Genomic DNA, 57671 nt, shown 5'->3' on the forward strand with positions numbered 1-57671 from the left:
CAGTCTTCTAACAGAGGACATCCTTCAGGATCCAGATAACTTCACCTATTTTATTGCAGTATCAAAAGGTTTCACAGTAGATTGCAGCGATTTTATCGATGCATTTAGATCACTGATAGGCACAGAAGAAAGTCTCTCTAGCTGGGTGAACTACAATATCAACAAATATGAAAGTCTCAAACAGCTGCAACTCAAGATAGATGAAACCCTGCAGCAGGTACGTGATGTCCTGTCAAGAATTAATGTAAAAAAGATTAACACACCAGATCTGGATGCCTATCTCAGTGATCCTCGGAGCGCACATCTATGCACCTTATTCTTTGAAGTCAGAACGGTTACCGACAATTCTGTCATTATGGAGGTTAAAGAGCTGCTACTTGAAAAATTAGTAGATCAGTCCAAAGAAGATATAAAGATTGACCAACAGCTTGATACAGGATCACTCAGCTTAAAATCCGAAAGAAATGAATTTTCAGAAATTAATGATTCCCATATCGAACGTGAGGAAACCGATCAGCTTTTCAAATGGATAAAAAAAAATCCGGAAAGAGACAATGAAAACAGGGCGTTGAACCTGTGTCTGCTTGTCGCAAATGCAGGAATGGGTAAAACAGTTATTTTAAAGGATCTTTATGATAGGCTGAGAGCTAATGATATCCCTGTGCTCGGACTAAAAGCTGATAAACTGGCCGCCACAAGCATAAAAGAGCTCCAGGACAAAATAGGTCTCTCTATTCCCATATTCGAGTTTATTGAAAAATGCAAACAAAAGTATAGAACGACAGTTATCTTAATTGATCAGATTGATGCGCTTTCACAGTCCATGTCAACCGACAGATCCTATCTGCAAGTATTTAAGAGCGTAATCGAGCAGTACCGCCACGATGAAAATATCAGGATCATAATTTCTATCAGGACTTTTGATCTCCATTATGATCCTGCCCTACAGGTTTACAGGAATATTGAAACCGTGACGGTTAACCCGTTGACTGAAGGACAAGTGCTTACCCAGCTGGCCAAATTGGACGTACACCGCAACATGCTAAATAGCAAATTGCTGGAACTTCTAAAAATTCCGAATCACCTGAATGTCTTCTCAAGAATTTATAAATCAAACCACGGCAGCCTTGGATTGAAGACACTTCATGACATGTATCTGGAGCTGTGGACCCAAAAGATCACCAATCTCTCCCCTAAGGAACCAGCAGATAGAAAATTGACAAGGGAACTGCTCTATAAAATTGCCGATAAAATGTTCAGTATACAGCACATCACCGTCAGTGAATTGCAATTTGAAGACTATGCGCAAGAATTGAGTTACTTGAAAAGTGAAAGATTACTAAAAAAGGAGGAAAACCAGTTGCAGTTCTTCCATCAGTCTTTCTATGATTTTGTATTTGCAAAACAATTTGTTGAACGTGGGCTCGACCTCAGAGATTATATCAAAAATAACGGGCAAACTCTGCATTTGCGCTCAGCGGTGAAAATGATCCTGAACTATTTACGTGACTTTGATCAAACCATGTACCTTAAAACTCTAAAAGATATATTTTATGATAGCCAGATCCTTTTTCATATCAAACATATGATCCTGTCTTCAGTACTTTTTCATGAAACCCCTTTAGCACAGGAAAAAGCAATTGTTAAAGAAGCTGTAAAGGAATCCTATCACCTTATGATTTTATTCTTTCAGCATGCACATTCTCAATACTGGTTCCATTTTGCAGACAGAAATAGCTTTTTAGAAATTCTTGACGGAAACTTTAATATCATACCCAAAAGCAGGTATCTCCAGCCAAAAGAGCAGACATTATTAAAAAACAAGGCATCAGATTTCCTCCATCGTGCTGCCATACTAGATTACAATGGAAGTTGGAAATTTATTTTGGAACGTCGAGACCAGAGTTTCGCTAGAAGGATACTCAGGGCAACAACAAATTGGGATGATCCCATTAAATACAGCATTTTTGAAGACTGCAAAGACTTTAAGCAAATAGATCCATATGGATATTACCGTACAGTAGACAATATTGCTCATGTCAATCCCAGCTATGCTATAAATCTGATGGCCCAGGATTTATCTAATACCCCCCTGAATGACGGCAGACAGGATCCGCTGGGGCCAGATGTTGTACTGAACACCTTGTTAAAAACTGCACCTACCCAGCTTTTTCCTATCTTGTTTTCCTGTTTCGAAGCTGAATTCAAAACAGCCGAAACTGAGAAAAAATTCTGGGGAAACTATAAATATATGCAGGTTCGTTTCCAGGATAGAGATTTCCAGAAAGGCAGGGCATCCCGCTATACCCTACTGGCCCACAGTCTGCGAAATTCTGCCCAAGCTCGGGATCCTGAGTTTCTCTCTTTTTTTGATACAAATAAAGACTCGGAAATAATGTCGGTTCTCAGACTGCTCATTTTTGCACTGGATTCAGATCATATCTATTATTCAGCACAAACCTTTGAGCTTTGCTCCTACCTCCTGACATTAAATGAAATTTATTACGATTCAACAATTGCAGTGGAAAGCAGAACACTGTTTGAAAAGACTTTTCCTTTTTTCAATTTAGAGGAGCAGTCAAAGATGATCAAACTGATTAAAGAACTGAAATTCAGCCACGAAATCATGATCATCAAACTGGGCAGTGGAAAGAAAAAAATATCAACATGGTGGGGTCTGACCAAATACTGTTGGATAAAAAGACTGCCTGCAGAGATCATTGCTAGTGACCCTGAACTGAAACAAGCAGAACTTGAACTAGCGAGAAGATTTCCAGATTACAAAGACAGGGAAAGAAGCGGTCATGTCATAGCCGGTGTCGTACAGACACCCATACCACCAAAAGCCTATAAACACATGAAGAAGGTCCAATGGCTTGACTCCTTTAAAAAGTATGATGGTTCAAAAAGCGATTTTGACCGTCCTTTTCTTAAAGGAGATATTCAGGAACATGCATACGCTTTAAAAAAATGCGTACAAGAAGACCCGACCGATGAAATGATAGATATAATTAGCTCCGCCCTTAATGATCCCGACATTCAACTCAAATACGCGATATATGGACTTTGGGGCTTATCTGAAAGTGAGGCGGACAAAAAACAGGCACGTGAGCTATTTAAGCAGATTCTGAAGCTCCCGATGAGCAAGGAACTGCAGAGGGTCTGCCGCTACATCGCCGAGAATCTCTCAAAAAATCAAAATGATGATTCCTCCATAATCGATTTCCTACTGTCATGTGCACTTGATTTTTCGTTGGATCATGCTGATCTTGATCCTCTGGAAGAAGAGACCTCAGTGGACAACCTCGTCACTCAAGGTCTTAACACAGCAAGTGGATCTGCGGCATCTGCTCTTGTACATATTATTGACAGCAATTACTTCGATCAGGTTTTCAGTACCCTAAAAATAGTTTTTGAAATAGCTCCTGCTCACTGCAGGGCCGCGGCGCTTTATCAGTTTGCATACTTAATGAATGCTGACCCCGCAAGAGCTTTCGAGATATTCAGTGGTGTGGTCAACAATGAAAACAGCATTCATGTCCTCGCTTCCTCGATCTGGTCAATGCATTATATGGCTAATTATAATTTCGAGGCACTCATTCCGGCCTTTGAAAGGCTGGTTTCTGCAGACTGTCTCGGACAGGATGATAGCCAAGCACTGTTCAATATTTTATATTTTTCCGATCTACATGATAAGACCGATGCGAATGCCTTGCTTTACCGATTTATGGAAAATAATAAATATGTATACTCTTTTGCCATAGGCACTATTCTGCATAATTATTATGCCGTGCCTGCAGCCAAGCAAAAAAGCGATCAATTACTTGACTATGTGCTAGAAAGGTTAACTGAAGAAGATTATGAAAACCAAGGAATAAATTTCAATGAATCGATCAATATCAAATTAAGCGATATAAGTACATTTTTGACAAAATATATCCAGTCGCCTTTCTTTAGGGTCAATGACTCATTAATAGAATATCTCACTTCACAGTGCAAAGATTATCCACATCAGGCCATAGAGCTTTTTGAGATCGTGCTAAACACTGACAAATTTAAAGATGATCAGGAATTTATTGATGTATATACTTCTTCGGGCACAAAATTTATTCTGTGTGCACTCAGTAGCCTTGATGGTAATGATAATGAAAGCATTTCTGCACGCTGGAATCTAACCCTTGCTTTTGACAGGGTTCTTATGGATGATCGATTTTCAAGAGAAACGGAAAAAATTCTGGATGAAGCCAATCTTTAAAAATGACTTCATTTTTCATATTTTTGAAAGGATTTCAAACGTGATACAATACATGACAATCCAAAGAAAATGACAGAAAAGTTCAGTTGTCACCTGGAACAGATATAGATAGCTATCGACTGTTAAATATGCTAAATATTATATTATAGGAAGATTTTATCTTAAGGATAGTTCTTTATTTTTTATTAATCGTCAATACTCGTTCCAGATGTATTTTTTCGCATTTTCATTATCTAAAAATTGCATCATAAAATTTAGCAGAGCTATCATCCTTGCTTCAAACATATTTCATAATGAATATCGTGCATAGAGTCTATGTATAAAAAATGCAAAATTAGACAGCGATCAGTTGTAAATCAAAGAATTCCGAATGTATAAACACAATATGGTTATCCGTAAAAATGGGATTTTGATTTATACTACATTTGTTTGACTAAAAACATATTTATATTTGTAGTTTGCAGCGAAAAAAGGTTAAACCATAATTAGAAAAAACTTTTTTATCACTTTTCTTCTAATTAATCATATAAAACATTTTATAATGAATACTATCTCTAAAACTATGAGCCTAAAAGGTATCACTGAAAATCTAGATATTATATTAAAAAAAAGAAATGGAGGTGCCATAAACTTTAGAGGAGTTCATTATCAGATCTTATATGCTTGTTATTTGATTCTTTTAAAATTAAATAAGAATTCCACTACAAAATATATACAGCTGGAAGGCATAGAAGATATCGACATACATACTTCTCAAGCTATTAGTACAGATTCTGAATATATTCAGTTAAAGTCATCCGTTAATAAAATGAATGCCGGGACTTTTTGGGAACTAGGCGTCCTTCAGAATTTTCTGGAGGTATTCGATAAAAACCCAGAAAGCAGATTCAAGCTTGTTTATAATATGAAAATTGCAGATGGAAATCTTTCTGCATTCATGGGAAGAAAACATGGTGAAAACCTTTCAAAGTATTGGATAGACAAACTGATCACTTTGTCTAAGACAATAAATTTTAATGATTTTGCAGATAGAATTTCTTTCGAACAACAAACAGCAAACGATTTATATTCAAAAATACTGGTTTTGCTCTTTAAGGAATGGAATATAAATAAGGGAACTGAAAACCAATTTCTAAATTCTTTATTTTATAACATACTTATCTGGTCGGAAAACCGGGCATCAATAAATAAAAATGATATCAATCTTCTGTTTCAATCAATCAAAGACTCCTTTTCAAAAGCGCCCATAAACAAAGCTATACGTAACAATTGGATCTCTAAAATATCTTATGAACATACGGGAAAGCAATCAGATGACTACTATGATGGTAAAGCAGCCAGACCCTCGCACATCACTCAAGGTCTTCCTGTACGAAGAAAAAGCTGGGAAAAGAAGCTGGAGACAGCAATACAAGTTTCAGACATTGTTGTCGTAAGATCTTCAAGCGGGCAAGGAAAATCAACTTTAGCCTGGCAAGTAGGCTACAATTTAAAACACCATTACACCTTATATCAACTCAATGCTTGCAAAGACACGGACGAAGCAAATGCAGTAATAGAATTCTTGGACTCAAGAATTCTTATTGGTGAGAATCCGCTAGTTATAATCGATGGTTTAAACAGTTTAGTAACTACCTGGAATATAGTTGCTGAGAAAACAGTTGATATGCCCATTAAATTTTTAATCACAACAAGGCAAGAGGATTGGTTTAGGTTTGGCGCTGATATTTCACGGATCAATCTCACATCGATAGATATTTCTTTGTCAACAAATGAAGCAAAAGATATTTTCGAACAATTCAAGAAAAGAGACAAGATCCATCCGGATGTTAAAGACTGGCAGCCGGTTTGGGAGCAAGTTATGGAAAAAGGTCTTTTGATAGAGTATGCATTCCTTTTAACAAAAGGACAGATGATCCATGATAGACTTTCGTCTCAAATAAAATTGCTCAACGGCACTATTTCATCCCATGCTAAAATTGAAATACTGAGAATGGTCTCATTGGCAGATTGCTTAAACATTAAACTTGAAACCTCAAGGCTTTTGGCTTACATCAAATCTCACATTGGTTTTCAACAAGATCGAGGTTTAATATTACAAGAACTTGAAAAAGAATATTTTTTGAACTTTAATAACCATTTTGTTGAAGGTCTTCATCCTGTTAGGTCAAATCACTTAAAAGATTTATTACACACTAATCTACCTATAGGTGATTCTCTCATAAACCTTCTCAAAATAATTAACGAGGACTACAAATATGATTTTTATATAAATAGTCCGCTCTTATTATTAAATGATAAAGTGGATTTCTATAATGATTTGGCGGACTATTTGGCAGAAAACGACATTTCGGATATGGTGTTCGCTCTTGATGGTATCATGCATGGAGAACCTAAGCGTTATTGGGCCGCTAATAAACAAATCTTTGACGATGTTTATAATGCGGGAGGTATTGAGATCTTTTCAATGGCTACAGTTCCATTCGCTAAAATTACTTTACTTAATGAATTATCAAGTATCCTAGGTGAAAAAGGAGCGATTTTTGAGCAACTTGAAAAATATAAAAGTGAGTTACCAGTCTATTCCTTTGAAAAAAGCGATCTAGTTTTATTTGCAAATTCATTAAAAACTAAACTTGCGAAACGTACTTTACCAGTCAGTTCCTATCAAGGTCTGGAATTTCTGTGCAAATGGTTTAAAGAACTTAAGATTCCGTTAAGTTTACCTTTTATTCAGAACACTATACATATTAATGATTTGCTTCAGTTGGAGATTCAGGAGGCAAAAGAATTTATGTTATACTTACAGCTCAATAACCCATCATTCTTTAAAGATTTTATAAATAAAAATAAGTATACAATAATAAGCTATTTAAAAGTTAATACCAATTCACTAACAATACAAGAGAAGGATGGTAATGTATATATTCACTATCTTCTGTTTTCTAATGAAGCAGACAAAGCAAATGAATTCAGCGTTTTTAGAATCCAGGTTTTCCATGCATTTCTTCCCATATATGAAAAGTATTGCACAGAAGCAATACTCCTTCCCTTTCCATCGGAGGGACTTATTTCAATAACTAGACAGAATTCCATAAAAAACCTAACAAAGGAAGCAATTGGTAATATGTTCAATGCACACCTCAACAAAATTTGGCTGTCTACGATACAAAAAAACTATCAGGAAAGCTCGGCATATGAATGGCAGAGAAATATAATTGATATTCGACAAATTGCCATTGAATGGGCAAAAGACTTTATTAAATTAATAGATTCCCTCTTAGAAGGAAATTACAAAAAGAAAGATAAAGCCTCAGCGTCACTTGATCAGCTTAGAGCTAAGCTCAGTGATTTTCTAACTAAGAAAAAACCTTATCCAAAATATGAGAACAAATATTTTGAGCTAACAAACTATAAAAAAGAAGAACAAGAAATAGATGAATGGTTTGCCTCTCTTGGAAATATTAACGGTCAAATGCTGAATATCTTCATACCTAAAGTGGAACATGATAGAAATATTGCTTTAATAAATATGAAAGCTGTGTATCTAAATTTAAAAATAATGCAGGACGCATTTAGAAAAATTGAAGCCGAGACAATTCCATATTTTGATTCTGAAGGTATCTGTTTACTGGAAAACCAATATTTTGAGAGATTATATGCAACAGTACAATATTATCTTTCTCAACTCCCTATAGAAAGCAAAAACCCGGTACATGTGGCAAAGAAGGAAGCTGAGGAATGGTGGCATCAGGCCAAAACCAAAAATTTGAGCAAGCTTACACAGGTATTAAATAAGATTGAAGAAAATACCGATTATAAGTTTATACTTCCCATCGCTCTTGAAGAAACCGAAACACTGACCTATGCGACTTTCGGTATAGAGAACTTTGATTTTTCCGATGAAAATTCCTTCTTTCAATTATCAATGGATTTAGCATTATTATGTGAACTTGATATCCAATTCTTCTCAATAATATCTGTAAAGGATAACGTGGCTATTGGGGGCATAAGATTTAATAATGATTATTTTAAGGCTTTTTTAAAAGCAAAGAATGGTGACTATGATATTGATCAAGAGAAATTGACTCCACTACCAATATACTTAGAACAAAAAGTCATTATAACATTACCTCAAATTAGTTTACCAACTCTTTCAGTTATCGATGAGGAAAAAGAAAATGTAGCCAAAATATTCTTTGAAGTATGGAGGCTTAGCGAATTTAGGTCCAGATTGGATAAAAATTCAGAAATAGAAAAGATATGGTTGGAAAGTACAAGCTTTCAAAGCAAGAATAAAATAGACAGCCTGATGTTATCCATTAATGTAAAAGATTATAGCAATTTTCAAGATTTTGTTTCCTGTTCATTGGAGAAAAACATTGTATCTTCAACAGAAGAAATCGTTTCCAAATTAATAGAATATTTGAAAAACTAATATTAATTATAGGAAATCTCTCTCCGTATTTTTTTAATCAAATGAGACAGTCTCACTTTTGAGACAGTCTCATAGTAAATTACTTAAAAATATACCCGTAATTAATAAGATGCAAAAGATTATCCCTTTCCGTGCTGTCCGGATTAGATTTTAAAAATAACGGTTTTCCACTGGTTACCTGGACTTCTGCTCCAGCCTCCCAGATTCTTTTACTATAGTTCCATAAATAAGTCTTAGCAATATTTCCCTGCTTTAAAAGTAAATCAACGGCAGCCTGCTTGGTATATTTTTCTGCTAAGCCAATAATGTAACCATCTCCTTTACTATTTTTTTTTCTAGTGTGGATTGCGTAATGTGTAATTACGCCTCCGGAATCTAACCAAATTCCTGAAATTCTAAATTCTGCCATTTTTATAATTTTAATAAGATGTAAATATTTTCAATTTGTATGTTGTTATTCGTACTTTTATTCTACATAGAAAGAGTTCATTTCACCATTAGTACGGGAATAAACAAATATCATTTTCTTGCGGTCATCCTTAATAAAATAGTATCCATTGGTCCTAAAAATTTCATATCTAGTTGTGTCCTCTTTTTTTAATATTGGTTCCTGCTGACCACTAAGCGTAATGTCCTTTCTGGGCTTCAGCTTCATGGTCTGCTCAGCATCCTTTCTAGCACGGACTTCGGCATAAAGAAATGCAATAATAATTGCAGCAACAACGCCAAGATTTTTAGGCCCTTTGAAATATAGATAACAGGCTGCCACCGCAAAAACAAGGAATATGATAGTTGGCAATAACTCAAATTTGTAAGCCGAAAGCAGCACCCAAAATCCGCATAGTCCTAAGAGGACAGTTATTATAACGGCCGCATTTGTTATCCCCTTGATCACTTTTTGGTCAGATTGCCCGTCTTCTTCCTGATCATCAGCCTGTATAGTTTTCTTTTTGAGAATATCGGGAACTAAAATCCAAAGAAATAGCGATAGTAAAGATCCGATATAAATAATCGGCATTGCGTTCTGGTATAAAATCGTAAAAGAATCTTTTACTTCAAAATATTCAAAATAATCGAATTTAAACCTATTCAGGTATTCCCAAATATAAAATAGCCCGAGCAGGGTCGCAATAAAGGTTAAGCTGACAATTTCCAATAATGGCTTGCTAATGCTCGGTTTGTAGGTACTGTTCAAGTCACTATCAACCTTGCGGATTTTTTCTCTTAAATTCTCTGAAATCATAGTATAGTTTAAATTTTTAGTTGTTTGTAAGGCAAATATCAGATTTGTGTGCGCAATCTATTGACACAGTTTAATTAAATGCATAAAACTAATTAACCTCATACTATTTGAAGTAGTCAATACTTACTCTATTGATAGTAGTAATCAAATCTTTCTCAATTTAAAAAATTAAATTTTCCGAATTTGCTCGATTGTAAACTTTAATCTTTCCAGTAGATTATCATACGTAATAATGTCAACAATATTTTTATATTTTCTTTTTACTACTTCAAAATCATGCTTTTGTTCAGAAGATAGATTATTTTCGCGCCCCATAATGATTACTCCACCTGGGTTTGCAATCTTAATATCGAAACCGTCGGGCAATTGTGTCTCATATTTTGCACTTAGAACTTTCTCTCCTTCTACGCTCCAACGATTGAGATAATAAATGTATTTTTCAATTTGCATTACAGTTCCCGAAAGTTCTCTAAGAGGTATATAATTATCCCGGTAAACACCTTTAGTCATAATGGCATTCTCGAAAGGTTTCTTTATCTCAATAATATCAACATATCCGTTTGAATCTACTAAAAGAATGTCAAGCTGTTTATCTTTTATTCCATCTGCTAATCTTGCTTTTATTGGAACCGATCTAAATGCGCATATATATTTTGGATAAAGTAATAAAATGATCTGCAAAATTTCTTCCTGCCACTGATGTTCGCTATACGCATCTTCTTCCTTCAACATTTCTTGCAACTTTTCTAGGATCGTAAGATATTTTAAGAGTTCCATTTCTTGAAAAATCTTACTTAAATTTGTACCATGTTTAGAAGTTTTTGCATCTATGTGTTTTTGAAAGAGCTTTTCAGCATCCTTTACATTATCCAAATAATTTCTTAAAACAGATGAAATTCGTGCCTCAACATATTTTCTTCTTTCATAGGAAGATGGAAAAAACTTTAAAAGCTTTTCGAACTCATTGACGGGAACTGCATTTGGATGATCACCACCTAAATATATATCACTTTTAGATATATTCTTAATTACTTTGAAAACAGATACATCGGAATCTGCAACAAAAAATTTTGTTTTTACTAAAACTTCCTTACTTATAAATATATCGAAGTCATTTATGAGTATTCCTCTTTGAACTTTGTAATAATTACCTGTAACCTCAGCAAAATTAAAATGAGCACATGGTTCCAAATCTGGATCATTAAAATCATCGATATCCATTTCTCCAATTAAATCTCCATTGCTTATTATATCTTTTTCTTCAAAATAAAAAGTCTTTTTAAGTCTCACGAAGCCTTTCGTTTTAATAGCATCTCTTATCCAATCTGTAGAATTTGCAAATTCAGCCGTATAACGCAAAACTAGCGCATTGTCATTTATTAAGAAATCAATCATACTCAGTTATCTTTACATACTTTATATCACAAGTCTTCTTTTAGTTATTAATCGGAGAATCTCCTGTACAATCCATCTTTGTGAATAGTCGCAAAAAAATCTCTTGGACTCCAAAACCCTACATAAGTCAATTCTAATAGAACGCTTATGGTTACTGTATTATCATTAAAGTTATTTTCCAGGGATGATTTGTTGATCTTTCAGATTCATAGTTTCTGTTTTGCCTAATCAAACCATGCCCTCGGAATAAGTGCCTTATAAGTATCGGGTTGGTCAAATGAGCCTCTCCACTCCTCTACCAAATGTATATTAGAGACCTCGCTCCAAGTAGATTCTGAAGCGTGCTCAAGCACAATTATCTGGGTCTGAAATTTATTACTTTCGATGAATTTACTACAAGCTTTAAATATTAGTGTTGTATTTTGAATATCTTCCGAGATTTTCTTTTTTTTATTAAGATCAATATTATCTTTGTCCAGATCCTTAAAATCCTCTGGGAAATATACTTGACTGGGCTGGTCTAGGATCAGAAATGAAGGGATATAATTCTTTTTACCAGATTTTGGGAGATTTAAAAAGTATTCATGTAGTCCTAGCATAGTCGCCAAGTGAAAACACATATGGTTTGCTCCACTCCCCAATTTATATAAAAAGTTAATATTCTTCGACCTAGTATCTTCGATACGGATACCCACACTTACGTCAGGATCTAATAAAACACGTCGTTGTTCTTTATTTTCTATTGGAAGAATTTTGACATAATTTGCAATCGCATCTGATACCTTTTTTAAACAATACTCTTTATCGAATTTATCTTTCAAACTCTTCAGTGATTTCCTCTTGCCAGCTAGTTCTCCTGCAATTCTTTCAAGTTCAGCAGCTAAATTTGCCGAAGGTGAAATCTTTTCCAAATTTTCGAGAACATGTTCAATCTTTCCACTAAATTCAAAGATATCTTGAAGTTTCTTAAAATTTTTTCGATCCTCGTTTCTGAGAATTTGAATATTTGCATCTATTTTTACAATATCCCTCTCCTTAGATTTAATCTTTTCTTTATAATCTCCTTTTTCTTTTTCAAAACTAAAATTTTCAGATCTTGAAGCTTCCAAAACTTTACCATTTTTTTGGCTTTCATTTTGAAAATTAAGAAGTGTATTAATCGCTTTTTCAGACACAGAATCACAAAAAGGGCAGATATTAGTACCTTTCTGCTTTAGCAGCCAATCAACTGGTTTTAACCTTTTATCAATTTCAACTGCTACACTTTCAATATATTCAACTTTAGAGCGATCAAACTGCTGTATTTTCTGTAATCCAACTCTAAGCTCATCTAACTCCCGTGTAAATCGGATACGATCACCATCTAGCTCCTCCAACTTCTCTGAATACCTTATAGCAGATCCCTCTTTAAAGAACCTGTTATTTTTCACGTCCGAAACAACTTTTTTCAACTCGTTTTTTATCAAATTTACACTTCCACTCTCGATACTAATATCAGCGTTTGACAATCCTAGATTTATCGCTTTGGAATAATACTCATAAATGTCTGTTTGCCAACTTTCATATTGCAAACGGAGGTCATCTAATTTTCTGGCTTTTTCTTTCTCCTCACGTTCTAAAACGTCGACCTCACTTTCGAGATTCAAAATTTCATATGATTTATACCCTAAAACTAAAGGGAAAAGTGTCTTTAGGCGTCGTAAATGTTCAAAAGTATCAGTTTTGTAAAATATGGTTGTTGGATTGGCAATAATATTTTGTGGTTGAAACATAAATGCAGTAGTATCTCGGAAGCTTGCCGGAGCATCATCTTTTTGAGATTCATTGTTGATTGAAATATTCTCAAAGCCAGCTTTGACACTCAGATAGTTTTTTACCTTATCTCTATTCGTTTTATATTTACCTGCTTCTTTAATCCATTCATTTGTGTTCAATTTAGGATTATCGCCCTTTCCCTGCACATCATACATATACATCACATCAGAAACTTTATTATCATTTCCTGGGCAGTCCCTCGCTAAAAAAATTGACTGATCTCCTATAGCAATATAGATGGCAAATTTATCAACTTTCTCTCTTATTGTTCCTACAGGTATATCACACTCGCTGCTACCAAGGCAGTAATCAATAATAGAAATAATTGCGGATTTCCCTCGTTGACTATATCCAGTAATAACATTAACCTTGGACTCATGAAATTTAATAATTCTGGGATTCAGGGCCTCGTCAAGTGGATATAGTATAATATTTTTTATCTTGAGTTTCATTAAAACCTAATGTTTAGATCGTTCTGTATATTGTTATCATGTTTTTTCGCGAAAATACTGCCTAATTTAAAAGCACTATCCTGGATTTGTTTTACACTATCAAAGGAATTGTTAGAAGACATTGCCAATATTAATTTCTTTGAGGTGTATGGTTTTAGGAGAGTTATTGTGCCGTTTTCTTTATTGATACTTAAAATCTTTTTACTAAAGGCTACATTAAGTCCGTCAAAAGTCTGTACTGACATCTTAAGTGCTCTTTCCTGAAGGCCAAGAAGTATTGAATGTTCCTTCATCAATGCAGTATACAATTCGTTTGAATTTAAAAAGCTAAGCATAGCTGAATAATTATAAACAATCGGTAGCACAAAAAAAAGATAATTGAGTTTTGGAAAGGTCACTTCACTTTTTCTATTTTTGGCAATAGTGTGGTAACCTAAAGTAAAACTATGCAGCGCTATTACACTTAGAGCATCATTCTGCATTAATTCAAAAAGATTATATCCTTTGTCAACTGATTGGCCGTCTTTTATGCTCATAATTTTTTATATTTTAATTCCCAGTCAGGATGCCAACCGATTTCTGGTATATTCGATAGTTTTAGGAATGTACCATTACGTATATAACTATTCGAGGAGTTAAAAGAAAAACCTTCTTGAAAATTGACTTCAATATTATGCATTATATAATCAAAAATTTTGATAGCCATCTCATTTTTCTCGATATCATCATACTCCTCCAGTTCTTTTATTATAACCGTATCTACGTAACTTTGCCACCTATCCATACAGGCTTTTTGAAACGCCCTAAAATCTGGCTCAGTGAAGTCTCCTCCTCTTACAATGTGTGCCATTTCAATATCATGATATATGAAATCCAATACTGCATTTTCAATAAGTCTTTCTTTTGCAGATTTCTTACGATTGAGATCATAAATCTGTGCCACGAATAATTCCTTCTTTACTTCCGAAAGACGCTTGAAATCAATTGTTCCTAAATCATCTTTTTTTCTAAAAACGGCATTAACAATGGCAGGATTAGCATTTACAATAGATAACTTGGAATCGAAATCCTTTTTGGTAAATGTCGCTCCAATTTTTGTTCCCTGGAGCCATTTTGCCTTACTTCCGTTGAGTAACCATCCATACATGGCGTCATATACAAATTCTTTTCTTGCTTGGGAATAGTTATCTGTTGTCATATGGGTTGCAATAAAAAATCTTTCCATTAAAGACTCCTTGTCTTCAATAGAAAGATTTTCTTTTATAACTCGAAACTTATCCTCCTTTGAAAGAACGAATTCAATAAGTTTAATAATGGGTTTGATTGATTTTCCTGCATCTTCGTTTGAAGATTGTAAACTTTGTAGCTTAGCTTTCTGCCTATCTAATAGCAACTTAATATCTTGTATTACCTCGTCAAAGGAGCCAGTAAGAATTCTTCTCAGCAAAGAATGGTCTGCAATTTTTTTATTGGTCGAACATATAAATTTCGTCGAATCATTAAAAATACCGCTTTCAAGCTTTTCAATCCATATTTGTAAGGTTCTCCACAATGATTTACTAGTATCCTCAAATGTAGTTCCATTAGGTGCTATACTATGCTTTGATTGGATTGTTACCAAGACAAGGTCTTCGTCAGTCTGAACAGCAACATCGTCAACTTGCTCAATAGAAACCACATCCGTTATATTATCGAGAGTAGCTAAAAGAACCAAAGCCTTTTCAAATTGAAAAAGAAAACCTGATATTGAACCAGAGGCTGAATCGGACATAGATTAAATATGGTTGTTAATTTGTACTAAAATAAACATTTTTAAGAGATTAGACAAAAACTTCGCATGTGAAGATCCTACTTAATGTCGTGTGCTGATAAATATTAATCATATATACTATTTTAAGTAGTAAATATAAGTTAATAGCATTTACTAAAATTATGGTTATCCGTAACGAATGTGACTTACCACATCATAAACCACAAAACCAACATTTCTTCTATATAAAACTGGATAATACTTTCCTCATTATAACTTTCATTAATTATCGCAGTTTGCCGAATGCCCCATGTGATCGCTTCACATCGAACGCCCTACAAAGTCTGCTTGGATACACCAAAAAGGATTAGAGTCGAAAAAACACAATCTATTAATCAATCACACATTTCTAATATTTTTTCAATATCAGCAAGAAATTGCTTCGATGATAATACAGTCAAGTTCACACACAGCGAAATGGCACCAACTGTCTTCAGTTGGCGCTATTTTTTATTACTTTGATAACAGAATAAGGCAGATTAATGTTTTTTAGACTCCAATGGAACCCAACCTTTTAACGCTTCAAAAATTGTCATCAATAAAGGAAAACTAAATTCATTTGTTAGCCACAGTGGTTACTCATCTATTGATACAATCGTCCAGCCAGCTTCCCTAAATTTTTCAACATCCTGTGCCACACTCTCTCTTCTACAGCAAAACAAAGAAAATCCGTGGGCCGTGAAAAGCCTACGTACATCATTTTTAATGTTTCATTCGATCTTACTTTGTTTAAATGAGAAAAATCCTGCTTCTGAAAGAATAAAGGATTTTGGCCCTTAAAATCCGGTCTTTTCTTGTTCCCTTGACAAACACCTTTAGCTTTGCAAGCTCAGTTGTATGGTAATCCGTCTCTATATACTTCTCTCTTGCTCTTGAGTAGTTGAATTAAAGAAGATTTACGGAATTTTTTGGGAGAATCACCGATTGGATTAACTCTCTCAATTCGTAAAATTCTAATGATTCCATTCAATAGAGATTTACGGACAGCTTCAAAAGTTGGCTTGTTGCGGTCAAACAAAAAAATATACTTCCTCAAACAGTCAAAATCTTCCCTGTTCTGCTTAATCTCCCTTGAATATTCTGGAAAAAGCTTCTAAGATACCATCTTCCTTGTCGGTTGTCCATACAATGATATGAAATCCTCTCTCAATATTCTTAGTATTTTGATGTAGTCCAAATTCTTAATAAGTCCTACATATTTTTCCTTTAGTTTCGTAGCTTCGGTTTCATTACGGTAAATAAGTAGATGCGGCGGAACCGAAAGCAAAGTATCAACTTCCCTTAGTGATTCAGCCCAAACCTTGCCAACCAAGTTAAAAGATGAAATTCAACCTATGTTTGATTTTATGTTTGAAGCCGGAAACTTAATAGGAAAAATAGGATTTTTTGAAGCTTTACAATTTAATCCTTTGTCCGACGATCCAGAAGAACAAATCTTCGAATTCAACATGAAGAAAAAGAAAAAAAGAAAAACAAATAAAAATTAATTCAAGAATGGCATTAAAGAATCTAACTCACTATGTTCCAATTGTAATTTTTTTACCAAATATAATTTTATAATTATCAAATGATATTGATAGTCAATAAAATGAATTCATTTCCGAAGTTCCAAAATTCCTACTTCTACTTTATTCATTGGAAAGCGAAAAAAGACAGCAAAAAATTCTTCATATTCATTTGTATCGAAAGACACCGAAGTTTCTTCACCTGGAAGTAAGGTACGCCGATTATCAAGTAAATTTATAGCGTTGTTTTGCACATCTAAAAGAGCAAACTTATCAGGATCTAAAACAAAAGCGATTTCAGAATTATTTTTTATTTCAAAATTTAGCATGTTGTCAGATACCGTTATTTCATAGGAGATTTCGGAATCTTTTATTGTTTCATAACTCACCCACTGATAATCAAATTCAATGTTAAGTAATTTAAAAACCAGGCGATCAACATCAGTATAAGGATCAAGAGTATCTATGGCATGTGTTCCTCTATATCCAATTTTACTTCTAAGTTCGATAGCATTTTTTATAGCAATATAAACGTTGTCTTTAAAGGCCTCTTTAAATCTACTATTTTTAATATCACTATCTTTTGCTATAAAATCATTCTCTTTCAAGTATCCAGTGATGCAAACTTCACCTTTGCAATCTAGTTCATTTCCTTTATCTTCCCCACATTCGTGATACTTGTCCTTTTTTTTGGCATTCTTACCTTTTCCAGTTCTGGTTCTAGTCCTACAAGTAGTTTTACTAAATGGCAACAAGCGTTTTTCAAAATGTAACAAAAGCCAAAACTCAAATGAACGCGAAGAGAATGCAATATTGACCAATTTCGCATCTACTGGCTGTTTTGCAAGTTCAAACGCTTCCTCTAACGCTGGGTGTTCATCTCTGTCAAATATAGCCCATGCTTCACCATGAACTTTCAATGACTCCCTAGCTTTCCATACATACTCTAAAGGCTGAGCTTTAAAGTCTAATGGCACAAAATTATGTTGTGGCTCAACTTCAACTTCTATAATATTCCTTCGTTTCGCTGCTGGGCGTTTATAGCTCTGTTCATTTTCCTCTTCATAATTTTGTATCGGAGGAATGGGTGAAATCTCTATTACGTAATCAGGTACTTTCTTTTGGACCTCTTCACGTAAATCCGCGAAATATTGTGGCTCTGTAACAGTTCCCTCACAAAAAATAGTCAAGGATTTAAAAATGGGTCTCATTAAGAAAATATTTTATCTAAGTTTGGAATTTTAGGCAAACCACCAAATTTTCCAGCCATATACCATTTTTCAAAGGGAGTATCTTCTCGAAGACCATCAAAATCACTTAAACAAAACAATTCACTTACTCCAATATCATTCTTTTCTGTTAACCATATTTGGTCTTTCCTAAAAAGTTCTTCATCCAATAAAGTTACGTCATGTGTATTAAAAATAAGCTGAGCACCATTTTTATTTATTTTTTCAGAAAGAAATAGTTGAACAAGCATTTTTGTAATATAAGGATGGAGACTGGAGTCTAATTCATCTACAATTAAAACCTGTCCTTTTCTTAATGCATTTAAAATGTTAGTTCCAATTGTAAATAAAGTCTGTGTACCTTTAGACTCATTATCATGCGGCACTAATACTTTTGCCTCCTTAATTCGAACTCCGTTGTTATATAAGGCGTGTCCATAATGCAATTGAATTTTCTTTTCTGTCTTAGTGCGGATTGCCCTTGTCACGCCTTGATAATTAATAGTGTTTTTATCCTCTACCTCCTCTATATCTAAATCAAATATTTTTGTATCAGCTACAATGAAGAGTCTCTCCAAATCTTTCTTCAATTGATTGTCACTTAGTAAAATTTTTGCTGCTTTGTCTCGTAGCGTATCGGAATAGTTCTCTCTACATACCTCAAGATTGTATGTATCGCGAAAATAGATATAAACCTTAGATAAAAGATCATGGGGCTCCTCTCCAAACTTAGAAAGTAACAATTGATTACTAAAAACCGAATACTTTTTTTTGTCGACAGTAAGTTCTTCTATTTCAATTTCAGTTCCTTGATTTACTTCTTCAACTTTCTGGATATTGGATTTTCGTTTAAAAATTTTTCGTGGTCTCTTTTCTGGATAATAGATTAGATCCTCTTCAATTATTCTTGAAAAAGCTACTGCCACGGAATACTGATATCGAATATTTTCGGGACCTAAAAAATTAATTCTATATCTCGTGGGCTCGGCCATTTTCTTTAAATCAAAAGAAAATGAATTATAAATTCCTACAGGAGAGCCTAACTTTGGCTGCTTTACAATGTAATTGATAAAATCAGTCAAAGCTGTTAGTAGGTTTGATTTACCTGAAGCATTTGGACCATAAATAACTGAAACTTTTGAAGTTCTAAAAAGTTCATCCATATTGTTTGCTACTCTATGGATGTTAGAAGATTTTAGTTTGCTCGTTTCTGCGGTCATAGTTAAAGTCGCTTCATCCTGAAACGATTTATAATTTGTAATGCTAAAATCTAAAATCATAAATGCGGTAATTTTATTCAAAAATAGCAATTTAAATTTCATATTTTACATATTAAATAGATAAAATTGTTTTTTATTTACATTTTTCGACACTTAAACAAACAAGTAGAGACTTACAACAAAAAAAATATATCAAAAAATGTACATTATTTTTGAAATTATGTCAGGAAACTTTGAGCCAATTAATATAACATTATCACCGTTCCTTATAAAAATGAGTTGAAGTAGTCTATTTTAACGAAAACTAATCTGCAAGAAGACGATTTAAGAGGTCTGGCTAAAATTATGGCTTTTATGTGTGCAGTTAGCATACTTTTAGTACTAATGAATTTCTATTGGTTCTGTTATTCCTTTTTCCTCCAGCAAGGATGGACTCTTGAAATTATCGAAAAAATTCTAAAGAACTTCCAGAGAACCTCTGGTTTATTTAATAACACGTTATTAAGCAAGCTATCTGCCTTGATTTTGCTGGCATTAAGCTGTCTAGGTACGAAAGGTGTAAAAAACGAAAAAATCAAATGGAAAAATATTTACACATGCCTAATATTAGGCACATTCCTCTATCTTATGAATTTTCCGCTACTTCAAATTTCCAGTTCATTATATATGGTCACGATCTCAGCAGGTTTTATATTACTCATGGTCGCTGGACTATGGATGAGCAGGCTCCTTAAAAGCAGGTTGATGGATGATCCCTTCAATAATGAGAATGAAAGTTTTATGCAAGAAACCCGTCTTATTGAAAACGAGTATTCAGTCAATCTTCCAACAAAATTCTACTATAAGGGGAAATGGAATGATGGTTGGATCTCTGTTGTCAACGTTTTCAGGGCATCAATTGTACTAGGAACACCCGGCAAAGGTGCCATTTGAAAACTTGATTCTATTGGATAATAATGCATATACGATAGGAAATATATTCGAATCCAGAGCTGCTGAAAACTTTATTCAGGATACAACAAATCGCACTTTATTAACCCAGGCTGATATAGAATCAAAAAGAAAACAATTACAGCGCTATCTTGATAGTACAAAATCTCAACTTTTCTATGCTAAGAGCTGCTTGTTTGTAGAGGGGCTAGCGGAAGAATTGCCACTTACTGCATTCTGCCAGGTATGTGGTTTTCACCTTGAAGATTATAGAATAGAAATGGTTAATGTATATGGCATTAGCTTTTATCCATTTATGTTTTTGTTTAATAGTAGTAACTCCAAAAAGCGTTTACCAAAAAAAGTTGCGATACTTACTGATGACGACCGCTAAACAGGGAGAATTCGAAACTGACCATACAGACCTTCCTAAGCTGTTAGGCAGGAAACCTACTACACTTAACTCATATTTAAACTCGGTGTATTTCAAGGATGCAACTATTTAAATGTAAGAAAAGGATCATTTTTGATGAAAATATCAATAACATTTTTGCTAACGCTTCTGATTTTTTTTAAGCATGTGTACAAAAGAAATCAGATCAATCAACTAAAAAAGTTATGACAACAAATAAAATGAGAGTGGATATATGAAGCGATGTAATTTGTCCTTTTTGCTAAAGTTTACAATGAGCAATTAGTGATGATATTTACAAATCCATCAAACCTCATATGTTAATTCTGGAACTTCTGCATAAACAAATGCTTTTGTAGGAGTTCCCGTTTCTCTTGATGAGCGTTGTCCATTATAATAACACATACTAGTGATTCGTCTCAACACTTTACAACTTAAAGTCTTGCCCAGAAGATTAATATAAAAATTCTTATATTTGGAATAATGAATTAGTTGTTCTTTAAGGTCGTTATAGAATAATTACAGCGTTGTTTTTTTCCATTTTTTTTGTGGCGTAATCATGGCTGTCAATAAAAATATACATCAAAATGAGGTTTTAAAGTGTTTTGAAAAGGTTGGTTCGAATCCCTCCCTTTCACCTTACCTAACAGAATCAAACAAAAACTATGGGAAATTATACATCTGATTTTCAATCACATAATTCCAATACACTATCTACATCAACATAAAAAGAGTTTGAATAGCCTACTGTCAAGTTCACAAAACTACAAAGCATCACTTTAAATCAAAGTGATGCTTTTTTTATTTACTTATTAAGATCTTGATCAAGTGTAAAATTTGGGGAGATTTTTCAGCATTTCTTTTTGTATATTCTGTCCTTCCCTCCTATCTCTTTAACTATTTAAAAAGCATCTAAAAACATGAAATACTGACATTTACAACAATGCTATTTTTAAAATTTGAGCGGAATATTTTTAACATTTGGTAAAGTAGAAAGATAAAAACCATCTATACGGCTTTAAGTTTTCCTATTTAAATATTAAATTGCACTTACGTTAAAAAACTATGGACAAATACAGCTTTTTGGAAATAACCGCTTTTATTGGAATTTTTCTTGTATTTTTTCTTGCGTTGTTTTTATTGACTGTAAAAACTAAGCACAGACTTGCAAATTGGCTCCTTGCTTTTTTCCTTTTTACAAACGCTGTAGATGCTTTTAAGTTTTTGATGCGTGATTTTCCTGTTAATTTCATTAACCTCGAGGCTTTTCGTTGGAGTATTAACTATTTAGTTCCCGCATCGTTTTATCTCTATGTATTGTCCGTTTGTTTTTCCAAATTTCGATTAAAACCGAAACATTTATGGCACACCATTCCGTTTATTGCATTCAATTTGTATATGGCATATGGGATTTATTTTGAAGATAGAGCTTCGAAAGTGAGTTTCATCAATGCTTTGAGCGAATCACCTGTCATGCATTTTTTTTATTTTCTTTTCGAATTTCTATTTCAAGTTTATTTTATTGCTTCATTTCTGGTGATTAGAAAGTCTAAAACCGTCTATCTCGAGAATTATACAAATCCAAATATTTCTATTCTAAATGCACTTTACAAAATAACAGTTCTATATTATGTTTTACATTTTTTAGTTCTTATAAGATGGTTGGTTAGTTTTATTTTTGGTTGGGGAGAACTCAGACAATGGATTGTTACCCTTGACGGATTTGCCTTTTTCTTTTGTACTTGTTGGTATCTATTTGTTGCATTAAATAATCCTGAATTTTTCAGAGGAGTTAATTCTCAATTGAAGCCTATTATAGATCTAATTCCGAAACAAAAATCTTCTCCTATAATTGATGATGAAAAAAATAAACAAATCCTAGCTTTGAAAGAATTTATGATTAAAAATGAACCTTATTTAAATTCTTCATTAACGATTCAGGATTTGGCAGAACAATTAAATATGCCCGTCAAAGATTTATCGTCTTTGATTAATCTGTATATGAATAAGCATTTTTTTGATTTCATTAATGAATATCGAATCGAAAAAGCTAAAGAAATATTGAAAAATCCTTTGCAAAAAGAACTGACTATTTTAGAAATTCTTTATCAGGTTGGTTTCAATTCCAAATCGTCGTTTAGTACTTCTTTTAAAAAACACACAGGTACAACACCGACAGATTTCAGAAAAAGCTTACATTAATTCGTTTTTTTCTAACAAATGGGTTCGACTTTTTTTAATCGGTCGCGTGCTTAAGCGTTTTAAAGCATCTTTGCTGAAAGTTTTTAAAAAAAATAATTTCAATGAAGAACAAGTTTTTCTTATTATTAACAACTGTTTTATTGACAAATACGCTTTCTGCCCAAGGGTTAAATAATCCAAAAGAAACAAAGAAGATACATCAAAATTCGACTGAACAAAAATCAGAAATCAATCAAATTGATTCCTTAATGACCAAATCTTACGAAAGAGGTTTGTTCAATGGAAATGTCCTTATTGCTAAAAATGATAAAATTATCTATCAAAAATCATTTGGTTTTACCGATGAAACGAGACAAACTCCTTTAAACAACAAGTCAATATTCAACATTGGCTCTATTGCAAAGGAATTTAATGCTGTTGCCATCATGATTTTAGTTGAACGTGGTCTTCTTAATCTTGATGACAAGGTATCCAAATTTGATTTAGGGTTACCAAAATGGGCAGAAAAAGTTTCTATACGTCATCTGATTAATTATGCCAGTGGCATTCCTCCAATCGAACGATTAAAACCCGAAAATGATGCGGAGACGTGGAATATTTTGAGAAGTAATGATAGCCTACTCTTTGAACCAGGAACAAGTTACAGGTATGACAATGGCAATGTCTTTTTGCAAAGAAGAATTATTGAAAAGGTAACCGGAATATCTTTTGAGCAATTTGTCATTAAAAACATTGTTAAACCTTTGAAAATGACCAATTCAGTATTTGATCCAACATTTGGCTCTAAAAGCAGAACCTCTTGTTATGATATGGACAATGTCCGATGCCCGGAATTGAAATTTATTAGTGGCTGGCTTTGGGTAGATATCAATGATTTCTATAAATGGACTGAAGCGCTGAATTCTAATCGATTAATATCCAAAGAATCCTTTCAAACCTTGTTGAATAACCCATACGCAAAAGAAGAAGGCGGATCACTTGGCAGATATTTTGAAAAAGAAGACCTACAAAGACACAATGGAATTTCTTATAAATTTGAATCCATCTTTTTAAACGATTTTAAAAATAGAATTACGATAATTCTAGTGTCCAATAATCTCAATAGAGTTTGGGATTTAGGGCATATTATTCACAACTTAATGTTGGGGAAAGAGTACGAAATTCCTAAAAAGTCTATTTATCAAGCGATAAGAAAAGAATCTCTCAACAATGTAAATAAAGGGATAGAAACTTATTATTTACTCAAAGAAAACGCTAAAAATGAATATAGTTTTGAGAACCCGGGAGAGCTTAATAAGTTAGGATATGAACTATCAAGGCTCGGAAAAATCAATGAATCCATAACAATATTTAAATTGGCGACAAAAGAGTTTCCTAAAGATGCTAATCTATTCGATAGTTTAGGAGAAGCCTATTTTACAGATAAGCAATATGATTTAGCATTAGAGAGTTACAAAAAAGCAATCAGTCTTGGTGGAACCAATGGTAATGCTGAAAAAATGATCGATAAAATAGAGAAAGAAACAGGGAAGTAAAATTTTCAGATCAAATTTTAAACAAAAAATCCCGTTAATACGGGATTTTAATTTCTTATATTCAAATTTATTTGATCTCTACAGGAACTGAGATTTTATCCCAATCCATTGTGAAACCATTATTGTTTATTTTATACACTAACGTTTCCTGTGTTGCTGGTAAAGCTTTTGTTTTTACATCAACACGTAAAGCATCTTTTGCTTCTTCGTATTTATAAGCACCCCATTGTTTTGGCTCTTTGTTAAAAATCGCAGTCCAGGTTCCGCTTTGTTTAGGGATTAAGAAAAAGCTGTATTTACCTGCAGGAAGTTTTTTACCCTGAACAGTAATGTCTTTATCCGTTTCGAAAGTAGTTGCTTCATTAGCACCGGCACGCCAAACTTTATCATAAGCTTCTAAACCACCCCAGATTGTACGTCCTTTTACTGAAGGACTGCTATAAGCTATAGTAATGGTTGCATCTTTAATTTTTCCCGTAGCAGTAGCTGGAGGGCTGGCAGGTTTTTTAGTGTCCTGTGCAAAGGCATTCAAGGAGATTGTCATTGTCGCAACAAGTACGGCAGCAGATTTAATGATGGTTTTCATAATATTTTTGTTTGTTTGTATGTTTACTATTGTTTGTTTACGAATTTACAGCTTTCGGCTTATAAAATAGTAACCCGATTGCAGAAAATATAATCACCGCTGCTGCCCCTATAACATTGAGCCAAAGGAAAGAAACGATATCGAACTTATAAACGGCAATAACCGCAATTTCTGATAAAATTGCAGAAATAAATACATTTGAACCTGTAATTTTTTTATAGTAAAAGGCGACCAGAAAAATTCCCAATATTGGGCCGTAGAAAAGAGAACCTAATACATTCACCGCTTCAATAAGGGAGCCCATTTGAGTGGCAAACATGGCTACACCGATTGAGAAGACACCCCAGGCTAAAGTATGCAGACGACTGTACTTCAATTCGGTGGCATCATCAGGAATTTCTTTTTTAAATATCAAATGAACATCTTTTAATGAGCAAGCCGCAAGGGAATTTAACGCTGCGGAAATTGAACCCCAGCTGGCCAGGAAAATGACGGCAAACAGTAAACCTATCATTCCTACAGGCAATGTATTTTTTACGAAATACAGGAAAATATAATTGGTATCTGTTTTCTCGGCATTATAGTTTGAATGATTGATTGCTTCCTCTACCCTGCCGTGAAGTTCTTTTACCTGGGTTTGTGTATTTTTAAAATCCTGAATTGTTTTTTTAAGTTGGGGAGAATTGTTTTCTTTCAACTTTAAAATTTCTTTCGATTCTGCATTAAATTTTATTTGCAAATCCTGATGCTCTTTTTCAAAAACTGCAGCCTGTTCAGGTTTTGCTTCCTTTAAATGTTGATAAGAGCGTTCGTTAAAATAAATCGGAGCCGGTTTTAGAGAAAAGAAAGCAAAAAGCAAAGCACCAATCAGGAGAATAGCAAATTGCATCGGAATTTTAACCAATCCGTTCAACAGCAAGCCCATTTTTGCATTAGTATCGTCTTTCGCAGTAATATACCTCCCGACCTGACTCTGGTCCGTCCCGAAATAAGAAAGTGCCAGAAAAAAACCACCAATTAATCCGCTCCAAATATTGTATTTATCTTTCCAATCGAATTCTGTGGTGATTACATTGAGCTTTCCGGATTTCCCTGCCAGATAAAGCGCATCGTTAAAACCAATTCCATTTGGCATATTCTGAATAAGCAGATAGCCTGCAAAAGCCATGGTTCCCAAAATAATAAGAAACTGTAATTTTTGGGTGTGAGCGATCGCCTTCGCACCACCAACATAGGTATAAATCAACAGAATACCACCCGTTAAAACATTGGTTAAATAAATATCCCAGTTTAAAACACTTGATAATATGATACTCGGAGCGTAAATACTGATTCCCGTTGATAAACCTCTGGAAAAAAGAAAAAGCAGTGAAGTGAGTACCCTTGTTTTTTTATCAAAACGGTTTTCTAAATATTCATAGGCCGTATAAACATTTAAGCGCTGAAAAATCGGAATGAAAGTAATGCAGATCACAATCATCGCCAAAGGCAAACCAAAGTAATACTGAACGAAACGCATACCGTCTGTATACGCCTGACCCGGTGCCGAAAGAAATGTAATCGCACTTGCCTGTGTAGCCATAATACCGATCAGCACAATGTACCAAGGCATTTTATTATCTGCTTTCAGGTAGGATTCGTTGCTTTTTTGGCCACGACCGATCCATACGCCGTAAACCACCACTGCAACAAGTGTAACAATGAGAACTGTCCAATCTATATTACTCATGCCCAGAATTTAGTAAACAAATAATAAAATGCGATCTGCAATACTAATGCGACTGCTAATAGTATGTACCAGGTATTCCAATTTTTAAGTTTATTGTTCATCAGTTTTTCTGTGCAGATAAAAAGTTAAAAAATAAACGTGCCGCCCCAACATTTCCCGCAGGTAACTGTCTGAAAAATGCCAACGGTGTGTAAATAAAATTACCTTTCCCGTATTTGGCATATAAAGTTGATCCCTGCAAAGGCTCTTCACCTGTGTCGTGCATTTCAAAAAGCGGTTCATACGCTGCATCCCATTGAGCAGGGAAATAGGCACCGCGCTCCTGTACCCAACCATTAAAATCATCCATAGTAATCTTGTTGGGAAAGTTCAGTAATTTATGATTTGGATTTAAAAATGTAACCGCTGCATTTTCTTCGGTAACCCGCTTATTGGCAATACTGAAATTGTACATTCCCAATTGGTCAACGGTTGTATCCTGGTTGGTGTTATACTGCATGACCAAATTACCTCCGGTTTTTACATAAGACCATAAAAAAGGCATCCAGCGACCCAGTTTTTTCTCTGTGTTATTGGCACGAACGCCCAATACGATGGCGTCATATTGTGATAGCTTGTTTTGACTGCCACTTCCAGCAGATTCATCTAATTTACCATAAAAATCTTCGTCTTTCAAGACATCTACCTGAATACCTGCAATACGTAGGAACTCAGGAATGAAATCGCCCGCTCCTTCTATATACCCCACTTTTTTAACTTTCGCCTGAATATCACCTTTCATTACGGTTACAGTTGCAGGCGAAAAATATTGTAAGGTGGACAAATGCGGGTACTGAATTAATATTTGTTTTTTATTATAAGTGACTCCATCAGCAACAAAATTGGCATCCAATTGCAAACGATCCGTATGTATGGAGGCAAGTTTAGTTTTTGGAATAACGTAATCGATGGTAGTATCTTTTCCATTGAGCGAACTTACATCGGCGCCGCCTAATCGTTCTCCGTTATACATCAGGTTTAGTTTACCATTACTGAACTTTTTGCTGGAATTAACCTTAACATTTAAACTCAAATGTAAATCTTCATTTTCTTTGACCACATAAAGCGGTTGTGTAAATTTCAGTTCCAATGCAGGAACAATGCGCAAGGCTTCAACCACATCGCCACGCACGGGGTCTAATTTCTTGAAAGATAAAGGAAGTTTAACCTGAAAATTTTCCGAACCGATTTTTAAACCAAGCAAAACATTCAATGGTGATTCTGCCTCAGGCAAACCGACTAAAGTATCATTCGGAACAGAGAAAGTCGCTGCGTTCGTGGGAGATTTTGCCAACCAGTAAGGTTCTGTAAGTGCTGCATCCGCAGGAATCTGAATATCATGCTGAATGGTAATTAAAGAATCTTTTGATAGTTTTCTGTTGAAGCTTTCTGATTGACTCAACCATTTTACATTTTCTAAAACGACAGGATTTGCAGCTCTTGAAATCAGATTTAACCTGAAATTGTAATGATCCCCGGCAACAGCTTCAGCCTGATTGGTAACCACTTCGCCCATAAACCCAGCACAGCTTACAATGATATTGTCAAGAGATTTAATTTTATCCTTTTTTAGGTCTCCATCCTGTAGCGCCACAACCTTTTTTCGCAAAGCAAGCAAAGCAGGTAAGCTAAGGTCAGGATTATTGAAATTGAAAGCGGAAATAATTTTATCTAGTGATTGGTCAATATCAGCGTTTCCTTGTGAAGTCCAGGTTTTAACTACTCCGTCAAAAAGTGTTGTTTTTGCAGGGTCGCCAATAACATGGGAAAAATATTCAGTTCTGATGCCGGCTACAGACTGTGTTCCCGCACCCTGACTTTTATGTAAGCTTCTGCTTAATCCTGCCAATTCACCATAGCCCATTCCCAATTGCGCATCATATTGCCCAACGGTAACTTTCAGTTGATTTTCAGCTGTCGTATTGACTCCACCAAAGCGGAAGGTATTCCATAATACGCGTTTTGGCTGCCATGCATTCACATATTTTAGTTGATCTGGGAAAGCCGTTTTGTCTCCTGCCAGCTTAAAAGCTTTTTCTGCCACCACAGCCGAAGCCGCATGTTGTCCGTGTCCTGCCGCAGCAGTAGGAGGAAAACGACAAATGATCACATCCGGACGGAATTGACGGATTACCCAAACTACATCCGCTGTAATGCTGTCTGCATCCCATTGCTTAAAGGTATCAGTTGTATTTTTAGAGAACCCGAAATCAATCGCACGGGTAAAAAACTGCTGGGCACCGTCTAACTTTCTTGCCTCTAAAAGTTCATGCGTTCTGATTAAACCCAATGCTGCACCTTGTTCTGTGCCTAATAAATTCTGTCCACCATCACCTCTCGTTAAAGACAAATAGCCCGTTTCTACATTTTGGTCGTTGATTAACCAGGAAAGTAATCCTGTATTTTCATCATCGGGATGAGCCGCAAGGTATAAAACTTTAGGCAGCTGTTTAAGTGTTTTGAGTTCACGATAAATTTCAGATGATTTTGAAGGTCGAACCTGTTGGGCCGAACAAAAAACCGTATAAAATCCAAGGATAAATACAGTGCTTACTTTTTTGAACATTTAATTTTACTTTGCAGAGCAAATATAAGTAAATCATCTTTCTTTCAACCTTAAAAGAATTAAACTGTGAATTTCATAAAAAAAGCTGTTTATTTTTTTTATTAAATCACAAAAGGCACAAAAGATTGAAACACTTAAGTGAGCTTAAGAGGATATCCTGGCGCACAATAAGTCCACATAAGTTTTAAAAATCTTTGATTTTTTTCTTCAGTGTACTTTTATGCTGTATTATTTTAAACCTTCTTAAGTGTTCTAAAGTGTTAAAAAAATAAAAACTTTTGTGACTTTTGTGGTTAAGTTTAAACAAACTTATGTATGAATCAGAGTTTTCAAAGAAAATAAAAACTCCTTATGTTTTTCTAGTTGCATTCCGTGTAAGATAGATATAATTAAACATGCAAAATGTGGCTGCTGCCCCAAAGGTATGCCATAAAAAATGTGTTCCGAAACTCAACCATTCCCATTTATCTGCTATACGGAAAGTAAGTGCAAAAACAAACGACAATAAAGCAAATCCTACCCATTTGCCGGCTTTCCATTGGGTATAGATTAAATAGCTTAATACCGAAAAAAGCGTAAATGAAGCCATGATTGCATAATTTACGTTGATAAAGAGAGATGTGTTGTCTACCAAAATCCAATTTCTCAAAGCCAACATCAATATCAAATATACGAGAACCATTACAACAGCATAGTACCATCTGATGCTCTGAGCTAAAAAATAAAATCCGGCCGACAAACACAGCAACATAATAGGCATCCAATCCATCATGATAAATACCGGCCATTGTCTGAATGAATGATAAACAGTTCCCCCTATGGCACCAATATATAATAAAATTAAGCAGTAGGTTAAAAAAGGATATTCTTTAAAATTACCTTTCATTTTAAGGGTCCAAAAAATGGCTAAGGCTAAAAATAATAGAGCAGTTATTGCATTGAATGGCTCAGGGAGAAACTGCGCCATATCTGTTTCTTTATATAACATGCCTCCGTCCGGAGGTATTGGGTTTATTGGCATTGTCTTTTTTTAATATTATATTTATATACTTGTTCTAAATATAGAAAAATTATGGTATTAAATAGATTGGCAAAATTCTATATAATGGACGCTCAAAAAACAGGCACGAAAATTTCGTACTAGACTTTTGGATTACAATATAAACTGGAATATGAGAATTGCAATAATCGGCGCTCACAAAGTCGGTAAAACCACATTGGCAGAAGAACTTCTTGAGAACCTTCCCGGGTACACCCTTGAAATAGAACCCTACTACCAGATGGAGTCTTCAGGCTATGAATTTTCAGAAGAACCTCATCCTGATGATTTTCTTGAACAATTTAATTATGCAGCCAAACTGGTCTTCAAAAGCGGAGATGATGTCATATTTGACAGATGCGTCATTGATATCTTAGCTTATCTTCATGTTCTTGATTCAGGTCGAAATATCCAGGTTCTCTTTGAAAAAGTTCAAACCATTATTGATGAAATTGATGTTTTTGTTTTTGTCCCTATTGAAGAACCCGATCTGATATCCAACCATCAGATAGAGCTGCCAAAACTCAGGCATAAGGTTAATGAATTACTTTACGACTGGATTGAGGATCTTGGAATAAAAGTCATTAAAGTAAGCGGAACTCCATCGAACCGGAAAGATCAGGTGCTGACCGAAATTTTATCCTAGGATCTGAGGCGGGTAACTTCTGTAAGGCTTTAAAAAGTTTACAGGTTTGAATTCTGGCATTATGCTCAACTTTCTTATCCTGAATGGGTATCAGCCATTTTCTTTTCTCTCCTTCTTTGAAGTATAAGGTGTGCGGCATCCAGCATTTTAACCGTATGAATGTAGGGCATAACGATATTTCTTTCCGGTAGATTTTCATAGACGCCCATTGAGAAATAGACGATTCCGGACATAAAATAATCAAATTCTTTGAGGGTGTATTCTCTGAATGCTTTTTTGAAAACCAACAAAGGATTACGGTATTCCTTCTCAGAAAGCAGGCCAAGAACCCACGGGGAAATCTTTTCCGGCTGAGTATCGACAGTCCATTTCCTTTCCTTCAGCATGATGAAATACCCTGCCCGGATCAAAGACCTCATCGACTGATGAAACTGTAAGATGACCGCCGGATCTTCATTGATCCAACTATTTCTCTTTACTGCATAATTCATAATGTTGCTGAGCCTTTCTTTGGAAACATCCAACTCATTGAACTGAAAGAAAGTTTCCATCAGCTGTAACCCGGAGTGCTTCTTGTCTGTCCGAAACCGGGGAGCAAAATCTGTTTTTATCTTTTTCATTACTTGTATTTTTTTATAAATGTAATAAAAAATTACAAACATTCGGATTTGAGTCCGAGATTTTTATAAGAATATGTAATTTATTTGTTTCTATGACAGAAGCAAATAGAAAAATTGTTGAATTTATAAGGGATGAATGGATTATCCCTATGAACAATAACAGCAAATTTGCAGTAGATCATAACATTGATGAAAAGACGGTTCGAAGAATGAGAGAAGATGCAACTTATCAAATTTCTCTTATCACCATAATGCGAATTTGTCATGGTAAGAATTTAACTCTTGCTAGCTTTTTCAAGATGATTGGAATATAAATAATATAATTTCTATAATTAAGAGTTGTCTTTTATTTATAGAAATTAAATAATATGAAATTTTCTAATGATAGTTATTTACCCCATTTAAAAATGCTGACTTTAAAAAATTCATATCTCCAAATCTATTACGCTCTAAAGCTCCTATATATTCATCGTGAGTTTTGCCAAAATTTAGGTCAGCTACATACTGCTCTTCATAATACATATACATTTCCTCGGAGCAACATTCGGCCAAATAATTTTCTTTTATTCCAAAAAGCCTATCCCAAGAAACAATATATTCTTCAAACCCAGCACACACTAAATCAACATCCATATCACTTGGTTCCATATCATCAGAAAAAGCCCTAGTTAAAGTGATTTCTACATCAATTGTTGGATATGGGTTAATTTTACTAAATGGAAAAAAAGCTCGTTTTCTTGTTTTGGAAACAATTCTATTATTTCGCTTTATAATTTCAAAAATAGTATTTTCTCCTAATTTGTATTTGCTGTTACAAGTATCACAAATTGGTAGTAAGTTATTTGTATTTATAGATGTAAAAGGGAAATGATTTCTTGGTAAATAATGATCTAATGCACTTCTTTTAGAGTGGAATTTAATTAAAACCTTATTTATCCCACAACATCTACAAGTTCTTGATTTACCTACAAGACTTTTATAATAATCTTCGATCTTTCCATATTTATGATAAAATACTGCTTTATTTACAGCTTCATCATATAGTTTATCAAAAAATATTTTGATTTGCTTACTTAAATCTTCACTAATCAAATCAATATCAACATATTCTAACGGAATAAAATTACCATTACACAATAACCTGATTTTATTATTTTGATGTACTCCTCGTTTTAATTTTTTTAAATTCTTTTTGGAAAGTGTTTTACAAATTGCAAAACATTCAGTAATTGGATTAAGTAAATATTCCTCATTAACGTCATTTATTAATGGTTGGTATTTTAGAAAAATTAAAGATGTATCAAACACCGCATTGGGAATGTAAGGAGCACGGAATATAACATCTAAAAATAAGTGATTCACAAAAGATTGAATCTTATGGAACTTAGAATTGATATGTTTATATGGCCTTATCATTTTTTCTTAATTATATCCGTCATTTCTTTGATTAACAAAACTTTTTCTATTGAATCTCCTAACTCAGAATTTAACTCTTCAATTAACCCTTCCACATCATCAGTTTGCAAAAACTTTTCCCTATATGCATTCAATTTTTTAAGTGAATATTCCCCAATCGTATTCTTTCGTTTAAAGATTTTATTCGTCAAAATATTAACAGAAGTTCCAAATGTGTCTATATTTAAATCTTGTGCATTTTGAGGTTGCTTTCCTTTATCAAACACAAATACCTTATCAGGAAAACAGTCTGAAATAATAAATGGTGAATGCGAAGTGATTAGAATATCACGCATTAAATGATTTGTACCACTTTTATTTAAACAATCTTTCAATAAACTTATAAATTCTGACCGCCACTCTGGGTTAAAATGTGTTTCCGGTTCATCTAATAGCATAAGAGTACTTTTATCTCCTAATAAAAGACATATTCCCATTGTATGCAAAAACTGATGCTCCCCGTCAGAAAATGCTTTTAAAAGCATTTTATCCTCAGAATTATTTTTTTTTAATCGAAACAAATTAAAATGAAAAACATGTTCTTTCTCTTTAAAAGAAGGTATTTTATACATTGCATATAAGCTATCAGAATTATACACTTCCTTTTTAAGTTTTTCATCAACCACTCTTAAATTGAGTAAATTCAGAATTTGAAATGCTTTAAACAACTGTAATGGAGATTCAAAATGCTCCTTAAATGCATCTTTTAAAAAACTCTTTTTTGTTTGTTTATTTTCATCAAAATAAAAATCGAGTACTTCGTATTCATATTTCCGTTCATCAACAACAACTTGGGTAAATTTTACAGTAGCACATTTGCGTAGTTTATCTAATGTTTCCTCAACTAATGGTAATAAATATCCTAATTCGGGATCCTCGTCATCATAATACAATTTATGATTGTTTATGACTAAGCGAAAACTATCAAGTTTATCAATATCTAACTGCTCTTTTATTGGTTCAATAGTATCATCATCTTGTAAAAGAAAATTAGCTAAAAGAATTGCTTGGCTCATATGATAATCCATATATACTAAACTACTTTCAGGTTTTATTTCTAACTTATAATCTAGGACAAGTTTTGTTCTATTACGCAAGTGATAAGTATACTCGTCTAGTTGTAATAATCTAGATTTTATAAACGGTAAGCTCAATATTTCATTTTCTCCTGAAGAATATCCAATAACTAATTCTGGTAAATAACTTCTAATAGAGCCCGAAATATCTATAAACTCAGGCGTATCAGATTGATCTAAAGCTTTTATTTTTATTTGAGGAATTTTATCTTTCTCTTTTCTAATAATTACATTGTGATAGTTTTCTACTTCTTTATCTGCTTCTCGAGGAATAATGAAATATTCTAATTCATAAGCAACCGGAACAGATTCCTCTTTTCTAAAATCATTTTCTAAAAATCGTGAAGTCTCCGGAGCAAGTGTACAACACTCTAAGTGATAAAAAATATTTGATAACGCTTCCAATACATTAGACTTACCAGAACCATTTAGTCCAGCAAAACAATAAGGATGAAAATTCATCCATTCTTGATTGGGTTCATCATCCCTAAAAATAACAGTAAAATTTTCCTTACCTCTATTTGTATTTATTTCACCAAGACTTCTGAACTTTTCTAATATTGTTAATCGAGCTAATTTCATTTTACTTGTAATTTCACTTTATCAATTTCAAAAACCTGAATAATTTCTTCCTCTTGCATAAGGTCAAACAATATTTTCCTTGTTTCTGTAAAATCTTTAAAATCATCAAAATTCTGTTGATCAAAGAGATTTATTAAGTATTGTAATCGTTGTTTATTACCTCTCAAATCCTGAGCTGTGAATTTCTTAATCAAATCCTTAAAAATCGGTTCTTCATCTATCTCAACATCAGGTTTAAAAGCATTTTGAAGAATTACCTGAAATAATTCCTGTAATATTTCTAGTGATTGTTCAACTTTACCCTTTACGTCTTGAATAGATTCATAAATTTTACTGAACGTATTTTGTAAAGTAAGATCATTAGGAACTGGAATTTCTATATTTCTCAATTTCTCCAATGTAATTTCCTTGAACGTTGAACCTTTTACATATTTATTTATAATAAAATGAAAACCTCCACTTTGTAAAGTCGAATATAAATAATTCGGAATAATAACTTTTTTATTTGGAGAAATTAATGCAATGCCTCTACTTAAGTTAAAACCTTCACTATTAGCATTTATCATAGCAACTTCACCTATAGTAGCTCTAATTGTAATAAGAATATCATCAGTCGAACAAATTGTTCGTGAATATTTTTCTGAAATTTCACTAGTTGTCTTAAGTAAATTTTCTAAAACAATCTTTCCGTCTTTTATATCACCTGTTCTAATATATGGTATGCCCTCATCAATATGGGGGCCCGCTTGAACAATTCCATACGTAATTATTTTATCTTTATGAGTAACTTGGGAAAGCTTTTTTAAAGGAAAGCTTTTTTGATTGTTTACAGGATCTCCAAACATTTTGAAATATATTGATTGGGTTAAATTTTCCAATACATTGATATTTTTCACTTTCTCATTAATATATATCTGAATCCTATCTAATTGGGAAGTTACTTTTTCTTGAAACTCTAAGTCCTTAGGATAATTTATATTTAGCTTTCTCAGGTTAGTATTGTTTAAAATAGAAATAGTTACTTTATTTGCTTTAAAATTTAAGTAATTTTTATTTCTAATGATCCAATAGTAAAAAAATTTAGGGAGGATAATTTTTTCCTTTATTCGAACCCCTGTTATTTGTTGATTACTAGAAACTGGTTTTTTAACTATCGCAACCTTACCGATGTCTCCGATACAGCTTATTAAGACAGTATTTTCTTTGTGTAAGAAAGCTTGATTATCTAAAAGAGCTAGCTCTGATATTTTTGTGTTTGTGTCTGAAATATATTGCTGACCCTGTAAATCTGTAGGGGTAACCCAAAGCACATCTCCTTCATAATAAAGTGGCTCTTTAGTGCTGGGAGTTTTTCCTGTTTGGATATTCTCTATGATTTCTCCTATTGTTGTACTTAAATATTCCATTACAACTCTTTTTCTAATTGTTTTAAAGAAAGAAACAATTCTTCTTCAATCTTTAAAACTTGTTTAAGCAACTTGGCAGGCTCTTCATATGAAGTTTCCTCAAAAACAAATTCTTTATACAAATTGTAGTTTAATTCAAATCCATTTTCCTCAATTTCACTAACAGGAACATAAAAATGTTTCTGTTTACGGTCTTTTTGTGAGTGACTTTTTTCATCTCTGGTTTTATATTGTTTAACGGTTTGCGGAAGAGGGAAATCATTTTTTATTTTTCTTCGGCTATTGTCTAACGTATAACCATCCGAATCCATTCCGTAAAACCAAACTTTTCTAGTGTGATATTTATCAGATCTAAACTGTTTTTTAGTAAATAAAAGTATTGAAGTTTTCACGCCACTATAAGGGTTAAATACACCACTAGGTAATGATATTACAGCTTCCAAATCACAGTCTTTTAATAATATTTCACGAGTTGCTTTATAAGCCTTACCAGAATTAAATAAAACTCCCTCAGGAATAATTACAGCAGCTCTACCATTTTTCTTAAGCATATATACAATACGCTCTAAGAATAAAAGTTCAGTTTGTAGCGACTGTATTTTACCTTCATTTATTTCATAAATGCGATTCAAATTTGTACTTATTGATTTACTGTTAACCTTTGCCGCAAAAGGTGGATTAGCCAAAATATAACTGTATTCTTCCATACCCCAAAAATTATTTTCAGTTTTTGATATTTTTTTGGACCTTTTTACAGTTATTTTAGCTTTGATTTTCCCGTCAATTATATTTTCAAGGGTTATTTCTCGCTCAAATTTCCTTCTGAAGAAATCTTCGTACTCACTGGATAGGGTATTTAAATTAACGACATGAGGTTTTTTGATACCATGCATCATCATATTCATCATACCAATCCGCACCATAGTAGCATCGATATCAAACCCGTAAAATGTATCTTCTTTTAGTTGCTGATTCTTTTTTTGTGTTAATTTTTTGCCATCAAGCCCTTTCTCTAATTGATTCTCCTCATCAAAAGTAACCATTTTACTGTTTTCTTTAAGAATATACTGATATGCACCAACCAGAAAACCGGAACTTCCACTAGTTACATCACAAATTTTTGTTTCTTCATTATCAATATTCGGAGCAACTAATTCACTCATCATTTGTATAATATGTCTTGGTGTTCTGAATTGACCATTCTTTCCTGCTTCATTTGTAGCACTTAAAAGGTACTCATATACATCACCTAAGATGTCTTGAAAATGTTGATCCTTCTTTTCTTCTTCTTCTACCAAGTAAAAGATATCATCGATTATCTTTACTACGTCTTCTAATAGGGAAGGAATACTTATACCAAACCTTGCATTTTTCATTTCAATGGCAAAAGGTTCATCATCATTAGATAAATCATTTTGGATAAATGTAAATACGCTGTCTATTTTAGATTTTAATTCAGATCCTTCTAAATTATTAAATTTGCTCCACTTAAATTCATCACTAAGCCCTGGATGAAAATTCTCTAAACGCTTCATAAATATCAAATATGAAATATTATCAATCGCAGTTATAGGATTGGATAATCCACCTGCCCAAAGCCTGTCCCAAAGAAGCTGTATTTTATTTTTTATTTCTGTTGATAGCATTATTTTCTTTTATGATATTCCTTCACTTACAAAAGTTCAGTAAAATGCAAATATACTTTTTATTCGTTGTTTGCGTATCTTTTATTGAGTCTCATTCTACTATTTCTAATAATTACATTCAATATCTAGACTCGTAATTCTTTGATACAAATAGTGTTAGTAAGAATATAATTTATATTATTATATTAACGCTCTCCGAAGTCTCCTGGAACAATTTTAAAGAAAATAACCTTACTTACAAGCTCAAACTCGAAAGACTTTCCACAGCAGAGCATAATATCTGAAAAATGATGACTAACAATCATTTCTCTTTATCACTTATATCCTATTTTTGTAAAAAAACTAATGGACAAATTAAGTTTTCTGGAAGTTATTGCTGCGATGGCTGTTTTTGTATCGCTGCTGCTTGCCGTATTTTTATTAACGGTAAAAACAGAAAGGAAACTGGAAAACAGATTATTTGCGGCGTTCCTTATCATTAATGCCATTGATATCAGCGGGCTTTTTATGCACCTTTTTGTGGATAGTTATAATCTGAAAACTTTCAAAATATCTGCTTACTTATTGGTCATGCCTCTTTTCTATCTGTATGTGAATGCCGTCTGTTATTCTGATTTCACCTTAAAAAGAAAGCATTTACTGCATTTTATTCCTTTTATTGTGGTCAACTTAATTTTAGTTCCAAGGCTTTATCTGGCAGAAGGTACCGCTAAAGAACAGTTCTTTACAACGATGTGGAACTCTCCTGAAATGTTGGTTTATCAACTCATCGGGGAACTGCAGTTTTTCTTTTATATCGTTGGTGTATTCCTTGTCCTTAAAAAATACAGGGAAATTTATCTTGAAAACTATACCAATCCCAATACATTGCTGTACATATGGCTGTCTCAGCTGACTGTGGTTTTCCTGATCATCCATTTATGTATTATTTTAAAGAACATCGTAAGATATACCCAGCATAGAGATCTGTTTATCTGGTTGAATATTGTTGCGGGAACAGTATTTTTATTGGCCGCCTGCTGGTTTATATTAAAGGCATTAAATTATCCTGAGCTCTTTCGCAGAATTGATTCTACCCTACAACCTACAAAAGATTTTGCCGAAACGCTGGAAACCGAAAATAAAACCGACGAAACAAAAAGCTTTCAGATTGAACAGCTTAGAAGTTTTATGGTTGAAAAAGAACCCTTTTTAAATCCCTCCCTAACGATTCAGGAATTGGCAGATCAGGTGGAAATTCCCGTTCGGGAGTTGTCTGTATTAATTAACCATCACCTCAATCAGCACTTTTTTGATTTTGTGAATGAATACCGTGTCAAAAAAGCAATGACAATTCTGAAAGATCCCACAAAAAAGGAATATACGGTGCTGGAAATTTTATATGAAGTGGGTTTTAATTCAAAATCTTCTTTTCATACCTCTTTTAAAAAGTATACAAATCAAACGCCAACAGCATTCAGAAACAGTTGATAATTAACTAATTGTAAATAATCAAACTCTGGATTGCAGATAATCGGACTCATTGTATTGATTAAAATGAGTCCGACTTTTTTATACGGACTTTTTTCAGGATTCTCTACAGCATATTTGCGTCATATTATGAATATCAAATTAAAATTCTGACCATGAAATATGTAACCCTTATTTTATTTTTTGCCCTAGTTGGGTGTAAAAGTGTTCACCCAATCCATAAACAAAATGTTGAAAACGCGATTACAAAAAACGCTCTTCAGTTATTAGAGGACAAAAGATTTCATTCTGTTTCTATTTCAGTTCTTAAAGATGGAAAATCAACGACAAAGCATTTTGGAGAATTAACGATTGGAAAAGGAAATAAACCCAACGATTCTACCCTTTATGAGTTAGCTTCTGTAACGAAAACCTTTACAGGGTATATAGCTGCCAAAGCCGTACTTGATAAAAAAATACATTTAGAGGATGATATTAGAATCTACCTTAACGAACCTTATCCCAATTTAGAATTTAAAGGTGAACCTATAACAATCAAACACCTCATCACGCATACCAGTGGATTTCCTAACATGCCTCTAAAAAGCGAAAATAAAAAGGCATTTTTTGAAGGATTAAAACTTATCAAAATTGAAACAAAACCCGGAGAAGTTTATTCCTATTCCAACACGGCTCCGGAGCTGACCGCCTATATCCTTGAAAAAGTGTATCAAAAACCTTTTGAGGAATTGGTCATTGAATTTGTTTTGAAGCCCAATAATATGAATCAAACTAAGTTTACACTCAATGAAAATGACAGAACAAGATTGGTAAAAGGCTACAATGATAAAAACGAATTAATGCCTAACTTCAACAGAACTTTATGGGGTGGGATTTCAGGATTGCACTCTACCACTACGGATCTGGTGAAATATATGAAATTGCAGCTTGACCAGTCGAATCCCGTTCTCAACGAATCTCATAAAAAATTATATAAAGAGGGTTCTGATTTTTGGGAAGGTTATCATTGGTACATCATAGAAAATGGTAGTCAATTAATCTACAGACATCACGGAGGGATATACGGAATGCAGAATTGGTTTGTAATTTACCCTAAACAAAATATAGGGATATCTATATTGACAAACACCAGTTTTAATGAAACAGGAGAAATCTTAGAAAAAGCAGTTGATAACCTGTATCATGAAATAAATGTAAACTAAAAACTGTTTCTTCCACTTTGTAACTGTATTTCTACTTAAATTATAATGTAGTGCCAATTGTTTATTATTCAAACCATTCACTTTTTGAAAATCTAAAATCTGAAGGATTGTTGATTTATCATAGGCACGGAACTTTTGGTTGATCATATTGGAGTCCCGCTTTTGTTTTTGAAATAATAATGTATTGATCTCAATAATATCCAGAACCGTCAGGCTTTTCTTTTTTAGGATATGTGAACAAAGGTCTTTTTTATCAGGAAACTTCTTAGTTATAAGGTCGATATAAATTTTATTATAATCAGGCTTTATGGTTTTTTTCATTGAATTTAGAATTTAAATATTATCATTTTTCAAAATCATAAGCAAGGTTTTGATTATCATCGGAAAGCTTCTATTATTCATCTAATTCGCTGCTCACATTGTATTTACTCATCCATTTATATAGGGTTGATTTAGGTATTCTGTATTCGACGACGATCTGTTGTCTGGTTTTTTCTCTGGTATTAACCTGTTCTAGGATAAAATCTATCATCTCTTTGGTGTAAAGGTTTTTCCGGAACTGTGAAACGTTCACCTTTTGTTTTTTGAATTTTGGAGAAACCGGAGCGTACAAAATAAGATGCTGACAATACATCCTAAAAAAATCAACCTCTAATAGTTTGCACCACTTCAGTAGTATATCTGTAGACAGATTAGCGTCCAGATACATTTTTTTGATTTCTTCTTCTGTACATTTAAAGAAATTGCAGATCCTGTCAGATTCTATTCCGCTTTCTACAACAGTTTTCTGAATGATATTTCCTATGTGGATATTTTTATAGTTCATCATAGTATTTTCAGTGTTTTTTTTAATTCTGCCAAAAGCAAACCTCTGGCAGAATTTTATAGTATATTCTATTTTACATTTTTTCATTCATCTTTGAAACCAATGAAGATCATATTCTGTTTACGATCTATCATGATGGGTGTAAATGATCTTTTGGCTTACCCTATTATTTCCAATAATTCCAACTGGATCCATCAAAAACGGCTAATGATTTGCTTGCAGTGTCATAGCACATCATTCCAGGATAAGGACTTTTTACAGTAGTATGGGGAGTATTAATTTGAGGCAGAAGAACTGCTTTATCCTGAGATTCTAACACTAAAACCCCTATCGCACTACTTGTATTCTTACCAATGATAACGCCCTGATTACTCCCTGATTCTGTGCTCGGATTAGGAATAATTTGAGAAGAATCTCCAATATTGCTTAATGCTGTCCAGGTATTGTTTTCGTACATCTTTATTTTTTTGTCGGTTTTATCAAACAAAAATGTTCCGTTATTATTCGCAGTAAGTACAGGAGCACTATCTACAGAAGAGAGAATAATTCCTTTAGAATTACCTGTTGTATTATTAAAATCCAAGACTGTGCTTGTTCCCGTAATATTTTCTTTGTTGATAGCAACCTGGCCACTGGCATAAGACGCCAGTGAGCAGAGTGCTGATATGATGAATGTGTTTTTCATAATGAATTTAATATTTATGTTTAGTTATTACAGCTTCTCTGAATGCAGTGCCACACTGTCCCGTTATATAATTTCACACAAGCGGCATCTATATCATAAATAAGCATTCCTTCTTTTGGATCTGTAATAGCATTTTGATTCTGAACTCTTGTAATAACAAATCCTTTTGTCTTAGATTCTAGTGCGATAAACCCATTCGGAATATTCTCCGGCCAGTTTGATTGCTTTTGCTGAACGGTAATTCCAAATTTGGTCGGAGTACCTGCTACAGAAAAATCTCCCGGTTTAAGACATACGTCAGTTGTATCTGTATCAATTGCTGTATTGTTTCCCATGTTAGTCTCTACAGTACCTGCTGGTGGAGCTATACTTACTTTATTGATAAGATCTCCGGTGTAATACGGTGGTATATTAACGGTTACAGTATATGTTACAGTTCCTCCTACAGGAAGATTGACTATATCATTGATTGCTCCTGTATTAGTTCCTGAAACAGTAGTGGTACCTCCTCCCAAAACACCAGCCGTATAACTCATATTAGCAGCGGGTATTCCCGAAGGAACAGCATCTGTAACTATTGTTCCTTGTACACCAAAGGGGCCGTTGTTGCCCACAACAACAGTATATACATTGGATGTCCCCGGAATATATTTAATTTTCCCATCGGTTTTGGTTGTATAAAGATCCACAGGAAAATTAAAAGCAGAAGTTATACAATGAGCACCATCATTCTCTACATTGGAGAATGGGGAACTCGAAATTAATGTCTTTTCACCTGTTATCGTATTGAATTTATACAATCCGCCTACGTTTTTAGCTCCGTAAATCTCACCGGCAGCCCCATACATCGCCCCAAAAATATTATTACCCTCATTATAGGGTACTACTCCAATAAAATTGACTACACCCGTAAGAGGATTTAAAGAATAGAGCAGACCTGATTTTGGTTGGCTAATGTCTAAAGTATGTACCCCATATAATAATCCATCATTGATATTATAGGCAAAATCAAACGTATTGATTATTCTGTTTAGATTGACAAAAGTAGCAGTAAGTGTTGCAATATTGATCTTATGTAAACGTGTATTATATGTACTATTAGGCGTTGGCAATACATAGTAATTTCCGTTATCATCGATCTCCCCTGAAAGATATCTGGAATTAGTTAGTCCTGCCACATTACCAAGCTCAGTTACGGTACCGGTAGCCGGATCTATTCTTAATAATATATTTGCAACTGTAGGATCATTCTTGATTGCATACAGGAAACCATCTTTAGGATTATATGCAGTAGCATTATAGCCAAAACCTGCTGGAGCCCCTTTTGGAGTATAAGTAAATGGATTGGTGGAAGTATTTACAACATATAGGCTTGTATTGGCATCCTGTGTAAGGAAAACATCTGGAATACATGTAGCCATATTCATCATGAAAGGGCTACTGGCTGCTGATATACAAGTCCCACTTTGGGCAGTCAGGGTATAGCTGGTTCCTGCTGTCATCCCGGAAATTACACCTCCTGCACCAACGTTTGGCCCCGACGGAGAAAATGTATAAGTATAAGCAGAATTGTAATTGCTTACCGTTGCAACACCTCCTATAATGTTTACCATTGGAGTGGCGGGAGTTGGGAGCATCGCTGCAATACTAAAAGAAGTACTTGCTGCTGAGGTACAAGTACTACTCTCTGCCGTTACAGTGTAGTTAGTTCCCGCTGTCATTCCAGAAATCACTCCTCCTGCACCTACAGTTGGTCCTGCCGGAGAAAATGTATAGGTATAAGCGGAATTATAATTACTGATTGTTGCCGTACCTTCCGCTGAACAACTTGCGGCGGTTGTGTTTACCGTCGGAACAGCAGGTACAGGATTAACTGTTACTACAATTCCTGATGATGGAGAACTGGGACATCCGTTAGAAGTCACTACAACGGTATATGTTCCTACTGTATTTGCACTATAGGTTTGCCCCGTTGCTCCGGATATTATTGTTCCATCTTTATACCATTGATTACCTGTAGCAGATGAAGAAGTTAAAGCAACACTATTACCTGTACAAATTGCTGTACTTCCACCAGCGCTGGCTGTGGGAGTTGGTGTATAGGTACGTGCTTTTAATTTATCCAAAGCATACACCATCAGGTTATGGATGAATTTTTCCTGTGATGTATTAATATCTGTTCCAGATACAGTAGTAGATCCGTCTAAAGGATCAAAAATCCCCTCATCCCAGCTAAAAATAGCTCTTTCGTTAGTACCTGTAATCCATACTCTGGCTTTTGTTCCATTATTTGCCAATTGAATTGCTCCAGCCGGCAGCTGGGTGATGTTGACTAGACCTGAGGTGGCATATCCTTTTAATGAAATATTTCTAGCATCTCCCCAAAGACCATTATTAATGGCATTAGTTGTACTGGTTGCATAACTTGGAGAAACAGCATCATCACCTACTGTTCCCGTCCCTCCAAATGCCTGATGTAAATTAGATCCAACTTTATTACCTGCATCTAAAAAAATTAAAGCGACTCCTCCTGCGTCTACATATTGCTTTATCTTTTGAGCATCAGCTGTGGACATATTACTATATCCGGTATTGATGATATCGTATTGAGCAACCAGCTGAGCTACTGAAAGTGTGCTCAAAGTACTGGTAATATCTGTAAAAGTGAACCCTTTTACTTTATTATAAGTCCCATTTTGACCATAGTTGGCCGTATTATTCAGTTGAGAGCGAAAAGCTTGCTTATCACTAATGGTATAGCCACTCCATGTGCCTACCTTTACCATACCACAATCCTGAGCAGAGAGGGAAGCACCTGCCATCATCAGGAATAGAACTGTTAGAAATAATTTTTTTACCATTTTTTTGTTTTAAAAATCAATTGCAAATGAAAGAAACTGAATAAAAAAACAGAAAAAAAGAGCCCCTCATCAGCCCCTCTATTTTAAAAACAACCTAAATACCAATATGTTACAGATGTGAAATTCAGCAATGCATATATGAAAGAAAATGAGAGTTATAGATTTCCATTCCTAAAAAACTATATAATTCATTCGGATATAGAGCAAAAAAAAAGAACCTTGTACAGATTCTTTATATGATGAAAAACGAAATATCGCTACACTTTATCTATATAATTCCTGATCCAAATCATCAGATCTTCTTCCGGATTCATACCCAGTCTTTTTCTAAGATTATACCTATTATTTTCAATCGTTTTATTGGCTTTGAAAGTATATTCTGCAATTTCCTTTGTGGAAAAACCAAGATATATATAAGCGCAAAAAGTGAGTTCAGAAACCTTTAAATGAGGATTTATTTTTAGCATTTTAGTAGAAAAATCAGGATAGATTTCCTGAAAACGACCCCAGAAATGAGAGGAATTTTCTTTAACCATATCACTAAGTTCAGAAAAAGACTCGGCAACTTTTTGCTCTAATTTTTCAATTTTTTCCTCTCTTTCCTTTATTTCAGTTTCTTTTTCAGAAAGTTTACTTTTTTGTTCTCCAATAATCTTTGATTTTCCTCTTCTGATTTTCTGATAACGTATTATCACAACAATTAACAACAAAATAAAACCCGAGATGACCAAGGCAATAATCATCACCCCATTTTTCTCCAGTTGAGTTTTTTCCAATTGTTTTTTAACCAGAATTCTATCTAGTTCTTTCTGAACGATCATTTTATCATCTGCCAGATCTGCTTTATGCCTTCTCTCTGCTCTCTGCAAAAAATAAATCTCCTTTTCAGTGTTATCCAGCATTTTATATGATTCTGCTATTTTAGAATCTACATAGGCAGAATATTGACCGAAGTTTTCTTTATTTTGAACACATTTTTCATAGAAAGTGATTGCATGTTTATATTCATGAGTTTGAAAATAATAGTCCCCATAAGCTTCATAGAAAGGAGCCAGATATTTATATTTTTCCAAAACTGCCTGGTCATACCCTTTTTGAATGTATGAATATGCCAAAGAAGCCTTTTTTTCCTGTAAAAAGATCCAACTTTTGTGAAAATAAATAAGAGGCTTGTTCCTGTACATTTTTTTCACAGTAAGATATTCTTTCAGAGGAATTTTCTCGGAGATCGCAATAGATTTATCTATATACAGATGAGCTATTCTATAGTCTTTAAGATCTGTATAATAATCAGCAATCCCTGAATATATATTTGCCGTAACAAGCTGTGATTCAGTATCACTCCTGGATTTCAACAGATTGAGTGCTTCATTATATTTCTGATAAGACTGATCCAGTAAAGACATTCTGCTATAATAAAGGGCCTGCAAACTAAGAAAGGAAGCCTTTAATAAAATATTCTTCTGGAGTGCCTCTTCCTGAAGACCTTTTTCAAGATATAAGGAACACTCTTCAAATTTTCTAAAAAAAACTAGAGAGCGAACAATATAATAATAAGCGATTGCTCTTTTTTCAGAATCACCTTCTTGTATTGCTATTTTCAATGCTTTTTTAGAAAATTCGGAGGATTTTCCAAAATCAACATAAATATAATCATCTGATAAACTGACCAATTTATCAATTTCTTTTGATAGATTGTGGTTCTGACAGAAATAAAGGTGGCAGCCCTGTATTAAGAATAGAAAAAGTAAAATAATCTGTTTAAGACTAAATGCAGATCTCCAAAAAGAGAAAATAAGTCTGAAATGGGTGATCATAAAAATATTAAATAATGAACAGATAATTAAAACACAGAGATAAAGCAAAGCTAAAACAAATGGATTGATATTATTAACTACAAAACAAAATATAATTGTTTTTTTTAATAGATTTTTGTTTATATTTTCAAAGTTAATGTCAATCGTATGTATATAATAATTTGAGTTGCTCAATGAATGAAAAATGGGTATTAATATACTTTAACCAAAATTTTGAGCCTGACTCCTTATTTCTCAACCCCTTAAAAGAGCCATCAGTATTACTATCAATTCGTTTTATCAATTCATATGAAAGAAGTATATTTAAACAATAATTCTCAGGATATACCAAAGCAAATCTTTACAACACCTTTTATAAAAAATTGATTTATACAACACTTTTAAATATTGCAATTTTCCAGGGAATCATCTTAGGCTTAGTGATCTTAAAGTCTTCCCTATTCAATAGTACTTCAAATAAATATTTAGCCTACTTGCTATTTGCACTTTCCTTTGTTTTATTGAATTATGTTTTTGAAATTGAGGGTGCATTTAAGTCCTACCCTTTGCTATGTTTTCTGGATTATATTGAGTGGATATTTTTACTCCCCGTGTTCATCTTCCTTTTTATAATAAATCGAATTGATGATACCGTAAAGAACAGACAAAAAGCTTATTTGTATTACATTCCGTTTGCCTATTCCTCTACTTTTGCTATTATATACCATCTTAATGATATTTTAGGAATTTATAAAATCTCCGATTCAGGTATTTTCATCATCAATATACTTAGACTGATTCAGCTTTTATTTGCCTTTATCATCATCTTGTTTCCGCCTTTTTACTCTTATTTCATGATAAGGCACTTAAAAGATCCACAAGAGAAAAAATGGGTAATTACCTTATTAACTACGCTCTATTTATTATTATCTACCTGGCTAATTACATATATGGTTGGCTTCTTTTTTGGAATAGATATTTCCTCTACCATGAGTGGGCTGGCTTTATCGGCAACATTTATCATGCACTGGACCGCCTATATAGGTATTTACAAATACAAGCTTGCCAAAAACAAAGTGGCTGTCTATAATTTTCTAAATAATGATTCAGCTATTCCGTATCCCAATCTGCAAATTGTAGAAAATAGTACACCACAAGAATATAAGGAAACGATCACCGCAGATAATCTTTATTTTCAAAAACTGGAACTTCTTTGCAAAGATGATCACATTTATACAGACAGTACATTAAACAGAGAAAAAGTAGCTGAAAAACTAGGCATAAGTGCAGGATACCTTTCACAAATTGTAAACACAATAACAGAAGATAACTTTGCCAATTACATCAATAACTATCGGGTGGAGGCTGTCAAAGAAATGATATCAAACTCGGAATATGAAAACTATACTTTGTTGACGATGGGATTAGAAGCCGGGTTTACTTCAAAGACCACTTTTTATAAAGCTTTTAAAAAAGTGACTGGCCAGACGCCAAACGAATATAAAAACACCATCAAATAGGTGCCATTTTCTCCATTTTTAAGCTTTTGAAACCTGCCCTAACTTGAATTATTTGAGTTTTGCACTTAAATAATTCAAATTACTTTTTTTATGAAAAAAAACTTTTTACTAGCAATGATTTTGTTTGCTTTTTATTCTGTTAATGCCCAAAACACCAAAACCAATGAAGATCCATCCGAGAGAAAAAATGAAATTAAACTGAATCTTATCGCGCCATTATCCGGTGCCGTGGAAGCAGGTTTTGAAAGATACCTTAACAAAAACTCATCACTGGGGATCTCTGCATTTATTGTTTATGATAATACAAAAGAAGAAGATCTGAATTACTACATCTCTCCCTATTACAGATATTATTTTGGAAAGAAATATGCTTCCGGTTTTTTTGTTGAAGGATTTGGAATGTTCACTTCCATTGATGGGAAAAAGATATATGCAGCAGACAATGTGACATTCACTGAAAACAAAGATGTTTATGATGTTGCTCTAGGTGGTGGTTTAGGCTATAAACTGGTTACTAAAAAAGGATTTGTTTTTGAAGCTAATGCAGCCTATGGAAGACTTGTTTTCAATGCAGATAAAACAGATCACAATCAGGTTATAAAGCTAGGTTTGAGTATGGGCTATCGATTTTAATGCAACTCTATCTAAAATACAAAACTGAAGAATAAATAAAATCCTGACGAGAGTTGGGATTTATTTTTGTTTTCCCAAACTGACAAATGGTTTTTATTTATCTTTGTTACTAACCTAAAATTTCTCAATCATGAAGTTAGATTTATATCAGATAGATGCGTTTACAGAAGAAATTTTCCATGGAAATCCTGCATGTGTGGTCCCATTGAAAAACTGGTTACCCGATGAAATCCTCTTAAAAATAGCTCGTGAAAATGCTGTAGCAGAAACAGCCTTCTTTATTGATAATGGCAATACCATTCATCTGAGATGGTTTACGCCTGAAATAGAGATGGATTTATGTGGACATGCTACCCTTGCCACAGCTCATTGCTTAGCTTCCATCTTAAACTATGAGAAGAGCAGAATTGTTTTTGACACCAAAAGCGGTGAATTAACAGTAGATGTAAAAGATGGATTTTACTATATGGATTTCCCATCAAGAATGCCTGAAAAATCTACTCTTCCGGATAATATAGCCCAGTCTCTTAATATACAGCCTAAGGAAGTCTTCAAATCCAGAGACTATGTTCTGGTATATGAGTCTGAGGAAGACATCAAAAAAATCAAAATTGAAAGATCTGTTTTCGACCTTATCAACCTGGATCCTGGAGGTGTTGTTGTAACAGCAGCAGGTACAGACAGTGATTTTGTTTCAAGATATTTTACGCCACAGTCCTCCATTCTTGAAGATCCTGTAACCGGCTCTGCGCATTGCTCGCTCATTCCTTTCTGGTCATCAAGATTAGGAAAAGAGAAGCTTTTTGCCCGTCAGCTATCAGAAAGAGGTGGCCAAATTTATTGTGAAAACAAAGGTGAAAGAGTTATTGTGGCTGGTAAAGCCAGAACCTATTCTATGGGACATTTCTGGATAGAATAACATTATTTTAATCAATTTATATAGCTTAAAAATATAAAATCAGAATAGATTATTTTCTATTCTGATTTTTATTTGATTAGCAAACGCATTAATCCTTTTTCAGGACGAATCATCAAAATAAATTAAAAAGCATTAACTTCAAAGTTGTGCTTACTTTTAATTGTGCTTTTTAAAAAAGGTTTTCATCGCATTATAATATATTTCTGGTGCTTCAAATGGGGTATTATGTGAGGCATTTTTTATGTATAATAATTCTTTATCCTTTTTAGGGACATTTTTAAGTGCATTATAAATTGTTCGGCCTTGCTCAACTCCGATGGCATAATCATATTCTCCCTGAATAATTAATATTGGTTTTTTGATTACTTCAAGTTTATCTGTTATATTCAGATTATTGTAAGACTCAGTATTCATAAAAACTTCATTGATATATTCAAGCTTTTCGATGGCTTTTTTAAGGAGTTCGGGAGTATATTTTACTCTAGCAAAAAAAGCTGGATCGCTTAATAGTTCTGCTTTTTTTTCCTTCAATTCCGGCCTAGCCCAATAAACATCAAAACCTAAATCTTTTGGAAATTCATATCTTACCGTATTCATATCATGAAAAAAATCTTTAAATCCACTTGTTTCAATCTCATCTAATTTTGTTAGAATTTCTGCGTATCTTTTTTTCTTTACAGGATCGGTTGTTTTCTTTAGAAGATCATTAGCTAATTGACGTTCATGAGAAATTAAAGCGAAATTTCTTTGTGGACTGTCTACAAATCCAGAACTGCTAATAAATGAATTAATCTTTTCCTGATGTTTTAGCAAATACAAAAAACCATATGTCCCGCCCCAAGACGTACCCAAAAGATTGATTTTTTTGTTAGGATATTTATCTTTTATATAATCAACAACATTATCTAAATCTTTAACAAACTGATCCGTTGTAAGCATTGACTTGTCTTTAAATTCATCCGATAGACCTCCTCCTCTTTGGTCAAAGTAAACGACTAAATAATCTTTTTCAAAAACATCTCTATAAAACTCATGGTCTATAGAAAAAGCGCCCGGCCCTCCATGCAATGCTATAATTATTGGTTTTTCCGAATTACCAATAACGCGTGTATAAAGTTTTGATTGGTCAACTGGTATAAAAAATTCAGTATCAATTTGAGGATCTATTGCTTGTTTCTGTGCGTTACAATGATTAATAGTTGCAAAAAAAATTGCAGTGAAACAAAGGAGTATAGTTTTCATTATTAGTTATTTTTTGGACGTATTTGGGAGATCTGTGATCAGCTCATGTTATAAGCGACCAAATATAGCCCATTTGCGTTCAAAATCAATCGCCTAAATAAACAAAAATAGAAAACACTCAAACAATCTTAAAATAGATCGCGTCTACACCACTCCCTAACTCTTAAACCTAATCCAAGATAGTATCAATCTGATTGTTTTTTTCTAAAATAAGACGTTCAATATCAATTTTTGAAGTCTTTAAATGATTACATTAGCAAAGAATTAAAATGCGCTAAGATTTCTATGAAAAATATATTCTGTGTATTGCTTCTTTCGATGGTACAACCTGTACTGGCTCAAACTAAATTAGAAAAAGCAATTACCAATCTTGAGGATCATTACGACCAAGAAAAAGTATACTTACTTACGGACAAATCACAATATGCAGCGGGTGACAAAATATGGTTTAAAAGCTTTGTATTTGATGGATATAACCGTTCTGCATTATCTACTACTCTATTTGTTGAATTATACGATTCTGATAAAAAAATAATAGACTGGAAAACGATACTTCTTACCAATGGTGAAGGCAGCGGAGATTTTCAACTGAAAGAGAGCCTTCCTGAACAAGTGTATTATGTAAGAGCTTATACTCCTTACATGACCAATTTTAATGAAGACTTCCAGATTGTTAAAACAATTCCGGTTTACAATCCCAGTTCTACGGAATCGCTAGTGATTTCTAAGAGTTCTGATTGGTCTGCAAAAGCCTTTCCGGAAGGAGGAACTTTCATCAACGGTATTCCTACGAAGTTTGCCGTAAGATTATCAAGCAATACTTCTCTGCCAGAAAACTGGACCGGAAAAGTAATAGACACCCAGAATCCAAAAGTACCGGTAACTACCTTTACATCTTTTGATAAAAATGTTGCAGCCTTTACCATAACTCCTGCTTCAGGAAAAAAATACCAGGTTGTTATCCATGACAATACAGGAAAAGATAAAACAATAGATCTTCCACAAGTTGCAGACAGCGGTATTCATTTGGACGTTAACAGCTCTAAAGACGGGATTAAATATACCATAAAGGGAGCGAACTTAAAACAACAGCTTCAAGGGTATAAAATTGTTGGAACCATCAATAACCACCTTGCATACAAAGCCAATATTAAGCAGTTGACTAATGAAGTTTCAAGTCTTATTCCTCCAAAAATCAGTAATGGAGCTAACGCTGTTTTACAACTAGCCATTTTTGATGAGCAAGACAACCTTGTGGCACAAAGACTTTGCTTTATAAAACCTAATGATCTAAAGATTGAGAAAGCAGAAATTATAGGCCAGAGCATAAAACAAACGCCAAGATCTTTCAATAGCATCGACCTTTCTCCAGAATCATACTTTAAAAATTATACGGTTTTGGTAAGTGAGGATGACGGCAGCAATAAGCCAGAAGAAGAAAATATTCTCAGCAGCCTTTGGTTAACAGGAGATTTTACTTCAAAAATAGACAGTCCGGCTCAGTATTTTTCTAAAAATGCCAATACAGAAGCTCTAGACGCGCTTCTTATTTCTGAAAACTGGAAAAGATTCGACTGGAATTCTGTACTTAGCGGATCTGTACCCACCATTAAAAATAATCCTCAACAGTTTCTTTCTTACAAGGTAAAGCCTATTAAAAACAATGCCCTGCTGGTTAACGCCCCTGTAAGTTTAATGTTGAAATTAGGTAAAAACCAACCTGTTCTTAATCAATTTATAACGGATCAAAACGGATATGTTTATTTGAACAATCTTAACAATGATGATCCTTTGGAAGTTTCCTTATTTGTAAGTTCAGAAAATAACAAGGAAGCCAATACCGATAATTTATTTGTCACTGTAGAGCCACTGGTTACTCCCACACAATTTAAGGGCAACTTTCCGGGTACAAAATATACAGTAGTAAAATCCGGTGCAAACAAAGTTCTTCCTCCTGCGATTGCTAGAGCCATCAACACTCAAAAAAACAATAAAAAAATAGAGAGTGCCGAAATACAAATTGACCAGGTAAAATTAGTAGGAAAAAAGAAAGATCCAAAAGAAGAATTGAACAAACAGCTATCCAGCGGAATGTTTAACTCCATTAATGATCATGTATTCGACTTCGTGAATGAAGACCAGCATGTAGCCGGAGCCAATAATATATTAGACTGGCTGCAGGGAAGAGTGGCCGGTGTTACGCTTCAAAGAAACAGTTCAGGGATCAATGTACCTTACATTCGTAACAAGCCTGCCAAGCTGTATCTGGATGAAATGATTACCGATCCCGCAATGATTACCAGTATTCCTGTAAGCAATATTGCGATGGTAAAAGTTATTAAGAATTCAGGATTATTGGGTGATGCAGTAGCCATCTATACCATGAAAGGCGATCTGCAATCTAAAAATACCGGAAAAGAAGCAACAAAAGCAAACTCAGCGATCATCAAAGGATATGATAAACCATCCGAATTTCTTGTTGAAATGATAGACGAAGATTCTCCTGCCAAAATTGAAAAAGACACCAGAGAAACCCTTTACTGGAATCCTAATTTGTTTGACAGCGATTATGTTCCTCCAAGAATTAAATTCTTCAATAACGACACTGCAAAACAATTTAAAGTTTTGATCATAAGCTTTGATGAAGATGACCATATTCTTTATCAGAATGAAATCTTTAAATAATATATTGTTCTACATAAAAAAAGCCTTTCAGAAAAACTGAAAGGCTTTCTTATTATTTTTAAAACAAGGCTGAAAAGATTATTTAAACCAATTTCCAGTGTTAAAAGAGTGAATATCCACCTATTTTATGCACTTCTCAATTCTCCAATTTCCTTTACCAGTTTCGGGTACATGGTCTGTAGGTCAGCTCCACCCTTTGGCTCGCGGTTCATCTCCCTATCCATGCTGTCATAGTGGTTCTCAGGATAAAGCTCATCTACGGTATCCCTTATTTCCGATTCATCTTCGTTGTCATGATTGGCAGAATAGGCTTCATCAGCTACATACAACAGCCCCTCTGCCCAGCAGTCTCCAATATTAAAGCTGTATTTCCCGCTTACAAATGCCTGTATATCTTTTTTAATATCATCAAAAAACGCCTTGCCTTTCAGTAGCAGCCAACAGCGGAAATAAATAAATCCGTCGTCAGAAAGATAGTGGTTAAAGGTATATTTCCCATTCTCAGAGCTGAATTCGCATTCCAAAACAATGGAAAGCTCCGCAATTTCAGCCGTGTAAAGGTCACTCAGTTTTTCCTGCAGTGCCTTTTCAAAAAGAACAAGCCTTTCCTTTCCGAATCTGGAGAGATACGCCGTTAGATTTTCCAGATGCTCCTCTACATCATACTCGCTCCAATGGGCGTTTTTGTATTTATTTGATTTTTCAATGGCTTCCCAGAAATAAATATCGGCTTTTTCGGTTTCAGAAAGTTCTGCTTTCTGGGGGATTTCATCATGTTCAGGAATTTCCGTGTATCCCTTTTTGATCTTTTGGCTGATCAGTTTTTCAGATTCTCTGATACACTCCATTTCATCTGCAAATTCTTTAATGCTTTCACGCCCCTTGGTTCCTGTTTTTCCAAAAACTATTTTTTGGGTATTTCCAAAATATTCAACATTCCAAAATTTATCCGAGACTCCATTTTGATTGATCAAATTCTTTTTCATAAATATATAAAAAGGTGATTTAGGTATTTAAGGAATTAAACTACAAAAAAATAAGGAACCCAGCTATTTTATTCGGTTTTAGTTTCATTAAGTCTTTCCTCTCCTTTCAAGAATAAGGTGTGCTGCATCCAGCATTTTAATCAGGTGGATGTAAGGAATCACGAGATTCTTTTCCGGTAGATTATCGTAAACTCCCAGTGAGAAATAAACCATTCCCGAAAGAAAATAATCAAATTCCCTGATGCTGTACTCTCTGAATGCCTTTTTAAAGACCAGCAGAGGGTTTTGGTATTCCTTCTCCGAAAGCAAGCCAAAAAGTAATGGAGAAACATCTCCCAACTGAGTATTTACCGTCCATTTTCTGTCTTTCAGCATGATGAGGTAACAGGCATGCACCAACGACCTCATCGACTGGTGAAACTGAAAGATGACCGCAGGATCCTCATTAATCCAGCTATTTCTCCTTACCGCGCAACTCATAATGCTGTTTAGCCTTTCCTTAGATACGGCAAGATCATTCAACTGAAAATAGGTCTCCATCAGCTGTAATCCTGATTGCTTTTTACTCACTGCCCAATATTGGGACTCAAAGTCTGTTCCGGTCTTTTTCATGCGTTTGTATTTTTGTGATCAATTTCTTTTCATCATTTATAGATTGTATTGAATGGAGCGCAGCTCTCCACAGACCATGAAAATTTCACGATACCGATGCAAGCCAAGCTTTATTTTAGTTCTTCTGTACTAAATACTAATTGTTTTCTGTTAACGATTTTTTACAGGCTGTAAAGGAGGAAGCTCCGGCAATGGCAGAGCTTCCTGCCCATACAAACCCAAAATAATATGATAGAATTTGTGTTTTTCTGAAAGCCCGAAAGCCGCAATGGATTGTACACCCCATTGTAACATGTCATGATACTGTATGTGATAAAGCAGGCTTAGAAAAAGAGAATTGTAGAAAAGCAGAACAGCATGAAAATAAAAACGGCATGGGACTCTACAATATCCGAACAGAGGTACTGGTATACCATGCATACAGATAAGAGAGCCCACGCCTAGGTCGTGAGCTTCCTGCTTATCGTCTCGTATGCTAAAAATTACCAGTTTTCTGTTCGAGATTCTAAGCAATAGCTTCTATTATTCTTTGAAGTATCGCAAAGCTACTTTATTGTAGCTTATCTTACAAATATAAAACAATTTCTGAAATATGTACTATAGTACATAATATTTTTTATTGTTTTTCATTCACTTTGACTTATGAATGAATCATTAGACGAAATAGAAAGGTTTGTTATAAAACGTATAAAAGAAATACGTGAAACAAAAGGAATTACTCAGGAAGAGTTATCCCTTTCGATTGGTAAGAATATTGGATTTATTTCACAGATAGAAGCTCCTTCTAAAAAAGCTAAATACAATTTAATCCACTTAAATTTAATTGCTATAGCATTAGGTTGCTCTATCAAAGACTTCCTACCTAATGAACCAATTAAAGAAAAGAAATACGATATTAAAGAAATTAAAACCAAAAAATCCTGACGAGAGTCGGGATTTTTTTATGGTGAAAATTTTAAGAAATTCCGTGAAAATACGGATTGAAAATTTCGTGGTGAATTTTATTTTTGTTGATTATGGAAAACCGTAAAAAATCGAATATATGGATTCATATATTTGAGTGTCAACAGTCAAATAACTTTCTAATACAATAATTAGATCTATAAACCAATACAACTATTTATGGCCACAACAGTAAATAATGCTTTCGAAACATTTATGAAAGATTATGTCCGGATAGATTCTGAACGAAATAAAGTAGCAAAAGCAAGTAAAAATAACTTAATATCTGAAATAGAAAAATTTCCAGATGATGGGAAATTTTTAGATTTATATTCTAATAATACACGATTAGATTACGGTTCATATTATAGAAAAACTAAAATAAGACCATTAGATGATATTGATATTATGATTATATTACATGCTAATGGGAATTGGAGAGAACCAACTTCAACAGGTTTTTTAATACGTGTGCCAGAAACTGCTACAAAACAACTAGCATTATGTGATACAAATACTAATATATTAAACTCCATTAAGGTTATAAATAAATTTAAAGAGTATCTTGGAAAAGTATCGTCTTATAAGAAAGCTGAAATAAAAAGAAATCAAGAAGCCGTAACCTTAGAATTAAATTCTTATGAGTGGGTTTATGATATTGTTCCATCATTTAAAACTATGCCTGATGATTCGGGTAAGACTTTCTTTTTAATTCCAGATGGTAGTGGAAATTGGAAACCAACTGATCCTAGAATTGATAAAGAGAGAACTTCAAATATTAATAACAAACAAAAGATTTCAGTTTTAGATGTTATCAGAATTATGAAGTATTGGACAAAGCGCCGCACAGCAACAACAATGGGTTCATACTTTTTAGAATGTTTAATTCTTAATTACTATGATTCTAATGACGTTACTAGTAGCAATTACATAGATGTCGAATTGCCTAAAATTTTTGCCTATATATACCATAACATACACAATAATTTAATAGATCCTAAAGGGTTCCAAGGCAACTTAAATTCACTATCTTTTACTGAAAGGAACTCTGTACAAGAAAGGGCAAAAAGGGATTATCATTTAGCTAATGATGCAAGAAAATTTGAAAGTGAAGGTAAACAAAAAGAGGCTATTGAAAAATGGCTTGAAATATTTGGTTCTGAATTTCCAAAGTATAATTTATAGAAAATGAATAATATTAAAATCAAACAAGAATTACCCGAAAATTTGAGATTATTAAAAGCTCAACGAGTAATTTATTCTCAAGCTAAAAATATTTATAAATGGCAATTAACAATTACTATTTTAGTCGTTATACTATTAAATTTTATGAAAATATTTCAAAAAAATATTTCATCAATTGATTTAACACCCTACATTGCGTTAGTTTCAATAATTATTACTTTAATCGATTTATTATTTTTATCAGATATCTTATCCACATACAAAAAAAATGCAGCT

At 33.7% G+C, this 57671-nt stretch carries 44 protein-coding genes and 1 pseudogene (2 of these 45 only partly in view); 18 read left to right on the forward strand and 27 right to left on the reverse strand.

What is annotated here, in order from left to right:
- Together C1638_RS03325 and C1638_RS03330 are read left to right on the forward strand one after the other, a co-directional pair.
- A protein-coding gene (locus tag C1638_RS03325; protein WP_109618160.1) for an AAA family ATPase crosses the window boundary here: on the forward strand, positions 1 to 4255 show its 3' portion. It extends 326 nt beyond the left edge of the window; 4255 of the gene's 4581 nt are visible here — the last part of the coding sequence; the start codon falls outside the window, past its left edge; its stop codon occupies positions 4253 to 4255.
- Positions 4256 to 4796: 541 nt separating this feature from the next.
- Positions 4797 to 8693, forward strand: coding sequence for a hypothetical protein (locus C1638_RS03330; RefSeq protein ID WP_109618162.1), 3897 nt, complete (start codon positions 4797 to 4799; stop codon positions 8691 to 8693).
- A 79-nt stretch (positions 8694 to 8772) separates the two neighbouring features.
- Here the strand turns inward: C1638_RS03330 and C1638_RS03335 are convergent, their stop codons facing one another.
- The 6 genes from C1638_RS03335 to C1638_RS03360 all read right to left on the reverse strand — a co-directional run bounded on the left by C1638_RS03335 (position 8773) and on the right by C1638_RS03360 (position 15369).
- Positions 8773 to 9102, reverse strand: coding sequence for a DUF3892 domain-containing protein (locus tag C1638_RS03335; RefSeq protein ID WP_109618164.1), 330 nt, complete (start codon positions 9100 to 9102; stop codon positions 8773 to 8775).
- Between the two features lie 57 nt (positions 9103 to 9159).
- Complete coding sequence (locus tag C1638_RS03340; protein WP_109618166.1) at positions 9160 to 9936, reverse strand: hypothetical protein; 777 nt, start codon at positions 9934 to 9936, stop codon at positions 9160 to 9162.
- A gap of 168 nt (positions 9937 to 10104) precedes the next feature.
- Entirely contained in the window at positions 10105 to 11331 is a 1227-nt protein-coding gene (locus tag C1638_RS03345; protein ID WP_109618168.1) for a Shedu immune nuclease family protein, read from the reverse strand.
- Between the two features lie 224 nt (positions 11332 to 11555).
- Entirely contained in the window at positions 11556 to 13598 is a 2043-nt protein-coding gene (locus C1638_RS03350; RefSeq protein ID WP_109618170.1) for a DUF3732 domain-containing protein, read from the reverse strand.
- On the reverse strand, positions 13598 to 14134 hold the full coding sequence (locus C1638_RS03355) for a three component ABC system middle component (protein ID WP_109618172.1): 537 nt from the start codon (positions 14132 to 14134) through the stop codon (positions 13598 to 13600). Before C1638_RS03355 ends, C1638_RS03350 begins: the two co-directional genes overlap by 1 nt.
- Entirely contained in the window at positions 14131 to 15369 is a 1239-nt protein-coding gene (locus C1638_RS03360; RefSeq protein WP_109618174.1) for an ABC-three component system protein, read from the reverse strand. The genes C1638_RS03355 and C1638_RS03360 overlap by 4 nt, the downstream gene beginning before the upstream one ends.
- Positions 15370 to 16709: 1340 nt before the next feature.
- Here C1638_RS03360 and C1638_RS22160 point away from each other — a divergent pair.
- Positions 16710 to 16895 (forward strand): hypothetical protein, encoded by a 186-nt coding sequence (locus C1638_RS22160; protein ID WP_123838317.1) that lies wholly within the window; start codon positions 16710 to 16712, stop codon positions 16893 to 16895.
- Between the two features lie 107 nt (positions 16896 to 17002).
- Here C1638_RS22160 and C1638_RS03370 read toward each other — a convergent pair whose 3' ends face one another.
- Together C1638_RS03370 and C1638_RS03375 are read right to left on the reverse strand one after the other, a co-directional pair.
- Positions 17003 to 18124 carry an RloB family protein gene (locus tag C1638_RS03370; RefSeq protein ID WP_109618178.1) on the reverse strand — a complete coding sequence of 374 codons (1122 nt, stop codon included), beginning with the start codon at positions 18122 to 18124 and terminating at the stop codon, positions 17003 to 17005.
- A complete protein-coding gene (locus tag C1638_RS03375; protein ID WP_165826491.1) occupies positions 18124 to 19443 on the reverse strand; it encodes an AAA family ATPase in 1320 nt (439 codons plus the stop codon). Before C1638_RS03375 ends, C1638_RS03370 begins: the two co-directional genes overlap by 1 nt.
- A 264-nt stretch (positions 19444 to 19707) precedes the next feature.
- Here C1638_RS03375 and C1638_RS03380 point away from each other — a divergent pair.
- Together C1638_RS03380 and C1638_RS03385 are read left to right on the forward strand one after the other, a co-directional pair.
- Positions 19708 to 20286, forward strand: a pseudogene (locus C1638_RS03380) (YWFCY domain-containing protein); the annotation flags it as partial.
- Positions 20287 to 20308: 22 nt separating this feature from the next.
- On the forward strand, positions 20309 to 20686 hold the full coding sequence (locus C1638_RS03385) for an ATP-dependent endonuclease (RefSeq protein WP_123838318.1): 378 nt from the start codon (positions 20309 to 20311) through the stop codon (positions 20684 to 20686).
- Between the two features lie 1073 nt (positions 20687 to 21759).
- Here the strand turns inward: C1638_RS03385 and C1638_RS22600 are convergent.
- On the reverse strand, positions 21760 to 21957 hold the full coding sequence (locus C1638_RS22600) for a hypothetical protein (RefSeq protein ID WP_228428006.1): 198 nt from the start codon (positions 21955 to 21957) through the stop codon (positions 21760 to 21762).
- A gap of 145 nt (positions 21958 to 22102) precedes the next feature.
- On the opposite strand from C1638_RS22600, the gene C1638_RS03390 reads away from it, so the two are divergent.
- Both C1638_RS03390 and C1638_RS03395 read left to right on the forward strand, forming a co-directional pair.
- Positions 22103 to 22906 (forward strand): helix-turn-helix domain-containing protein, encoded by an 804-nt coding sequence (locus C1638_RS03390; RefSeq protein WP_228428008.1) that lies wholly within the window; start codon positions 22103 to 22105, stop codon positions 22904 to 22906.
- Positions 22907 to 23007: 101 nt separating this feature from the next.
- Positions 23008 to 24441, forward strand: a complete 1434-nt coding sequence (locus tag C1638_RS03395; protein ID WP_109618185.1) for a serine hydrolase domain-containing protein — start codon at positions 23008 to 23010, stop codon at positions 24439 to 24441.
- 67 nt (positions 24442 to 24508) lie between these two features.
- On the opposite strand, the gene C1638_RS03400 is transcribed toward C1638_RS03395, so the two are convergent.
- From C1638_RS03400 to C1638_RS03415, 4 genes are all read right to left on the reverse strand, one after another.
- Entirely contained in the window at positions 24509 to 25027 is a 519-nt protein-coding gene (locus C1638_RS03400) for a DUF2911 domain-containing protein (RefSeq protein ID WP_109618187.1), read from the reverse strand.
- A 37-nt stretch (positions 25028 to 25064) separates the two neighbouring features.
- Entirely contained in the window at positions 25065 to 26756 is a 1692-nt protein-coding gene (locus tag C1638_RS03405; RefSeq protein WP_109618189.1) for a sodium:solute symporter family protein, read from the reverse strand.
- Positions 26757 to 26856: 100 nt separating this feature from the next.
- Positions 26857 to 29361, reverse strand: coding sequence for a PIG-L family deacetylase (locus C1638_RS03410; RefSeq protein WP_109618191.1), 2505 nt, complete (start codon positions 29359 to 29361; stop codon positions 26857 to 26859).
- 349 nt (positions 29362 to 29710) lie between these two features.
- A complete protein-coding gene (locus tag C1638_RS03415; RefSeq protein ID WP_109618193.1) occupies positions 29711 to 30382 on the reverse strand; it encodes a hypothetical protein in 672 nt (223 codons plus the stop codon).
- 151 nt (positions 30383 to 30533) lie between these two features.
- On the opposite strand from C1638_RS03415, the gene C1638_RS03420 reads away from it, so the two are divergent.
- The gene (locus tag C1638_RS03420; protein ID WP_109618195.1) at positions 30534 to 31046 is read left to right on the forward strand and encodes an AAA family ATPase; all 513 of its coding nucleotides are present in this window, start codon (positions 30534 to 30536) and stop codon (positions 31044 to 31046) included.
- A 74-nt stretch (positions 31047 to 31120) separates the two neighbouring features.
- On the opposite strand, the gene C1638_RS03425 is transcribed toward C1638_RS03420, so the two are convergent.
- A complete protein-coding gene (locus tag C1638_RS03425) occupies positions 31121 to 31666 on the reverse strand; it encodes a hypothetical protein (RefSeq protein ID WP_109618196.1) in 546 nt (181 codons plus the stop codon).
- 92 nt (positions 31667 to 31758) lie between these two features.
- Here C1638_RS03425 and C1638_RS03430 point away from each other — a divergent pair, with 92 nt between their 5' ends.
- On the forward strand, positions 31759 to 31980 hold the full coding sequence (locus C1638_RS03430; RefSeq protein WP_109618198.1) for a hypothetical protein: 222 nt from the start codon (positions 31759 to 31761) through the stop codon (positions 31978 to 31980).
- Positions 31981 to 32044: 64 nt separating this feature from the next.
- On the opposite strand, the gene C1638_RS03435 is transcribed toward C1638_RS03430, so the two are convergent.
- The 4 genes from C1638_RS03435 to C1638_RS03450 are packed head-to-tail and all read right to left on the reverse strand — an operon-like array spanning position 32045 to position 37831.
- Positions 32045 to 33028 (reverse strand): hypothetical protein, encoded by a 984-nt coding sequence (locus C1638_RS03435; RefSeq protein WP_123838319.1) that lies wholly within the window; start codon positions 33026 to 33028, stop codon positions 32045 to 32047.
- Between the two features lie 50 nt (positions 33029 to 33078).
- On the reverse strand, positions 33079 to 34779 hold the full coding sequence (locus C1638_RS03440; protein ID WP_109618202.1) for a restriction system-associated AAA family ATPase: 1701 nt from the start codon (positions 34777 to 34779) through the stop codon (positions 33079 to 33081).
- Complete coding sequence (locus C1638_RS03445) at positions 34776 to 36185, reverse strand: restriction endonuclease subunit S (RefSeq protein ID WP_109618204.1); 1410 nt, start codon at positions 36183 to 36185, stop codon at positions 34776 to 34778. The genes C1638_RS03440 and C1638_RS03445 overlap by 4 nt, the downstream gene beginning before the upstream one ends.
- Positions 36185 to 37831: a class I SAM-dependent DNA methyltransferase gene (locus C1638_RS03450; protein WP_109618206.1), complete on the reverse strand. Its 1647-nt coding sequence runs from the start codon at positions 37829 to 37831 to the stop codon at positions 36185 to 36187. The genes C1638_RS03445 and C1638_RS03450 overlap by 1 nt, the downstream gene beginning before the upstream one ends.
- 345 nt (positions 37832 to 38176) lie before the next feature.
- Here C1638_RS03450 and C1638_RS03455 point away from each other — a divergent pair, with 345 nt between their 5' ends.
- Positions 38177 to 39301 (forward strand): helix-turn-helix domain-containing protein, encoded by a 1125-nt coding sequence (locus C1638_RS03455; protein WP_109618207.1) that lies wholly within the window; start codon positions 38177 to 38179, stop codon positions 39299 to 39301.
- A gap of 155 nt (positions 39302 to 39456) precedes the next feature.
- Positions 39457 to 40503, forward strand: coding sequence for a serine hydrolase domain-containing protein (locus C1638_RS03460; RefSeq protein ID WP_109618209.1), 1047 nt, complete (start codon positions 39457 to 39459; stop codon positions 40501 to 40503).
- Here the strand turns inward: C1638_RS03460 and C1638_RS03465 are convergent.
- From C1638_RS03465 to C1638_RS03485, 5 genes are all read right to left on the reverse strand, one after another.
- A complete protein-coding gene (locus C1638_RS03465) occupies positions 40456 to 40824 on the reverse strand; it encodes a transposase (protein WP_109618211.1) in 369 nt (122 codons plus the stop codon). The genes C1638_RS03460 and C1638_RS03465 overlap by 48 nt on opposite strands.
- Before the next feature lie 73 nt (positions 40825 to 40897).
- Positions 40898 to 41332, reverse strand: a complete 435-nt coding sequence (locus tag C1638_RS03470; protein ID WP_317047554.1) for a transposase — start codon at positions 41330 to 41332, stop codon at positions 40898 to 40900.
- Positions 41333 to 41495: 163 nt separating this feature from the next.
- Positions 41496 to 42014: a phage tail-like protein gene (locus C1638_RS03475; RefSeq protein WP_109618213.1), complete on the reverse strand. Its 519-nt coding sequence runs from the start codon at positions 42012 to 42014 to the stop codon at positions 41496 to 41498.
- Between the two features lie 20 nt (positions 42015 to 42034).
- Positions 42035 to 44875 carry a DUF6923 family protein gene (locus C1638_RS03480; RefSeq protein WP_109618215.1) on the reverse strand — a complete coding sequence of 947 codons (2841 nt, stop codon included), beginning with the start codon at positions 44873 to 44875 and terminating at the stop codon, positions 42035 to 42037.
- A gap of 257 nt (positions 44876 to 45132) precedes the next feature.
- A complete protein-coding gene (locus tag C1638_RS03485; RefSeq protein WP_123838320.1) occupies positions 45133 to 46548 on the reverse strand; it encodes a tetratricopeptide repeat protein in 1416 nt (471 codons plus the stop codon).
- A 506-nt stretch (positions 46549 to 47054) separates the two neighbouring features.
- Here C1638_RS03485 and C1638_RS03490 point away from each other — a divergent pair.
- From C1638_RS03490 to C1638_RS03500, 3 genes are all read left to right on the forward strand, one after another.
- Positions 47055 to 48191, forward strand: coding sequence for a helix-turn-helix domain-containing protein (locus C1638_RS03490; RefSeq protein WP_109618218.1), 1137 nt, complete (start codon positions 47055 to 47057; stop codon positions 48189 to 48191).
- A gap of 90 nt (positions 48192 to 48281) precedes the next feature.
- Entirely contained in the window at positions 48282 to 48824 is a 543-nt protein-coding gene (locus C1638_RS03495; protein ID WP_109618220.1) for a DUF3575 domain-containing protein, read from the forward strand.
- Between the two features lie 130 nt (positions 48825 to 48954).
- Positions 48955 to 49743: a PhzF family phenazine biosynthesis protein gene (locus tag C1638_RS03500; RefSeq protein WP_109618221.1), complete on the forward strand. Its 789-nt coding sequence runs from the start codon at positions 48955 to 48957 to the stop codon at positions 49741 to 49743.
- A 156-nt stretch (positions 49744 to 49899) separates the two neighbouring features.
- Here C1638_RS03500 and C1638_RS03505 read toward each other — a convergent pair whose 3' ends face one another.
- Complete coding sequence (locus tag C1638_RS03505) at positions 49900 to 50985, reverse strand: alpha/beta fold hydrolase (RefSeq protein ID WP_109618223.1); 1086 nt, start codon at positions 50983 to 50985, stop codon at positions 49900 to 49902.
- Positions 50986 to 51270: 285 nt separating this feature from the next.
- Between C1638_RS03505 and C1638_RS03510 the strand changes: the two genes are divergently transcribed.
- The gene (locus C1638_RS03510) at positions 51271 to 53670 is read left to right on the forward strand and encodes a hypothetical protein (RefSeq protein ID WP_109618225.1); all 2400 of its coding nucleotides are present in this window, start codon (positions 51271 to 51273) and stop codon (positions 53668 to 53670) included.
- Positions 53671 to 53795: 125 nt separating this feature from the next.
- On the opposite strand, the gene C1638_RS03515 is transcribed toward C1638_RS03510, so the two are convergent.
- The 3 genes from C1638_RS03515 to C1638_RS22165 form a co-directional block, all read right to left on the reverse strand.
- Positions 53796 to 54656 (reverse strand): DUF4240 domain-containing protein, encoded by an 861-nt coding sequence (locus C1638_RS03515; protein ID WP_109618226.1) that lies wholly within the window; start codon positions 54654 to 54656, stop codon positions 53796 to 53798.
- Positions 54657 to 54743: 87 nt separating this feature from the next.
- Positions 54744 to 55268 (reverse strand): hypothetical protein, encoded by a 525-nt coding sequence (locus C1638_RS03520; RefSeq protein ID WP_109618228.1) that lies wholly within the window; start codon positions 55266 to 55268, stop codon positions 54744 to 54746.
- Between the two features lie 150 nt (positions 55269 to 55418).
- Complete coding sequence (locus C1638_RS22165; RefSeq protein ID WP_123838321.1) at positions 55419 to 55781, reverse strand: hypothetical protein; 363 nt, start codon at positions 55779 to 55781, stop codon at positions 55419 to 55421.
- 129 nt (positions 55782 to 55910) lie between these two features.
- On the opposite strand from C1638_RS22165, the gene C1638_RS03525 reads away from it, so the two are divergent.
- The 3 genes from C1638_RS03525 to C1638_RS03535 all read left to right on the forward strand — a co-directional run.
- The gene (locus tag C1638_RS03525) at positions 55911 to 56192 is read left to right on the forward strand and encodes a helix-turn-helix domain-containing protein (protein ID WP_109618230.1); all 282 of its coding nucleotides are present in this window, start codon (positions 55911 to 55913) and stop codon (positions 56190 to 56192) included.
- 198 nt (positions 56193 to 56390) lie between these two features.
- On the forward strand, positions 56391 to 57395 hold the full coding sequence (locus tag C1638_RS03530; protein WP_109618232.1) for a nucleotidyltransferase: 1005 nt from the start codon (positions 56391 to 56393) through the stop codon (positions 57393 to 57395).
- Between the two features lie 3 nt (positions 57396 to 57398).
- A protein-coding gene (locus C1638_RS03535; protein ID WP_109618234.1) for an S-4TM family putative pore-forming effector crosses the window boundary here: on the forward strand, positions 57399 to 57671 show its 5' portion. It continues 603 nt past the right edge of the window; only the first 273 of its 876 coding nucleotides appear in the window; the start codon lies at positions 57399 to 57401; its stop codon lies beyond the right edge, outside the window.

Source organism: Chryseobacterium oncorhynchi, assembly GCF_002899895.1.
Lineage (GTDB): Bacteria > Bacteroidota > Bacteroidia > Flavobacteriales > Weeksellaceae > Chryseobacterium > Chryseobacterium oncorhynchi.

Bases quoted from the DNA above. Each gene is read 5' to 3' on its own strand.
- C1638_RS03330 (WP_109618162.1), top strand. From the start codon at position 4,797: ATGAATACTATCTCTAAAACTATGAGCCTAAAAGGTATCACTGAAAAT.
- C1638_RS03335 (WP_109618164.1), bottom strand. From the start codon at position 9,102: ATGGCAGAATTTAGAATTTCAGGAATTTGGTTAGATTCCGGAGGCGTA.
- C1638_RS03340 (WP_109618166.1), bottom strand. From the start codon at position 9,936: ATGATTTCAGAGAATTTAAGAGAAAAAATCCGCAAGGTTGATAGTGAC.
- C1638_RS03345 (WP_109618168.1), bottom strand. From the start codon at position 11,331: ATGATTGATTTCTTAATAAATGACAATGCGCTAGTTTTGCGTTATACG.
- C1638_RS03350 (WP_109618170.1), bottom strand. From the start codon at position 13,598: ATGAAACTCAAGATAAAAAATATTATACTATATCCACTTGACGAGGCC.
- C1638_RS03355 (WP_109618172.1), bottom strand. From the start codon at position 14,134: ATGAGCATAAAAGACGGCCAATCAGTTGACAAAGGATATAATCTTTTT.
- C1638_RS03360 (WP_109618174.1), bottom strand. From the start codon at position 15,369: ATGTCCGATTCAGCCTCTGGTTCAATATCAGGTTTTCTTTTTCAATTT.
- C1638_RS03370 (WP_109618178.1), bottom strand. From the start codon at position 18,124: ATGAGACCCATTTTTAAATCCTTGACTATTTTTTGTGAGGGAACTGTT.
- C1638_RS22600 (WP_228428006.1), bottom strand. From the start codon at position 21,957: ATGAAATTAACAGGAAAATCACGCATCAAAAACTTAAAAGCATCTACA.
- C1638_RS03390 (WP_228428008.1), top strand. From the start codon at position 22,103: ATGGCATATGGGATTTATTTTGAAGATAGAGCTTCGAAAGTGAGTTTC.
- C1638_RS03395 (WP_109618185.1), top strand. From the start codon at position 23,008: ATGAAGAACAAGTTTTTCTTATTATTAACAACTGTTTTATTGACAAAT.
- C1638_RS03400 (WP_109618187.1), bottom strand. From the start codon at position 25,027: ATGAAAACCATCATTAAATCTGCTGCCGTACTTGTTGCGACAATGACA.
- C1638_RS03405 (WP_109618189.1), bottom strand. From the start codon at position 26,756: ATGAGTAATATAGATTGGACAGTTCTCATTGTTACACTTGTTGCAGTG.
- C1638_RS03410 (WP_109618191.1), bottom strand. From the start codon at position 29,361: ATGTTCAAAAAAGTAAGCACTGTATTTATCCTTGGATTTTATACGGTT.
- C1638_RS03415 (WP_109618193.1), bottom strand. From the start codon at position 30,382: ATGCCAATAAACCCAATACCTCCGGACGGAGGCATGTTATATAAAGAA.
- C1638_RS03420 (WP_109618195.1), top strand. From the start codon at position 30,534: ATGAGAATTGCAATAATCGGCGCTCACAAAGTCGGTAAAACCACATTG.
- C1638_RS03425 (WP_109618196.1), bottom strand. From the start codon at position 31,666: ATGAAAAAGATAAAAACAGATTTTGCTCCCCGGTTTCGGACAGACAAG.
- C1638_RS03430 (WP_109618198.1), top strand. From the start codon at position 31,759: ATGACAGAAGCAAATAGAAAAATTGTTGAATTTATAAGGGATGAATGG.
- C1638_RS03440 (WP_109618202.1), bottom strand. From the start codon at position 34,779: ATGAAATTAGCTCGATTAACAATATTAGAAAAGTTCAGAAGTCTTGGT.
- C1638_RS03445 (WP_109618204.1), bottom strand. From the start codon at position 36,185: ATGGAATATTTAAGTACAACAATAGGAGAAATCATAGAGAATATCCAA.
- C1638_RS03450 (WP_109618206.1), bottom strand. From the start codon at position 37,831: ATGCTATCAACAGAAATAAAAAATAAAATACAGCTTCTTTGGGACAGG.
- C1638_RS03455 (WP_109618207.1), top strand. From the start codon at position 38,177: ATGGACAAATTAAGTTTTCTGGAAGTTATTGCTGCGATGGCTGTTTTT.
- C1638_RS03460 (WP_109618209.1), top strand. From the start codon at position 39,457: ATGAAATATGTAACCCTTATTTTATTTTTTGCCCTAGTTGGGTGTAAA.
- C1638_RS03465 (WP_109618211.1), bottom strand. From the start codon at position 40,824: ATGAAAAAAACCATAAAGCCTGATTATAATAAAATTTATATCGACCTT.
- C1638_RS03470 (WP_317047554.1), bottom strand. From the start codon at position 41,332: ATGATGAACTATAAAAATATCCACATAGGAAATATCATTCAGAAAACT.
- C1638_RS03475 (WP_109618213.1), bottom strand. From the start codon at position 42,014: ATGAAAAACACATTCATCATATCAGCACTCTGCTCACTGGCGTCTTAT.
- C1638_RS03480 (WP_109618215.1), bottom strand. From the start codon at position 44,875: ATGGTAAAAAAATTATTTCTAACAGTTCTATTCCTGATGATGGCAGGT.
- C1638_RS03495 (WP_109618220.1), top strand. From the start codon at position 48,282: ATGAAAAAAAACTTTTTACTAGCAATGATTTTGTTTGCTTTTTATTCT.
- C1638_RS03500 (WP_109618221.1), top strand. From the start codon at position 48,955: ATGAAGTTAGATTTATATCAGATAGATGCGTTTACAGAAGAAATTTTC.
- C1638_RS03505 (WP_109618223.1), bottom strand. From the start codon at position 50,985: ATGAAAACTATACTCCTTTGTTTCACTGCAATTTTTTTTGCAACTATT.
- C1638_RS03510 (WP_109618225.1), top strand. From the start codon at position 51,271: ATGAAAAATATATTCTGTGTATTGCTTCTTTCGATGGTACAACCTGTA.
- C1638_RS03515 (WP_109618226.1), bottom strand. From the start codon at position 54,656: ATGAAAAAGAATTTGATCAATCAAAATGGAGTCTCGGATAAATTTTGG.
- C1638_RS03520 (WP_109618228.1), bottom strand. From the start codon at position 55,268: ATGAAAAAGACCGGAACAGACTTTGAGTCCCAATATTGGGCAGTGAGT.
- C1638_RS03525 (WP_109618230.1), top strand. From the start codon at position 55,911: ATGAATGAATCATTAGACGAAATAGAAAGGTTTGTTATAAAACGTATA.
- C1638_RS03530 (WP_109618232.1), top strand. From the start codon at position 56,391: ATGGCCACAACAGTAAATAATGCTTTCGAAACATTTATGAAAGATTAT.